General features: G+C 45.1%; 43 protein-coding genes and 1 pseudogene. 19 read left to right on the plus strand and 25 right to left on the minus strand.

The window, feature by feature from the left end; all coding sequences use genetic code 11:
- Window positions 1-88: 88 nt before the first annotated feature.
- The 8 genes from cooS to NT178_18185 form a co-directional block, all read right to left on the minus strand.
- A complete protein-coding gene (cooS, locus tag NT178_18150) occupies window positions 89-2,035 on the minus strand; it encodes an anaerobic carbon-monoxide dehydrogenase catalytic subunit (protein MCX5814441.1) in 1,947 nt (648 codons plus the stop codon).
- Between the two features lie 9 nt (window positions 2,036-2,044).
- A complete protein-coding gene (locus tag NT178_18155) occupies window positions 2,045-2,989 on the minus strand; it encodes an acetyl-CoA decarbonylase/synthase complex subunit delta (protein ID MCX5814442.1) in 945 nt (314 codons plus the stop codon).
- Window positions 2,990-3,004: 15 nt separating this feature from the next.
- Window positions 3,005-3,220 carry a hypothetical protein gene (locus tag NT178_18160; GenBank protein MCX5814443.1) on the minus strand — a complete coding sequence of 72 codons (216 nt, stop codon included), beginning with the start codon at window positions 3,218-3,220 and terminating at the stop codon, window positions 3,005-3,007.
- A gap of 41 nt (window positions 3,221-3,261) precedes the next feature.
- On the minus strand, window positions 3,262-3,483 hold the full coding sequence (locus NT178_18165) for a DUF2283 domain-containing protein (GenBank protein MCX5814444.1): 222 nt from the start codon (window positions 3,481-3,483) through the stop codon (window positions 3,262-3,264).
- Window positions 3,480-3,728, minus strand: coding sequence for a hypothetical protein (locus NT178_18170; protein MCX5814445.1), 249 nt, complete (start codon window positions 3,726-3,728; stop codon window positions 3,480-3,482). The genes NT178_18165 and NT178_18170 overlap by 4 nt, the downstream gene beginning before the upstream one ends.
- Before the next feature lie 78 nt (window positions 3,729-3,806).
- Complete coding sequence (folD, locus tag NT178_18175; protein ID MCX5814446.1) at window positions 3,807-4,691, minus strand: bifunctional methylenetetrahydrofolate dehydrogenase/methenyltetrahydrofolate cyclohydrolase FolD; 885 nt, start codon at window positions 4,689-4,691, stop codon at window positions 3,807-3,809.
- A 48-nt stretch (window positions 4,692-4,739) separates the two neighbouring features.
- Window positions 4,740-5,504, minus strand: a complete 765-nt coding sequence (locus tag NT178_18180; protein MCX5814447.1) for an AAA family ATPase — start codon at window positions 5,502-5,504, stop codon at window positions 4,740-4,742.
- A 121-nt stretch (window positions 5,505-5,625) separates the two neighbouring features.
- Window positions 5,626-7,590 carry an ASKHA domain-containing protein gene (locus NT178_18185; GenBank protein MCX5814448.1) on the minus strand — a complete coding sequence of 655 codons (1,965 nt, stop codon included), beginning with the start codon at window positions 7,588-7,590 and terminating at the stop codon, window positions 5,626-5,628.
- 286 nt (window positions 7,591-7,876) lie between these two features.
- Here NT178_18185 and NT178_18190 point away from each other — a divergent pair, with 286 nt between their 5' ends.
- Window positions 7,877-8,641 carry an IclR family transcriptional regulator gene (locus NT178_18190; protein ID MCX5814449.1) on the plus strand — a complete coding sequence of 255 codons (765 nt, stop codon included), beginning with the start codon at window positions 7,877-7,879 and terminating at the stop codon, window positions 8,639-8,641.
- A gap of 41 nt (window positions 8,642-8,682) precedes the next feature.
- Here the strand turns inward: NT178_18190 and corA are convergent, their stop codons facing one another.
- From corA to NT178_18205, 3 genes are all read right to left on the minus strand, one after another.
- Window positions 8,683-9,744: a magnesium/cobalt transporter CorA gene (gene corA / locus NT178_18195; protein ID MCX5814450.1), complete on the minus strand. Its 1,062-nt coding sequence runs from the start codon at window positions 9,742-9,744 to the stop codon at window positions 8,683-8,685.
- Between the two features lie 270 nt (window positions 9,745-10,014).
- Entirely contained in the window at window positions 10,015-10,749 is a 735-nt protein-coding gene (gene truA / locus NT178_18200; protein MCX5814451.1) for a tRNA pseudouridine(38-40) synthase TruA, read from the minus strand.
- Between the two features lie 9 nt (window positions 10,750-10,758).
- Window positions 10,759-11,055: a hypothetical protein gene (locus NT178_18205; GenBank protein MCX5814452.1), complete on the minus strand. Its 297-nt coding sequence runs from the start codon at window positions 11,053-11,055 to the stop codon at window positions 10,759-10,761.
- 100 nt (window positions 11,056-11,155) lie between these two features.
- On the opposite strand from NT178_18205, the gene gyrA reads away from it, so the two are divergent.
- From gyrA to NT178_18225, 4 genes are all read left to right on the plus strand, one after another.
- Window positions 11,156-13,600, plus strand: a complete 2,445-nt coding sequence (gene gyrA, locus NT178_18210; GenBank protein MCX5814453.1) for a DNA gyrase subunit A — start codon at window positions 11,156-11,158, stop codon at window positions 13,598-13,600.
- 230 nt (window positions 13,601-13,830) lie between these two features.
- Window positions 13,831-14,847, plus strand: a complete 1,017-nt coding sequence (locus NT178_18215) for an NAD(P)-dependent glycerol-3-phosphate dehydrogenase (protein ID MCX5814454.1) — start codon at window positions 13,831-13,833, stop codon at window positions 14,845-14,847.
- 110 nt (window positions 14,848-14,957) lie between these two features.
- Entirely contained in the window at window positions 14,958-15,464 is a 507-nt protein-coding gene (locus NT178_18220; GenBank protein MCX5814455.1) for a DUF6125 family protein, read from the plus strand.
- Window positions 15,465-15,913: 449 nt separating this feature from the next.
- The gene (locus tag NT178_18225; protein ID MCX5814456.1) at window positions 15,914-16,072 is read left to right on the plus strand and encodes a hypothetical protein; all 159 of its coding nucleotides are present in this window, start codon (window positions 15,914-15,916) and stop codon (window positions 16,070-16,072) included.
- A 32-nt stretch (window positions 16,073-16,104) separates the two neighbouring features.
- Here NT178_18225 and NT178_18230 read toward each other — a convergent pair whose 3' ends face one another.
- Window positions 16,105-16,908, minus strand: coding sequence for a hypothetical protein (locus NT178_18230; protein MCX5814457.1), 804 nt, complete (start codon window positions 16,906-16,908; stop codon window positions 16,105-16,107).
- Between the two features lie 522 nt (window positions 16,909-17,430).
- Between NT178_18230 and NT178_18235 the strand changes: the two genes are divergently transcribed.
- A complete protein-coding gene (locus NT178_18235) occupies window positions 17,431-17,748 on the plus strand; it encodes a nucleotidyltransferase domain-containing protein (protein ID MCX5814458.1) in 318 nt (105 codons plus the stop codon).
- Window positions 17,735-17,896, plus strand: a complete 162-nt coding sequence (locus tag NT178_18240; GenBank protein ID MCX5814459.1) for a HEPN domain-containing protein — start codon at window positions 17,735-17,737, stop codon at window positions 17,894-17,896. Before NT178_18235 ends, NT178_18240 begins: the two co-directional genes overlap by 14 nt.
- Window positions 17,897-18,072: 176 nt before the next feature.
- On the opposite strand, the gene NT178_18245 is transcribed toward NT178_18240, so the two are convergent.
- Window positions 18,073-18,822 (minus strand): DsbC family protein, encoded by a 750-nt coding sequence (locus tag NT178_18245; protein ID MCX5814460.1) that lies wholly within the window; start codon window positions 18,820-18,822, stop codon window positions 18,073-18,075.
- Window positions 18,823-18,981: 159 nt separating this feature from the next.
- On the opposite strand from NT178_18245, the gene eno reads away from it, so the two are divergent.
- Window positions 18,982-20,262: a phosphopyruvate hydratase gene (gene eno / locus NT178_18250; GenBank protein MCX5814461.1), complete on the plus strand. Its 1,281-nt coding sequence runs from the start codon at window positions 18,982-18,984 to the stop codon at window positions 20,260-20,262.
- 67 nt (window positions 20,263-20,329) lie between these two features.
- Here eno and NT178_18255 read toward each other — a convergent pair whose 3' ends face one another.
- The 12 genes and pseudogenes from NT178_18255 to NT178_18310 form a co-directional block, all read right to left on the minus strand.
- Complete coding sequence (locus NT178_18255; GenBank protein MCX5814462.1) at window positions 20,330-20,737, minus strand: response regulator; 408 nt, start codon at window positions 20,735-20,737, stop codon at window positions 20,330-20,332.
- A 77-nt stretch (window positions 20,738-20,814) separates the two neighbouring features.
- Window positions 20,815-23,475: a PAS domain S-box protein gene (locus tag NT178_18260; GenBank protein ID MCX5814463.1), complete on the minus strand. Its 2,661-nt coding sequence runs from the start codon at window positions 23,473-23,475 to the stop codon at window positions 20,815-20,817.
- A complete protein-coding gene (locus tag NT178_18265) occupies window positions 23,475-23,978 on the minus strand; it encodes a chemotaxis protein CheW (GenBank protein MCX5814464.1) in 504 nt (167 codons plus the stop codon). The genes NT178_18260 and NT178_18265 overlap by 1 nt, the downstream gene beginning before the upstream one ends.
- Window positions 23,979-24,067: 89 nt before the next feature.
- A pseudogene (locus NT178_18270) lies at window positions 24,068-25,979 on the minus strand (methyl-accepting chemotaxis protein).
- 94 nt (window positions 25,980-26,073) lie between these two features.
- Window positions 26,074-27,891, minus strand: coding sequence for a hypothetical protein (locus NT178_18275; protein MCX5814465.1), 1,818 nt, complete (start codon window positions 27,889-27,891; stop codon window positions 26,074-26,076).
- 161 nt (window positions 27,892-28,052) lie between these two features.
- Window positions 28,053-28,658 (minus strand): MBL fold metallo-hydrolase, encoded by a 606-nt coding sequence (locus tag NT178_18280; protein MCX5814466.1) that lies wholly within the window; start codon window positions 28,656-28,658, stop codon window positions 28,053-28,055.
- 1 nt (window position 28,659) lies between these two features.
- A complete protein-coding gene (locus NT178_18285; GenBank protein ID MCX5814467.1) occupies window positions 28,660-29,040 on the minus strand; it encodes a hypothetical protein in 381 nt (126 codons plus the stop codon).
- 55 nt (window positions 29,041-29,095) lie between these two features.
- Entirely contained in the window at window positions 29,096-29,698 is a 603-nt protein-coding gene (locus tag NT178_18290) for a chemotaxis protein CheR (protein MCX5814468.1), read from the minus strand.
- 31 nt (window positions 29,699-29,729) lie between these two features.
- Entirely contained in the window at window positions 29,730-31,841 is a 2,112-nt protein-coding gene (locus tag NT178_18295; protein ID MCX5814469.1) for a chemotaxis protein CheA, read from the minus strand.
- Window positions 31,838-32,203, minus strand: a complete 366-nt coding sequence (locus NT178_18300) for a response regulator (GenBank protein ID MCX5814470.1) — start codon at window positions 32,201-32,203, stop codon at window positions 31,838-31,840. Before NT178_18300 ends, NT178_18295 begins: the two co-directional genes overlap by 4 nt.
- Window positions 32,196-32,525, minus strand: coding sequence for an STAS domain-containing protein (locus tag NT178_18305; GenBank protein MCX5814471.1), 330 nt, complete (start codon window positions 32,523-32,525; stop codon window positions 32,196-32,198). Before NT178_18305 ends, NT178_18300 begins: the two co-directional genes overlap by 8 nt.
- An 81-nt stretch (window positions 32,526-32,606) precedes the next feature.
- The gene (locus tag NT178_18310; GenBank protein ID MCX5814472.1) at window positions 32,607-32,972 is read right to left on the minus strand and encodes a response regulator; all 366 of its coding nucleotides are present in this window, start codon (window positions 32,970-32,972) and stop codon (window positions 32,607-32,609) included.
- Between the two features lie 996 nt (window positions 32,973-33,968).
- Here NT178_18310 and NT178_18315 point away from each other — a divergent pair.
- The 11 genes from NT178_18315 to NT178_18365 form a co-directional block, all read left to right on the plus strand.
- Entirely contained in the window at window positions 33,969-34,475 is a 507-nt protein-coding gene (locus tag NT178_18315; GenBank protein ID MCX5814473.1) for an ECF transporter S component, read from the plus strand.
- On the plus strand, window positions 34,472-40,672 hold the full coding sequence (locus NT178_18320; GenBank protein ID MCX5814474.1) for a PAS domain S-box protein: 6,201 nt from the start codon (window positions 34,472-34,474) through the stop codon (window positions 40,670-40,672). The genes NT178_18315 and NT178_18320 overlap by 4 nt, the downstream gene beginning before the upstream one ends.
- Before the next feature lie 26 nt (window positions 40,673-40,698).
- Complete coding sequence (locus tag NT178_18325; protein MCX5814475.1) at window positions 40,699-41,094, plus strand: response regulator; 396 nt, start codon at window positions 40,699-40,701, stop codon at window positions 41,092-41,094.
- A 16-nt stretch (window positions 41,095-41,110) separates the two neighbouring features.
- A complete protein-coding gene (locus tag NT178_18330; GenBank protein ID MCX5814476.1) occupies window positions 41,111-42,031 on the plus strand; it encodes a diguanylate cyclase in 921 nt (306 codons plus the stop codon).
- Between the two features lie 5 nt (window positions 42,032-42,036).
- Window positions 42,037-42,681 (plus strand): response regulator transcription factor, encoded by a 645-nt coding sequence (locus NT178_18335; protein ID MCX5814477.1) that lies wholly within the window; start codon window positions 42,037-42,039, stop codon window positions 42,679-42,681.
- A gap of 332 nt (window positions 42,682-43,013) precedes the next feature.
- Window positions 43,014-45,152, plus strand: a complete 2,139-nt coding sequence (locus NT178_18340) for a PAS domain S-box protein (protein ID MCX5814478.1) — start codon at window positions 43,014-43,016, stop codon at window positions 45,150-45,152.
- Window positions 45,149-48,556 (plus strand): PAS domain S-box protein, encoded by a 3,408-nt coding sequence (locus tag NT178_18345; protein MCX5814479.1) that lies wholly within the window; start codon window positions 45,149-45,151, stop codon window positions 48,554-48,556. Before NT178_18340 ends, NT178_18345 begins: the two co-directional genes overlap by 4 nt.
- 75 nt (window positions 48,557-48,631) lie before the next feature.
- A complete protein-coding gene (locus NT178_18350; GenBank protein ID MCX5814480.1) occupies window positions 48,632-48,811 on the plus strand; it encodes a hypothetical protein in 180 nt (59 codons plus the stop codon).
- Window positions 48,808-49,098 carry a GIY-YIG nuclease family protein gene (locus NT178_18355; protein MCX5814481.1) on the plus strand — a complete coding sequence of 97 codons (291 nt, stop codon included), beginning with the start codon at window positions 48,808-48,810 and terminating at the stop codon, window positions 49,096-49,098. Before NT178_18350 ends, NT178_18355 begins: the two co-directional genes overlap by 4 nt.
- A gap of 142 nt (window positions 49,099-49,240) precedes the next feature.
- A complete protein-coding gene (locus NT178_18360) occupies window positions 49,241-49,837 on the plus strand; it encodes a chemotaxis protein CheD (protein ID MCX5814482.1) in 597 nt (198 codons plus the stop codon).
- A 252-nt stretch (window positions 49,838-50,089) separates the two neighbouring features.
- Window positions 50,090-50,439 (plus strand): response regulator (locus NT178_18365; protein ID MCX5814483.1); only part of this gene is annotated, 350 nt, incomplete at its 3' end.

Consider the following 50,439-nt stretch of genomic DNA (forward strand, 5'->3'; position numbering starts at 1 on the left):
CACCGTAAAATCGATTTTCTAATGTTTTTACTTTTCACTATTCACCTTTTTTTACCTTTAGCCTTTATCCTTTCACCTTTAGCCTTTCTTATACCAGCGCCCTTCTCATGGCCATATCGAAAAGCACCCGCTCTCTTGCTTTGTCAATCCCCAGCGCTTTTCTCTTTTTATCAATGTGGTCGATCATAAGATGGGCTGCCTTTACAGGGTCAGCCTCGAATGCCCACATGCCCCCTAACATATCCTCGTACTCTTCAAAAAGATGGCGGGTAACATGGTCGCTCCCTGTTGTGGGCCATGTTGTTCCAAAGACCGTATAAACGCCTGAGGCTACAAAATACTGTCCGATGGCAAGGGCCTTTTCGCTCATCCATTCCGGCGCAGCACCTGCAGCAGGCAGATCGCTGATATCGTCACCGAGTCCCCCTTCCTTCACCATGGCCGTTGCGGCTATGAGAATCCTCGAATTGTCAACACATGCGCCCATGTGTAAAACAGGCGGGATACCCACTGTCTCGCAGACCTCGGCCAGTCCTGCACCGGCATACTCGCGGGCCGCTTCCGGCGTCAGGAGTCCTGCCTTTCCGCATGCCATTGCCGCACACCCTGTTGTCAATACAAGTACATCGTTTTTAATAAGTTCTTTTATCATTGCAAGGTGCGCTGCATCGTGGGGCGTCCTTACATTGTTGCATCCCACAACACCAGCCACTCCTCTAATCCTTCCGTTTATGATATTGTCGTTCAAGGGTCTGTAGCTTGCCCTGAAAAGTCCGCCCAGGAGATAGTTGATCGTTTCATGACTGAAACCTGCCACAATGTCCTGTGAATAGTTGGGTATATACACCTCATGCCGCCTGTTAGGGTAATTTTCTATCGCCATCTTCAGGATGCTTTTTGCTGTATCAAGACCATTTTCAGGATGGAATTCCATATGGGTTGCGCCTTCTATCTTCGCCCTGTCGGATGTACTGACAAGCCGTGTATGAAAGCACTCTGCCACACTCTGGAGACCCTGCATCTGGCACTGCACGTCAACAGTCATCAGTTCCACTGCGCCGGTAACCAATGCAAGCTCCTGCTGAAGAAAATTCCCCGCGCAGGGGATGCCGTGTCTCATGAGCACTTCGTTGGCAGAACAGCACATGCCGGTAAGGTTCAGACCTTTTGCGCCGACTTTCTCGACAAGCTCTTTGATCTGGGGGACCCTGCTCGCAGTAACGAGCAGCTCGGGCAGTAAAGGCTCATGGCCGTGGACTATCACATTTACCTGGTCCTCCTTTAAAACACCGAGATTTATGCTGCCAAGGACAGGCACCGGGGTGCCGAACATAATATCCTGTAAATCGGTGGATATCATGGAACCGCCCCATCCGTCGGCAAGGGCGCATCTCGTTGCCTGAAGGAGTATGTGCCGGTAATCCTGGTCAACGCCCATATGCGTCCTGTGCATGACCTCCACAACTTCCCTGTCAATGCCCCTCGGCATAACACCGTGTTTTCTCCAGATTTCCTGCCTTTTCAGTGGGGCCTTCTTTGTGTAGACAAGTTCACCGTGTTGTTTTCCAAATTCTTCCAAAGCCTTGCCGCCAAGTTCAACGGCTATGTCCTTCATCTCTCTGTTCTCAATTTCAATACCGAAATCGAGGGCAACCTCAAGGAGTTTTACTTCATCTTGAATCGCAAACCCCTGGGCTTCACCGCGCGCTGTTTTGATAAATGTCTCTGCCACCTCTCTCGCATGGTCGGAGTGAGAGGCAGAACCTGCTGCAATCTTCCGGGCAAAGTTCCTTGCGACAACCGTGTCGATTGTAGCGCCGCATACCCCTCTGCGTTCCTTCTGCTCATCTTTTTTAGACCTGGGAAGCCTGCATGGTCCCATAGCACATACCTTACAGCAGCTTTCCTCAATGCCTATAGGACATGGCTTTATTTCATCTGCACGGGAAAAAGCTGTGCTTATCCCATCTTTCTGAGCTTTGTCCAGAAGTTCAATAGTTGCCCCGTCTACACTTCTTATCTTATTATCAGACATATCTACCTCTTAAAGAGTTAGCTCTTTAATCATATCCTTAATGAGTGCCGCACTGTCGGGGTGTCTCATAATCGCAATATCTGCTCCGGCAATCAGAAGGCTCATGGCCGTAACAGCCTCCATCAGCACAGACCTCTTCTTTTCATCCCCGAGCTTCGGTTCTTCTGCTTTAGTCAATCTTGTCTCCCTCGTCTTCCAGACCTCCTGGGCAAGATTACAAACAATGGGATACTGGAGTTTCGCATCCTCCTGGGTAAGGGCTGCCATCCTGTCGCGCTCAATCACAGAATAAGAATATTCAAGACCATAACCCAGCCCGCCGGTTGTGGGGTCCATAGCGATTTTTTCATCAGGCACACCAAGGTTCCCTAAGAGGATATTTAACTGTTTTGCAAGGTTTACGTCTATCGGGGTTGATGCAAGCACAACATGATTATATGCAATAGCTACTGCCCCGATCTGCTTGTAGTTTTTTTCTGTTACCGGGCCGATTGCAACATTCTTCCCTTCGCACACCTCGGCTACCCTTCTTAATAAAACAATGTCCTTTTCGTCATCACCTGTTCCCCAGATGATAAGAGGGACATCAACAGCATCGGCAACCCTCTTGACCACAGCCACAACCTCTTCCACGTCCCTGTTCATACCGTTAGGGTCAGCGCTCTTAAGCTGCAAAGCAATGATCTCGGCATCATATACATCTACGCATTTTTTTGCCCATGCGGCAGGGTCATTGATAACATCCGCAAAAGGCTCTATGGCCCATGCCTGCCATTCCTGCGGCTCGTTGTCCCACACTTCAAAGGCTATTCTCGGCTGATTGACCATTTCCCCTTCAAAAAGATAAAAGGGATAGCAGTTCCCGCCGCCTATAGTAATTGCCTTTGGTCCAACACCGATTTTTATATCCTTTATCTTCCCTGAATATTTTATTTTTGGAATTTCAAAAGCCATTGCCCCTCCTTTTTACTATTCACTACCTTTTCGTTTTTCGCTCCCATACCAATCTTTACTGTACCAGTACCGGAGAGCTGTCTTTATATAGCCGAGCCTTTCTTCGCGGGTTGCAAGCTTTGTCCTCCAATCCTGCTGACCTTCAGGTTTGCCTTCCTCAAAGGTAGCACCGAGTACTTTCACTTTTTTCCCGTCAAAGCCTTCTTTTTCATCATATTGGTAATCGGTCATATTATCCCCTCATTGCTTACTCTTTTTCACCTGCTCTTCTTTCAGGCGACCTTGGTCTCCACCATTACCTTATCAAAAGATTGTATAATAAGTTGTCCTATATCAACAGTTTTTGATACTGAAAGAATTTCAATCCCAACCACACTGCCGTTTACGTCGTAATCCAATATAACGCCATCCGCTATTTCGTCTGTATTTTCTATTTTTGTTTCTTTTAAACGGATATAAAGCGCATCTGCATCTTGTGAGTAATGCATCCTCATTTTTGTTCCCCTTTCGTGTATTTTTTTATTTTGTCAGTCAAACACACAGTTATAAGTTTATTTCCCTCAAAGATTACTCTAGCAAGTTTATTTTCTACTTTCTTTTGATACGCAATGCGTCCGTATTTTTCCGGTGTCACTTCATCGGGTTCATTTATCGTTAATTCCACCAATTTCTTCGGTATCTCTCTTTCCTTAATTTGTTCTTCTATATGATCAAGCCAAAGCCATTCTTTAGACTTCATTCAATATTTACCATTTGTTGTTTTCTGTCAACTCCCCACCAGATTTTCCACCTAAAGAACACAGGCTAAAGTCTGCGCCTACGTGTCTATCCTCATTTTCGCTGCCTGTATCGTATTCAGCATTAACATCGTTATCGTCATCGGTCCAACGCCGCCCGGTACCGGCGTTATCATGGATGCCTTTTCCTTAACGCCATCGAAATCCACATCCCCGCACAGCTTTGCCTTTCCTTCCGGCGTCATCCCTATTCTGTTTACACCTACATCTATAACAACAGCACCTTCTTTTACCATGTCAGCAGTTATCGCCCTGGGTCTACCCGCAGCCACTATGAGAATATCGGCACGTTTTGTGTGAGAAGCAAGGTCTCGTGTTCCTGTATGGCACAAAGTGACCGTTGCGTTTGCGCCTTTTGCCTTCTGGACAAGCATCATTGCAATAGGTTTCCCTACAATATTGCTCCTCCCGACAATCACTACCTCTGCACCGTCTATCTGTACACCGCTTCTCATGAGCAGATGTTGGATTCCATATGGCGTACAAGGATAGAAACGGGCTTCTCCAATCATAAGCCGCCCAACGTTCGTGGGGTGAAAACCATCTACATCCTTGTCGGGATCTATTGCATAAAGAACCCTGTTTTCATTTATCTGCTTCGGTAGCGGCAATTGTACGAGTATTCCATGTATCTTTGGATCTTTGTTGTATTTTTGAATGATTTCAAGAAGCGCCTCTTCGGAAACATCTTCCGGCAGATCCTCCTGAACTGAATAAAACCCGAGGTCTTTTGCCGTCTTCTGCTTTGCCGTCACATAACTCACAGATGCAGGGTTCCTGCCCACAATAATCGTTGCAAGCCCGGGCGCAATTCCATGCTGCTCCATTAACCTTGCAGCATCTTCTTTGATCTCTTCTCTGATCCGGGATGCAATCTCTGTCCCGCTTATGATCTTCGCCGTCATATAAACTCCTGATTTTGTTAAAATGTTAAATATTCTACATTCTACATTCTACATTCTAAATTCTAAATTCAGCGTTTTCTCAAATATTTTATATGCATCAACAAGGACTGCCGATTTTTTATCAAGGGAAAATATGGGTTTCCCTTCAATATCATCTCTTGCAAGCACATCGTCGTCCCTTATAGTGCCTGCCACCTCTCCGCCGTTTTGTGCGGCTATACCTGTCAGCTTATCCCCCTGACCATCTTTTAATCTGTTGATCACAATCTCAACCTTTTTTATATTCAAGCCCAGATCCCCGATCAGGTCAAGGATACGTTTTGCAGTCATCACGCCCCTCGGTGTCGCATCCGAAACAACATATAATTGGTCTATATCCTGGGTAACAAGCCTGCTGATGTGCTCCATGCCGGCTTCATTATCCACAACCACATAGGCATAGTTCTCTTTCAAGGTATCAATAGATTTTTTTGCAAGGCTGTTTGCAGCACAATAGCAACCCGGTCCTTCAGGCCTGCCCATGACAAGGAGGTCAAAACCCTTGCTCTCGATAATTGCCTCGTGTACCTTGTATTCGAACCAGACATCCTTTGTCATACCCTGGGGCACATCCTTCTTCATAAGCTCGCGTGTCTCACCGATCGTTGCTGTGACGTCTACGCCGAGCAGTTCATTCAGGTTTGAATTCGGATCGGCATCTACGGCAAGGACAGTCCCATCTTTCACTTCCTCAATAAGATACCTTATCAGAAGTCCGCAGATTGTTGTCTTCCCGACTCCGCCTTTTCCGGCAATTGCTATAACTTTTGGCATTATTTACACCTTTATTTTTGATTGCCGATTTCCGATATTAAAACCGGTAATGTTTTAACTCATTTTACATTGCGCAAGCTGAACCCTGTCTGCCTACTATCCGCCGTTCACTATTCACTATTCACTGCTTTTTAAGCTTCTCCATCACCCCCGGAAATTCCTCCTGATTAGTATGGGGCAGAAACATTGCCGCTATATACTCGTCCATAAACTTGTTGTTATTTGAAAGCTCAACATTCATCATTGTTTTTGCAATTTTCTCCGTCTCATTTAGAAATCTCTTGCTGAATGAGAGTAACCGGGCACCCAGAAGAGAGCCATTCCCTACAAAAATAAATTTATTCAGAGGCAATCCGGGCAGCAACCCGATAATCTGCGCCTTTTCAAGGTCGATATAATGACCGAATCCGCCTGATATTATAACCATATCTACATCCTTAAAGGCAATACCAACATTGTCGAGGAGAACCTTGCAGCCGGCATATATAGCTGCTTTTGCCCTCATCAGGTTGTTTATATCCACTTCGGTGATTACAATATCTCTGTCAATACAGGTCTCGGATGTATAGCAGACCACATATTCATAACCGCTGTCCCCTTCTCTTATTCTCTTTGTCTGAATATCTCTTTTAAACTTGCCGTTCTGGTCTATCAGGCCAACTTCAATAAGTTCTGCAACAAGATCGATCAAACCCGAGCCGCATATGCCCATAGGCTTTACCCGTCCGATAGTAAGCGTCATAGGCTCAAAAGTAGAAGGTTTAATCCTGATCTGTTCTATTGCGCCCTTTCCTGCCCTCATACCGAACTTAATCCCGCCACCCTCAAAGGCAGGGCCGGCAGAGCATGATGCGCATACAAGCCAGTCTTTATTCCCGAGTACAATTTCACCGTTCGTTCCTATATCCATAAACAGGGTTGTCTTGTCTCTTTGAAAAACCCCTGAACCGAGGACTCCTGCAACAATATCTCCACCTACATATGAAGCTACACAGGGAAAAACATATACATGGACATGGTTCTTCACATTTATACCGAGCGTTTCTGCTCTGACAGGGGGAAAAATTGTTGTTGTCGGCGTATATGGCGAAAGCATAATATATTTAGGGTCCAGACCAAGGACAATATGCGTCATGGTGGTATTTCCGGCAAATACGAGATGCGATATGTGTTCCGCATTAACGCCGCTTATTTCTATAAGTTCTTTTATCAGGTCGTTGATCGTGCGGATCACAACTTCCTGCAGCTTCTTCAGCCCTCCTTTTTTTTGAGAGTACATGATCCTTGATATCACATCTTCCCCGTAACTGATCTGGGCATTGTAATCGGATGATTCTGCCAGTGTGCACAAATCTCTGCCGGCACCCGTCGGCGCCTTGAGCTTAAACACACTGCAGTTTGCAAGGTCGAGAAGCTGTGCGCAAACTGTCGTCGTTCCAATATCTATCACTATTGAATAGTTTTTTTCCTCAGTATTGCCGGGCTCAACGTTAATCAGTTTATACCCTTCTCTTATTTGAACTATTGTAACCGTGGCCTTCCAGGCGGCATCCCTCAGGACCCTGCTCAACCTTGCAAGAACTTTAAAGTCAACAGAGATGCCGTCAATACCATATTTCTCCTTCAGCGCCCTCGCAAGTCTCGCGAGGTCTGATACATTATCCTCCATAGACGGTCGCTCAAACTCAATATATCTCTTAGATACTGCAGGATCCACATCCCATCCCGTTACAAGCTCACCGATGTCTGATGCAGAGAGAATAGAGGTTGCCTTACTTCTCCTTTTTAGCGCAAGTCTATCCACCTGCGACTCAAGAGGCACTTCGATTGTCATATCTGTATGTGGGATCGTCATGCATGCGAGTCTTATGCCCGAATCGTACTCCGATTCCGATATTTCAGGATGAACCCCGGAAGGTGCGTTGCCTTTCAGCACCTTGATCCTGCACTTCCCGCAAGAGGCATTACCACCGCAGGAAGCGTTAATATGGATGCCGGACTTCATTGCTGCTTCAAGTACAGTCTCTCCGTTCTCAGAAAAACATACCCTGTCTATGGGAAGGAATTTAATCTTATATTTTGCCATTCAAATCCTCAGTTTATAATATTAACAAATTATTGGCAATTTTCAACATATTACATCCATATATTGCATAAAAACAGACTATTTATTATTTTACCTCGATAAACCTGACTTCAGGCATTTCCCGAGGTCATGACTGTTTGCCAACCCTTAAAGGGGACATGATGACAAACACAAAAAGATAAAGTTTACCATTAAAAACACGGCTAATGCTTTGTGTATCACATTTACTCCATATTATTATTGACGTTCAAAGAATATCATCGTATAGTGTTTACTATAGTGAATTATGTATAACGCGCCTATTCTGAAAAAATCGCTTGAAGTTCTCAAGTTTATCGTTGACAGTGGGACCCCCCTCGGCGTCACAGAAATATCAAAAAACCTGTCTGTAAGCAAAAGCACAATATACGGGATATTAAACGCCCTGAAAGACGAAAAATTTGTTGATAAAGACAACAAAACCAAGAAATATATCATCGGGACAGAGTTGTATGAGCTTGCAAAAAAGGTATTTAAGGGTGGAGAGATCGTAATGGTCGCCAGACCTTTCCTGGAAAAGCTCGTTTCACTCGTGGATGAAACCACCTTTCTTTGCATAAGAGAAGCTGCTGTTGCCAGGGTACTCGATGCCATAGAAGCAAAAAAAGCGCTCAAAATATCCTCTCCGATAGGCACACGATTCCCGATTACCGCATCTGTTCTCTGCAAGGCATTTCTTTCCCCTATGGACAACGAAAGTATAAAGATGTTTTTGAAAGAGAAGGGGCTGCCGCGATATACTGAAGACAGCATTACCGATATTGATGAATTTCTTAAAGAGATTGATAAAATGAGGGAAGCGGGCTACAGTCTTGATCTTGAGGAATATTTAAAGGGGGTACGGGCCGTGGCAACACTTATTTATTCAGGCGGTGTGCCTGTCGGGGCCATCTGTATAATCGGCTTCTCAACCTCAATGTATGACGATAAGCTGCCTTCCATAATCCAGCATTTGAAGAACACGGCTCAGCAGATAAGCGAAAGACTATCTCAATTAAAAATATTATTGTAGCAACAGACGCCGAAACAATCCTGACCTTATCTCCAACAATATTATAGCCACTTTTTTCTCTTGAAATAAGCCAGCATAAAAGCTGCAATAACTGCCATAAGAATAAGCACGGCGGGATAACCCCATTTAGATTCAAGCTCCGGCATAAACTTAAAATTCATGCCGTATAAACCGACTATAAACGTTAATGGTATAAAAATGGTAGCGATCATGGTCAATACTTTCATAATCTCATTTGTCTTATTGCCGATGCTTGAAAGGTAAATGTCAAGCATCCCGGAAAGCATTTCCCTGAAAGTCTCTACCGAATCAATAACCTGAATCGTATGGTCATAGACATCCCTCAGGTAAAGGCGTGTTGATTTTTGTATAAGTGCAGACTCTCCTCTTTCAAGAGTCCCGATCAACTCCCTTAACGGCCAGACAGATCTGCGTAAAAATATCATCTCACTCTTTAATTTGTGAAGAAAACTCAATGTTTCCGGTTTAGTGTTTCTAATCAATTCTTCCTCTAAGATGTCTATGGTTTCTCCAAGCTTCTCAAGGACAATAAAATAATTATCAATAATTACATCAATCAGGGAATATACAAGGTAGTCAGCCCCCAGTTTTCTAATCCGCCCTTTATTGTTTCTTATTCTGTCCCGAATATACTCAAATACGCCGCCTCCCGTTTCCTGAAATGAAATGACATAATTGTGTCCCAGTACCAGACTGACCTGTTCAGTTTTTATTTCCCTGTGAGCATCATCGTAAGAGATCATCTTTAATACAATATAAATATAACTATCATAATCTTCTATTTTAGGGCGCTGGTCGGTATTTAATATATCTTCCAGTAAAAGAGGGTGTAAATTAAAGCACTGTCCTGTTTTTTCAATGACCTCCACATCATGAATGCCTTCTATGTTTATCCAGGTAATTGTCGGTTTGTCCTTAAAAGAAGAACATTCCTCAATGCTGCTGATTTCCATTTCCTTAAATTGCGTTTCATCATAGTCAATAAGCGTGATTCTGGAATTTTCCGTTTTTTGCTCTCCGATATGAATGAGGGTTCCAGGAAGTAAACCCGTTTTTTTAGACCGATTTTTTACATTTTTCAAATTTATAGCCCTCCTCTCTGGCCCGTTCGTTCAAATCAGCTTAAGATCGCTGAGTAAAATCGCTGATGATAGACCTTCCCCCCTCCTCCCCGGCCTGACAGAATGAACCTCCACGCAGCAGAGCTGCGAGGTATCATAGGAATGGGGAGCATTATTATTCCCCCTCACCCTGCCCTCTCCCTCAAGGGGCGAGGGAATTTGGTTAACCCGAAGCAAAGCTTCGAGGAATCAATTGATTGTAATAAAAGTCTCTGTTTATCCGGCAATAAATCAATATTTTATCCTTCTCAGGAACAGTCCTTTAGCCGGCGCCGTTGGGCCTGCCTTCTCGCGGTCTTTTGATTCAAGGATCGCCCGGAAATCATTCTCGGTGAGCTTCCCTGATCCTACAAGCATAAGTGTCCCGACAATATTTCTAACCATATAACGTAAAAAACCGGTACCCTCTATCACAACGTATATCAAATCTCCTCTCTTTTTTACACCTGCTTGTAATACTTCCCGTATAGGATTTTGATAAAATGTATTCTTTTTTTTAAAAGCAGAAAAATCGTGAGCCCCTGTAATCCGTTTGATTGTCCGGTGCATTGACAACACGTTGAGGGCATACGGTATATGCCACACATACCGTGTATAAAAGGGTGAACTGCATGACGAGTTTAAAATAGAATATGTATAAATTTTACTCCTTGCAGAATACCGTGAGTGGAAATCCTCGTCTGCTTTACGTGCATCGCTTATCCTGATATCCGGGGGCAACAGGCTGTTTAAGCCTCTGATAAGCCCCTTAAGCTCTATGACGCTATTGGTAAAAAAATTTACTGTCTGCCCGTATGCATGGACCCCGCTGTCCGTTCTTGCCCCTGCAAAAAGTTTAATATGATGATTGACGATTTTTTCAATTCTTTCTTGTAAGGTTTGTTGTATGGTTATCAAATCCGGCTGGCATTGCCATCCATGATAATTAGTCCCATCGTATGAAACAATAAGAGATATATTTTGCATTTACTAATTCTATCGTGGCTTCTTTTTAACACCTTGCTCTATTTTTATGCCTTCTTTCGGCTTTTCAGCTTCTTTTGTCTCAGGCTTCAGTTTAATCTTCCCTTTTTCTTCATAATTGATATTTTCATCAAGTTTTGTATAAAGCTTCTCTAATTCTTTTTTTAACCCGATGTTTTCAGCCTTTAAAAAATTATTCTCCTCTTTCAAAAGTCTTGTTTCCTCTTTCAAGCCTTTTACTTCCTTGCCGCAGGAGAAGCATCCTGTCGCGATCAGGGAAAGTACCATAAAAATTGTTATAGCTTTCATATAAACATTATTTTCTATCAATGCGTTCCTATTTGTCAACAGGTTAATGTTTATGCTAAAGTAATATAAAAAAACCACGCTAATAATGGAGGCGTCTTAAATGCACACATCTGTAATAACTATCCCGATTGAAGAGGAAATGAAAAGATCTTACCTTGACTATGCAATGAGCACAATAATAGGCAGGGCATTGCCGGACATCAGAGACGGCTTGAAACCGGTCCATAGAAGAATTTTGTTTGCAATGTACGATTTGAACAACATGCACGACAAACCATATAAAAAATCTGCAAGGGTTGTCGGCGATGTCATCGGTAAGTATCACCCGCACGGAGATCAGTCAGTATACGATGCAATCACGAGGATGGTGCAGGATTTTTCCCTCAGATATCCCTTGATAGATGGTCAGGGCAATTTTGGCTCCATAGACGGAGATGCACCTGCTGCAATGAGGTACACGGAAGTAAGACTTACAAGAATGGCCGAAGAGATACTGAAGGACATGGAGAAGGAAACGGTCTCTTTTAAGACAAACTATGATGACTCTCTCGTTGAACCTGTTGTCATGCCGTCAAAAATACCGAACCTGCTAATTAACGGCTCCTCCGGCATTGCAGTCGGTATGGCAACAAATATACCTCCCCACAACCTCACGGAAATCATCAATGGCATAATATCGTATATTGATAATCCCGCTATTACGCTGGATGAACTTATAACGCTTATACCGGGACCGGATTTTCCCACACATGCCATCATTTACGGCAGACAGGGGATAAGGGAAGCCTACGAAACAGGAAGAGGGCATATCATCCTGCGTGCGAGAGCCCAGATAGAAAAGAAAAAGGAGCACAAAGAGGCGATAGTCATAACGGAAATACCGTATCAGGTCAACAAGGCACGTCTTATTGAAAATATCGTAGAACTGATAAATGCAAAGCGGATTGAGGGTATATCAAACATAAAAGATGAATCAAACAGGGAAGGTATGAGGATCGTTCTGGAGTTGAAAAGGGGTGAGATGGCCGAGCCCATTTTGAATCAACTCTATAAGCACACCCAGCTCCAAACAACCTTCGGCATTATTTTCCTTGCAATTGTGAACAATGAGCCTAAAACCCTCACCCTGTTCCAGTTGATCGAAGAGTTTGTAAAATTCAGAAAAGATATAGTAACTAAAAGATCTATCTTTGAGTTGAATAAAGCCCTGGATCGGCTACATATCCTTGAAGGGTTCAAAATAGCGCTTGACCACATAGATGAAGTAATCAGTCTTATTAAACAGGCAAAAACGGTTGCAGAAGCACGGGCCTCACTGATAGAACGTTTTACCTTTTCCGAAAAGCAGGCTACGAGCATTCTGGAAATGCGTTTGCAACGCCTTACATCCCTTGAAAGAACAAAAATTCTTGACGACTATACCAGCACCTCAGAAGAAATAGCAAAATTGCAGCAGATTCTTGGAGACGAAACGCTCCTCATTGGAGTAATAAAAAAAGAGCTTATTGAAATAAAAGAAAAATATGGCGACGGCAGACTGACGGAAATAGTCGATCAACTGCCTGACATCACCAAGGAAGACATGATTAAAGAGGAAGAGGTCGTTGTAACTATCACATACCGTGGTTATACAAAGCGAACCCCCCTGGATCAGTACAAACACCAGGCAAGGGGCGGCAAAGGGAAAATAGGTTTTATAGTAAAGGAAGAAGATTTTGTAGATCATCTGTATGTTGCTTCCACACATTCCTATATAATATTCTTTACCAACTCCGGGAAGGCACACATTGTAAAAGTTCACACCATCCCCGAAGCCCCCATGTCATCAAAGGGGAAACCGATTATTAACCTTGTAAACATCGATAAAACCGAAAGGATAACGGCTGTAGCACACGTGAAAGATTTTTCAGAGAACAAATATCTTTTCTTAGTCACAAAAAAGGGGCAGGTAAAGAAGATAAGTCTCGACTCCCTGAAGCACTTACGAGCTCCTGGCATACGCGTAATCAGCCTTCCGGAAGATGACAGCCTCATAGGGGTACTCGAAACTGAAGGACAAAACGAAATCGAGATTGCCACAAAAAAAGGCAAGTCAATAAGGTTTGAGGAAAAAGAGATACGGCCTATGGGCAGGGTTGCATACGGGATACGAGGCATAAGACTTACAAAAAATGATGAGGTGGTTTCTGTTGAAATTGTCAACCAGGACTGCAATGTTTTTACAGTAACCGAAAAGGGTTATGGAAAACGTGCGCCCTGCAGCGAATACAGGGTCCAGGCAAGAGGCGGTAAGGGCATCATAAGTGTAAGATGCGGGGCAAAAAACGGTGAAGTAGTATGTTTAAGACAGGTAAGCGAAAATGATGAAGTAATACTTACAACGGATAACGGAAGGACAATACGATTCAAAATCCAGGATATCCCTGTCCAGAAAAGAGGCGGTCTCGGAGTAAAACTTATGGACTTAAGGGGTGCTGAAAAAATAGTCGGCGCCGTGGTCACATCGGCAATGGCTGAGATAGCAGACACAACATTTGAGGAGTAACGGCAATTCCGGATTCTGGATGTTAGATGTTGATGCACTCGTAAAAGTCCAAAACCTGTCACTCCGGTGAAAACCGGAGTCCAGAACACATTGAAATCACTGGATTCCCACGCTTGTGCCCTTCAGGGTATTCGTGGGAATGACAAAACGACAGAAATACGACTTTTCACGAGTTCATTAGATGTTGGATTGTACATGAAAAAACAGATTAGAGTATGTAAACAATTCAAATGTTAGAAAATAAAACAAAGTTGAAAATCGGGGTAATCGGCGCCGGTGCATGGGGGACTGCATTTTCCATGCATCTTGTAAGAAAAGGCTACAAGGTACTTCTGTGGGTTTTTGAAAGGGAACTTTATGAAATACTTAAAAGAGAGCGGATAAACAGGTACTATCTGGAAGGTTTTTCATTACCTGCACAAATTGACTTTACCGATAATCTCTCTGAGCTCGCAGATTATTCAGATGATATCGTTATCGCAACACCTTCCTTTGCTTTGCAGGAAACCCTGGAAAAGGTATCCTGCCCCCTTTTGAATAAAAATATATTGCTCCTCACAAAAGGATTTGAAACAGAAACGCTGCTGCGCATGAGTGAGGTTGTAGAAAAATGCCTGGGCAGAAGAAATACCCGCATCGCAGTACTTTCAGGCCCATCCTTTGCAAAAGAGGTCGCCTTGGGTGCATTCACATCCGTTGTTGTGGCATCAAAACACAGCAAGCTTTCCTCATATTTTCAAAAACATATGCATGATGATAATTTTCGTATATATACAAGCAAAGACATTGTAGGTGTAGAACTGGGCGGCGCAATGAAAAATGTCATGGCTATAGGCGCAGGCATTATAGAAGGTTTGGCGCTCGGCACAAACACCCAGGCAGCCTTCATAACACGAGCCCTTGCTGAAATCAAAAGACTCGGCAAGGCCCTTGGCGCAAAGGAAACCACCTTCATGGGTCTTTCCGGCATAGGCGACCTGATGCTCACATCCTATGGACAGCTCAGCAGGAACAGAATGTTCGGGGTAGAACTCTCAAAAGGAAAAAGACCGGAAGATATTATAAAATCACAGAACACTGTTGTTGAGGGGTACTACACGATTAAGGCCGCATATAGACTCTCTAAAACACTGAACATAGAGATGCCTATCACTGAGGAACTGCATAAAGTCGTCTTTGAAGGGAAAAGCCTCCAGACGTCTCTCAAAGATATTAAGAGCAGGGCTCTTAAAGAAGAAGATATATAAAACCGATTTGTAATTTAGAATTGCGAATTGCGAATTTTAAAATGCAAAATCACAGTCAAATATCAAAGAAAAACGCAGATTTTGAATACATCATGGTATAAGGGGGTTATATGGATTTGAGAGTTATTGAAAATATGGAAGCGCCCGAGTTGAGAAGCTATATTGAGTTCCTCCTCTGGCATTACAGGGTTGTCGATGCGTTCTGGTTTTTATATGTGGCAGAAGATTTCGATCAACCAACTGCGGAACATCTTAACGAAAAGGTCTGGGGGCGTGTACCACAAATGGCAGCAAAAGATCTGATCAGGCGTTTCAATATTAAAGAAAAAGGGTTGGCAGGCTTTGTTAAAACCCTCAGACTTTTTACATGGACAATTATTGTAGGATATGAGATTGAAGAAAAGGAAAATGAGGTGATCATAACCATACCTCACTGTCCCACGCAGGAAGCCCGTTTAAAACGCGGCATCGGAGAATTCGTATGCAAGGAGATGCATAAAGCTGAATTTACAGCCTTTGCTCATGAGATTGATCCTGACATCAAAGTCGAGTGTCTCTTTGCGCCTCCCGACCCTCATCCGGGCGATACTTTCTGCAAGTGGAGATTTACCATTTAATATTTGTGGACCCCCGCAGTTCGTTGATAAAGGTTTTACTTATTAAGCTGAATAATTCATTCAATCTTGCCAGAGCTCAATAAAAAATCTCCTTCGACTTATGTAAAAAGTAAAGATACGCGGGTTTGCCTGCCTGCGGCAGACAGGCCGTAATGAATCTTTCTCTCGTTCCGGCAAAAAAACCTGCTTTAACTCTGCGCTCTCTGTGGACTTGAACGACCGTAAGGGAGTGGGCCTGTCCTCGCTTGGCGGGGGCCTGTCCCCTGCCAAGGGGGCGAGAGAGAAAAGCATTAAAAGCATTTACCTCTTACAGGGGCAACATAGTACACGGAGAAAGGCAAGATATTTTGATATTTTTTATTTAGACGAAGCATCCTGACCCCTGACACCTGTCCGCGGAAGCGGGAGATCATTCGAGGGCAGGCAATGGCTATAATTTGGATGGGGTGATGGGTGTACTGGTTGTATATGAAAAAAGACATAAAGATTTGCCTCAGGAAATCCGTGTAACAGTTACACAGATTTCTGAAATAGTCGGAAAAACAATAAGGACGCTGTTTAACGGGCTATCTCTTTTAAAACTTGTTTTAAAAATATTGGAAGCATGAACTCGATATCCATATAAATTATCTTTTAATTTTTACTGCCCATTATTTCCGTTTTTTATTGCCTCCCAACCGTTTTTTATCTTATCCGGGCAGTGTTTTTTTCCATGTTTCAGACATTCATAATATTTTTTCGGGATTTCCGATTTATCAACTGCTTTTGGGTCATAATAAATATTTGCACCAATATCTTCAGCCACATATTCCTTAAATAATTCTTCCAGTCTATTCTGCAACATCCCTTTGATTTCCACGACACGGACATCATATCCGATGTTGCGGAGGTTTTCCCGAAGCATGTGGTTTATATGGCCGGTGCATATTTCAATTCGATGGGTGACCGGGGCCGCATTGAACTGAGCAAGGACTTGTAGCGCAAGCTCAGTATACTTTACGAGATATCTCCCTGTTTGAATACCAACCTCGGGATCATCTCTGAAATACTCAACAGGCACTACGGCACTTAAAACATTTTTTTCGTCTGAAACACCCACCATTACGCCGCACAAGGGGAACCCCCATCCGGCATCGTCTATTCGTAATACAGGGAGGTTCGGCAAAACAAAACTTTCATAATCTTCTTCCAGGAGTTTCTCCAGAATGTGCATGTCAATGCACACCAGACTATGCCCTTCTTTTTTTTTATTATAACGATATATTTTTATATTCCATTTCGGGGTAATTACCCCTTCTTCCGCTCCACAATACGATACTTTTAAAGATCTATTATTTTCTGTCTTTGGAACTATTAACCCCTTCTCGGAAGCACATGTGAGTTTGGCCTGGATAAAGTCCGCTTCTTCCCGGGAGAAAACTCTCTTTGAAAGGTTGATTTGCATTAATTACGCCTACTTTAATTGTTTCCGATAAAACCCCCACTAAGAGGATTGCTTGTTTTAAAAAAAGAATTTTTACGGGGGCTATGCAGGCAAGGCTTCCTGGGAGAACGGTAGGGACGTTGGAACGGTAGGGACGTTGTTTCATACGTTGCATTGCAGTTCTTAGAGCACAGCTTTCAGGTGGTAATCCTTACTCTTGCGAAACCGCGCAGGGCATTGATAAGTAGGTGTAAGAAAAATCATACCTGTGATGATGTGACAGACATATTTCTATTGATAATCCTTGCCCTTGGGAAACTGCGAAGCTCACCAGGCGGGAAATCTCCCCGGATGGACAGCAGGATATTATAAATAAGTAAATAACTCCCCGATATTACGGCAAGAAGCTCAAAATATAGGACAAGTGATGGGAAACTACAAGAGATTGCTATTGCGGAAGCTAAAAGGTATAATGTTTGAAATACTTTTGGCTTATCAATCGAAACCATATTTGCACATTGAAGGCAAAAGGAGGGAATATGTATGGTGCCTGAACCGTTTCTTGAAAAGATAATTCAGCGAATAGTAAGCAAATTTAACCCTTATAAAATCATTCTCTTCGGCTCACACGCTTATGGTACCCCGTCTGAACATAGCGATATATACTTGCTCGTTATAATGGATACCAATGAGAAACCTCACAAAAGGGCGATACCGATAAGAAAGTTGCTTAAAGACATCGGTATCCCAAAAGATGTTATTGTGAAGACACCGGAAGAATTCGAAAAGTTCAAAGATATTATAGGCACAATAGTTTTCCCTGCTGCTCACAAAGGAAAGGTAATCTATGAACAGCGATAAATTGAATGTGGTGAAATCCTGGTTTATGAAGGCTAACAATGACCTCAGAGTTGCTGAGCATATAATTACCATTGACGATCCACCCTGTGATACAGTCTGTTTTCATGCCCAGCAATGTGCCGAAAAATACCTTAAAGGGAAAATATAACGGGGATCATATAACCATCTGAAGATGGGAAAACGGACGTGGTATACAAAAAAGTCTTCCTCAATCAACAACCTCATCAATCAGGGTAAGGTATACCGAATAAGGGTGATGATATATAAAGGTTAATCCGGGTTGACCAACCAAGAGAAAAATACAGACAAAATTGCTTAAAAACGCTACTGCTTTTTCTCCGGCTCTTTAGTGCCCCCGCCGAGGAGTTTCTCAATCAACGGGATATCCGCGCCTTGCACATGCATTCCCTTTATCCAGAGCTGAGGAGTGCTGTTGATGCCCATTGCCTTTGAAATCCGCCTGTGTTCATTGATAAGGGCTTCCACTTTTTCGTCATCACATATTGCAAACTTCATCCCGTCGAGATCACCGTTCATCGCCTCTTTATAAGCCGCTTCACTGTCTTTTGCGCAAAAGATATATTTTATTTTCTGCTCCGCATCTTTATGCATTGCCAGCGAGACAAAAAACACGTATCTAATAATGTTTTCCTGTTTCGAAAGATATTTTGAAGCATCCCTGCAATATGTACAATCCGGATCGGTAAATTCAATGATAATACGTTCACCCTTCCCGATTTTTAAAGCCTTTTCAAGAGATAGGGTCTTGACTTTTTCCGTTATTATTGCGCTCTCGCGCTCATCCGTCAGGTTCTTGCCTGTCGAATTCCATATGGAACCGGCAAACAGATAGTTTTTCTCAGGAAAATAGTATAGTATCCTTCCCGGCATGTTTATCTCATACATGCCTTCAATATCTGCTCTTCTGATACTTTCGGCCTTAACCCTCGGAAAGGCTTCTTTAAATTTTTCCATTACTTTTGCATCCAAATCACTCTGCGCAAATCCTGGTATTGAAAAACCCGGCAAAATAATAAATATTAACAGCCCACCGGCTAACAGTCTTCCAAGCATATCGCTCCTCCTTGCAGCATAATATAAATTATTTGACGACCTTTTTGTACTGTGTTATTCTCAAAATTGCAGAAAACAAAGCCATTGGTTTCAAGTGTTCGACTTTTCAGGCTTCGTCTATGCACTTATCACTCATCTCATATTCTAAAGGAGGTACATATGTCAACAATATACGATGTCTTTGCTCGGGAAGTACTGGACAGCAGGGGTAACCCCACAGTAGAAGTTGAAGTTGCACTGGAAAGCGGGTCTATAGGCCGGGCAATCGTTCCTTCCGGCGCATCAACCGGCGAGAGGGAGGCCCTTGAACTGAGAGATGGTGATGCAAAAAGGTATAAAGGAAAGGGCGTCCTGAAAGCAGTGGAGAATGTAAACCAGACAATAGCGTCAAAGATCGAAGGATTCGATGCGCTTGAACAGGCATATCTTGATAATTTTCTCATCAAGCTTGATGGAACAGAGAATAAAAGCAATCTCGGGGCAAATGCAATTCTCGGTGTCTCAATGGCGGTTGCCAGAGCAGCCTCGGATTATCTGGGATTACCCCTGTACCGGTACATAGGAGGCATCAGGCCAAGAGAGATTCCGGTGCCCCTCATGAATGTAACAAATGGCGGCGCCCATGCCCAGAATCCACTTGATGTACAGGAGTTTATGATAGTGCCTGTCGGTGCAGAGAGCTTTAAGGAAGCGATCAGGATGGGTGTTGAGGTCTTTCATACCCTGAAGGGTGTGTTGAAAGACAAGGGATATGCCACAGGTGTAGGCGACGAAGGAGGTTTTGCACCACAGATCGCCTCCACAAAAGAGGCCCTCGATACCCTCATTACAGCTATTAAAAAAGCAGGGTACAAACCGGGAGAGGACATACTGCTGGCATTGGATGTAGCAGCAAGCGAACTTTACAAAAAGGGGAAATACCACATAGACGGTAATGTATGGACCAGCGATAAGCTGATTGATTTCTATGAATCACTCATAAATGACTACCCTATCATTTCAATCGAGGATGGGTTGGCTCAGAACGACTGGAAAGGATGGAAAAAATTTACCGATAGATGCGCATCCAGGATACAGATTGTGGGAGACGACATATTTGTAACAAACCCTAAAATTTTCAGGGAAGGTATAATGGAGGGCATAGCCAACAGTATATTGATAAAATTAAACCAGATCGGAACGGTAACTGAAACGCTTACAACAATTGAAATGGCAAAAAGAGCAGGTTATACCTGTGTTATTTCCCATCGGTCAGGAGAAACTGAAGATACTTTTATTGCCGACCTTGCCGTTGCAACAAATACAGGACAGATAAAAACAGGCTCTGCATCAAGAAGTGAAAGGATCGCTAAATACAATCAACTTCTGAGAATAGAAGAAGAGATGGATGATACTGCGGTCTTTGGAGGAAAAGAAGTATTTTACAGTATACGGTCTTAGCAAAAACTGTGGAGCCTGATACCCACAAGCACGGGCAAGAGGTTATCAGGCTCCACAGGCTTAATTCCTATCCGTTCATTTCTATAAGTCCGAATTTGGACAATTCTCCAAGCAGGCTTTGTTTTCCGATGGGTTTAATCAGATAAGATGTAGCCCCTTCCTTGTATAGGGCTTTCATAACATTTTTTGGATCTCCAAGGGCAGTAGTCATAATAACCTTTACCTCTGTTGAATTTACAATGCCCATCTCTGCCTCTATTCCCCTTATTTTCGCCAGGGCTTCGTGTCCGTCCATGTTCGGCATCATAATATCCATACAGATAAGATCATAAGGGTTGCCTTCCGTCCAGGCTACCTTAAAAGCTTCGACAGCCTCTTCTCCATTAATGGCGATATCACATTCACCGTATTTGGAGAGAATTCCCTGCATCAATTTGCGGCACGTAAAATCATCTTCTGCGATCAAAACTTTCATAGACAACACCTCCTGACTGATTTATTGTAACAAGGTTGCCCTTGTTTGCCCGTCTTCGTTGCACTGTGATTACTAATTTATGCATTGCCTGCCAAATGTTCAGTTATATTATCCGGCGCCTTGCCAAGTTCTTTCTCTAACCCCTCATAATGTGTATAAATCTCATCTATTTTTCCCTTGTTAATTGCATGAACAGGGCTTTTGTGTCCGTATTTCTCAACAACTTCAATAAGCTCCTGCATGTTGAATGGCTTGGATACAAAATCATCCATCCCGGCCTCAAGAAACCGTTCTTTATCGCCACACATAGCATGGGCTGTCAATGCGATAATGGGGATTCTCCCGTTTTTATGCAGAAAGTCGGGATGCCTGATAATACGGGTAGCCTCCAGTCCATCCATTTCGGGCATCTGTATATCCATAAGTATCACATCAAATTGCTTATTGCGCAAAACATCAATGACTTCCCTGCCATTCTTTGCGCATACCACAGCATGTCCCCGTTTTTTTAAAATGCTTTCGGCAAAGTACTTATTTATAGTATCGTCTTCGGCGAGGAGTATCTGTAATCTCTCTATGTCGCCGTCGCTTGTGCTGCTTTCTTCTATTGTCCCCTGACTGCAGACGGAGGAAGGCGGGCTTGTAAAGGACGGAGTAGTAGCAGATTCGGCAAATCCATACACAGGGGAGACATCCTGCCTTTCGCAGGAAGATTTCAATATTACACTGAAATAAAAGGTGCTTCCCTCGCCCGGTTTGCTTTCAACCCATATATTCCCGCCCATAAGTTCTACAATCCTCTTTGATATGGTAAGACCGAGGCCTGTTCCGCCATATTTCCTTGTTGAAGAACCATCTGCCTGGGTGAAAGCATTAAAGATGGTTCCAAGCTTGTCTTCCTGAATTCCTATGCCGGAATCATGGACCGAGAAGAGAAGGATAACCGTTTCTAATTTAGAATCTAATAAACCTTGAACACTGGATTCCGAACCCCGAATCTCACTTGCTGAATCTTGTTTGCTCACTTCAACAACAATCTCTCCCTTTTCGGTAAATTTGACGGCATTCCCGATAAGGTTGATAAGCACCTGGGTCAGGCATCGCGCATCACCTTTCAGGCTTAAGGGGATATTCTTGTCCATGTTATATGAAAACTTTAACCCCTTTCTTTCCGCCTGAATGGAAAAGGGTTTTATTACACCTTCCAATCCATCATGAAAATCAAACTCAGTTTCTTCAAGTTCCATCCTTCCTGATTCAAACTTTGAAAAATCAAGGATACTGTTAAGAAAATCTAAAAGCAATTTGGAAGACTGTAAAACCAATTCAAGATTTTCCCTTTGGTCTCCTGATAAATCCGAATCTAAAACAAGTTCGGTAAATCCGATAACAGCGTTCATCGGGGTCCGTACCTCATGGCTCATATTAGCAATAAATTGGCTCTTTATCAGGTTTGATGCTTCAGCCGCTTCTTTTGCATTCCGTATTTCCTGCTCTACCAGCTTGCGCTCGGTAACATCCCTGAGAAAGGCTAAAGTCACTGTTTCTTCATAATAAATTGTCGTTGTCACAGAGATTTCAATATCGAAATACGTGCCGTCCTTCCTGACCCCCCTGAACTCATATCTTGTCGGCGCCTGTCCCCCGCTCTCTCTTAATCTTGCGTATACCATCACCCTTTCAAGATCATCGGGATGGACAGTTAACAAAAACTTTTTTCCAACAATTTCTTCAGGCTTTGTATAACCGAACATTTCCACGAAACGCTGATTAACAAAGATGTGTATGCCGCCCTTCATAATTCCTATCCCTTCACTTGAACCCTCGATCAACGTCCTGTAGCGTGTTTCTGATGCCACAAGTTTTGTTTCCGACTTTTTGTTGGCAGTAATGTCACGTATGATTTCGATGGCGCCGATAATATTCCCATGTGTATCCCTTAACGGTTTCGACTTAAGCCACAGGTATGCCCCGAAGGGTTTTATTTTGTCTGAATAGGTTTCTGCGGTAATGGTATCGCCTTTTTTATCGATGGAGAAGTATAATTTTCGGGCAGTGTCGTCGAATTCCCTGTTCACAAAATCAATCAGCATAGGCATCCTTTCCCCGCGAAACGGTATAGCATACTCATAATCGCCTTTACCCATCATTTTTTCTGCCTGGATGCCCGTCAAATCCTCCATTGCCTTATTCCAGATTATCACCTTGCCTTCAAGATTAATAGCAAAGGTCGGGTCAGGGAGAAATTCAATAACGCTGTGGAGTTGGTGATAGGCGGCCTGAATTTTATCCTGCGATGTTTTTAGTTCCGTTATATCCTCACAGGTTACAAAAAGTTCTTCACTATCCAGCAATACGGTATTAAAATTGATGATTTTTTCAGTACCATCCCTGCATTTCACCGTAAATGTCCTCGGTATCAACTCACCGACACTTGCTGATGAATGATTATTCAGCCAGATTGCAATAACTTCATGCCTGTACTCAGGATCAGGATAAGCCTTCCTGAACCATGTTCTTCCATCGGGTATGTCCGACAGGTCATACCCGAATAGCTCAACAAACTTATCGTTTATATAGCTGAACGTGCCGTTATTGTTTATTATCGCAATACCAAATGGCGCGCATTTAGTGAGACCTTTAAACCTTTGGATCTCATCCTGGACTATATCAATTTTTTTATCTTTTTCTTCCAAAAGCACTCCGATCACCATAGCGCTTTGATTTGAAACTGGCATTACTCATTGCCTGCCATCTGCATCTCCATCCCCTGGGCAGCAGTCAGCTCCTCAGAGGAGAATACCTTATCAATATTAAGGATTATAATAAAGTTATCATCCCTTTTACCCATACCTTTGATAAACTCTGTTTTGAGCTGCATCCCTATCTGCGGGGCAGGTTCTATCTGGTCGGGTTCCAATTCGAATACCTCCTGGACTGAATCTACAAGTGCGCCGATGATGGTTGTCTCTCCTTCAAAAGATACTTCTACAACTATGATACAGGTATTGACGGTCTTTTCTGTCCGGGTCATGCAGAATTTTAATCTCATGTCAAGGACAGGTACTACACTGCCCCTCAGGTTGATAACTCCCCTCATATACTCCGGGGTCTTCGGCACTTTTGTAACTGTGGAAAACTCAAGTATCTCCCTGACATGCGAGACATCTATTCCAAAAACCTCCTCTGCAAGCTGGAAGGTAAGATACTGTCTTGTGTCTGTTATTGATAAAACGCTCATGGGTTACCTCCTCTTTGAGGCAGGAATCAGTTATCGGAATTCCGAGGCCTGATCGGCGACTTACTCCAGAACCCTGATTCCTGCTTTTGTTAAAATGTTTCAAATTCTTCATCCAGCTTGTCCTTGCCGTTGCCGAGATCAATCGGGACGCCGCCCGGTTTCATTCCGTTGCCGCTCTTGGTAACCCTGGCAGGAGTATGGGCAATTGTGCGCTGCGGCGCTTTATATTGTTCTTTGTGCGCCTTTGTCCCTGCAATTCTGTGATCCACAACTCCGGATTTTATCGCTGTTTTCTTTTTCCCGACCTCTTCAACTACGAAGAAGGCTATTGTATCCTGCAACTGCTCAGCCTGGGAAGATAGCTCTTCTGTCGTTGATGCCATCTGCTCTGTGGCCGAGGCATTCTGCTGGATAACTGAATCGAGCTGCTGGATGGCTTTATTGATCTGTTCCGCTCCGGTATTCTGTTCGTTGCTTGCAGCATTAATTTCACTGACAAGTTCCGCTGTTTTCTGGATATCAGGAACAATCCTTGTAAGCATTTCCCCTGCCTTTTCTGCAACTTCCACACTTGAACCGGATAGCTTGTTGATTTCTGCCGCTGCTGTCTGGCTTCTCTCTGCAAGCTTTCTTACCTCTGTTGCAACTACGGCAAAGCCTTTGCCGTGTTCACCGGCCCTGGCTGCTTCAATTGCGGCGTTTAAGGCAAGGAGGTTTGTCTGACGGGCTATCTCTTCAATAATATTGATCTTTGTGGCAATCTCTTTCATGGCGGAAACAGTTTCCATCACTGCCTTGCCGCCTTCCCGTGCATCCTGGGCAGCTTTGAGCGCTATCTTTTCTGTCTGCTGCGCGTTATCGGCATTCTGTTTTATATTTGAGACCATCTGCTCCATGGAGGAGGATATCTCTTCTGCTGACGCTGCCTGTTCTGTTGCGCCCTGGGACATCTGCTGGGAGGAGGAACTCATCTGCTGGCCTCCTGTGGCAACATTATCGGAGGCGGTTTTAACATCATTTACTACCTCGGTCAATTTCGCAACCATTTCAGCCAAAGCCCTCATCAGTTCATCCTGGGGTGAGCGCTCCCTTGCTGTTACCATAAGATTGCCGCCGGCTATCTCCTGCGCCATCTTTGTGACCTCATTCATTGCATCGATGAGCACATTCAGGTTATTCTTAATGATGTTGTACTGACCCTTATACTCTGCCGTGATATTAGAGGGGATGTCGCCTTTTGAAATCCGATCCACATACTCGGCCGTAACCATCAGAGGATTGACAATGTTGGTAATCGTGTCGTTCACCCCAGCCACCAGCTTGTTCCAACCACCGACAAAAATATCGGCATTGGCGCGCTTGTCAAGCTCACCATTAGCAGCCGCCTTAATGATCTTGTCCGTTTCTGCCAAAAGCTCGCTCATCATTTTAACCACAGCGTTCAGATTGTTTTTGATGACGTTGTACTGGCCCTTGTACTCTACCGTGATCTCAGGCGGGATAATCCCCTTGCTGACTTTTTCCACGTAATCGGCCGTAACCATCAGAGGATTGACAATGTTGGTGACGATCTCGTTTATACCAACTACCAGTTGCTTCCACCCGCCAACAAACAGATCGGCATTGGCACGCTTGTCAAGCACACCATCAGCAGCAGCTTTGATTACATGATTCGCCTCATTAAGAAGACCGCTCATTGTATCGATGCAGGCATTGAGGTTATTCTTGATCTCATTAAAGTCACCGTTATAAATGTCGGTGATCTTCGGGGGAATATCTCCCTTACTTATTCTGTCTACATATTCAGCTGTGACATTGATGGGTACTTATTCTGTCTACATATTCAGCTGTGACATTGATGGGTCCGACAAAGGCATCGCACAAATTGTTGACGCCTCCGATCAGCTTACCCCATCCGCCGGCAAACCTGGCTGCTTCGCCGCGTGTTGCCAACTGACCTGCTACTGTCGCATTGACCAGTTTGTCTGTTTCTGCCAGAAGACCGCTCATTGTATCGATGCAGGCATTGAGGTTATTCTTGATCTCATTAAAGTCACCGTTATAAATGTCGGTGATCTTCGGGGGAATATCTCCCTTACTTATTCTGTCCCAGAAGACCGCTCATTGTATCGATGCAGGCATTGAGGTTATTCTTGATCTCATTAAAGTCACCGTTATAAATGTCGGTGATCTTCGGGGGAATATCTCCCTTACTTATTCTGTCCACATATTCAGCCGTGACATTGAGAGGACCGATGACTGCATCAAGGGTTTCATTGAAACCTTTCAGAATTTTACGATATACACCTTGAAGTTTTTCCGCATCTGCCCTGGTTGCAAGCTTACCTTCTTTGGCTGCACCGATAATGACTCCTGTTTCATCAACAAGCGTATTCAATGTATCTATACACTGATTAAGGTTATTTTTAATCTCATTAAAGTCACCTTTGTACTCATCTGTAATCCTCTGTGGTGTATCCCCCTTGCTGATCCTGTCCACATACTCTGCCGCCACGTTTAGAGGCCCGATGACTGCGTCGAGGGTCTGATTAACGCCTTCCACGATCTTTTTATATTCTCCCTGATGTTTTGATGCATCTGCTCTTGTTGCCAGTTTACCTTCTAAAGCAGCCTTAGCCAGCATACCGGTATCGTTTATCAGCAATTCAACAGTCTCCATGCATCCCATGACTGCAGGCAGCAGGTGATCTTCTTCGCTTCTTTTGCCCACCTTTTTCAGTTCTGCAAGCTCAGAAGTATTTCCTACAGCTATCTCGTTGATCTGTCTTGTTACGCCACGTAAACGGTCTCTCACCTCATTTGTTGCCTTGGCTATGGATGCAAATATTCCCTGATAGTTGCCTTCCACTGTCTTTGAATGGTCGTTGACCGTCATCCGGTGTAATACCGCATCAGACTCAACCAAGCCCTGGAGTCCATCTATACAGTTGTTCAGGTTGTTCTTGATCTCGTTGAAGTCTCCATTGTATGTGTCGGTGATTTTCTGGGGGATTTCGCCCTTGCTGATCCTGTCTACATATTCGGCTGCTACGTTCAATGGCCCTATAACTGCGTCGAGGGTCTGATTAACACCTTCCACGATCTTTTTGTATTCTCCCTGATGTTTGCTTGCATCTGCCCTTGTTGCCAGTTTACCTTCTAAAGCAGCTTTAGCAAGCATGCCGGTATCGTTTATCAGCAATTCAACGGTCTCCATGCATCCCATGACTGCAGGCAGCAGGTGATCTTCTTCGCTTCTCTTACCCACCTTTTTCAGTTCTGCAAGCTCAGAAGTATTGCCGACAGCTATCTCGTTAATTTGTCTTGTCACACCACGCAAGCGGTCTCTTACCTCATTTGTTGCCTTGGCTATAGATGCATATATTCCCTGATAGTTGCCTTCCACTGTCTTTGAATGGTCGTTGACCGTCATCCGGTGTAATACCGCATCAGACTCAACCAAGCCCTGGAGTCCGTCTATACAGTTGTTCAGGTTGTTCTTGATCTCATTGAAGTCTCCATTGTATGTGTCGGTGATCTTCTGGGGGATTTCACCCTTGCTGATACGATCTACATATTCAGCCGCCACATTCAATGGCCCGATGACGGCATTAAGGGTCTGGTTAACACCTTCAACGATCTTTTTGTAGTCTCCCTGATGTTTGCTTGCATCGGCACGGGTTGCCAGTTTACCCTGTACTGCCGCATCTACAAGCATACCTGCATCGGCCACGAGGGCATTCAGAGGATTTGTGAAAGCTTCAATAATACCATTTACAGACTGCACAATTGTTTTGAGTCCATCATCGACCTTGGCTGTGTCACAGCGTTCACTCAACTTCCCGCCTGCAATAGCGCTACATACCCGATCTAATTCACTTTGAAGCAACTGAACTTTTCCGCTACTTAACATACCCGATCCCTCCTTTTTGTTTGCTCCTTATTATCTAAAGCCATCTTTTTCTTCTGATATCCATTATTTTGGTTTATTCTATTTGTCTGTCCCATTGTTTATATCTCCTCCATTCTTTGTTTCAAAACACCTTTGATGCACTCGTAAATAGTCGTGCTCCGTTAAAAGCATTGCAATGCCATGCTGCTTTTCATGTTTTTCAGCGTTGTTGTCATCATCTCACGCGCCCTTTCCATGATTGGTGTTTCGTGACCCGGATAGATAGTATGAATGTTTCTTCTCGTAATCTTCTCAAAGGCGCTGATAAACTCTACAGAATATGAACCGCCTACGGTCATGATCCGGACCGGCGTATCGCCCGAAAAGAGCGCCTTTTCTTTCTCGCAGTAGAGGCATACGGAGTCGCTGGAATGACCCGGCGTATGTATTACCTCGAACTCCCGGTCACCCATGCTGATAATCTGACCGTCTTTCAGAACTTCATCTACACCTTCAGAATCCTTATAGGCGTATATCTTCGTGTTATATCTCGATTTTATCTCCCTTATACCTCCTGCATGGTCGAAATGGTTATGGGTAATTACGACCTGTTCGACCGGCTTTTTTCCTACGCCGGTGTTTATTGTCTCGATCTCTTCAATAATAGATCCGTCGGTTCCAACATCCACCAGGGTATTGATATCCTGCATGGTATTCCAGCTTCCAAGCACCAGATAGGAATTGCAGGAATAAATACGGTTATCGCCTCTCAGGGGTATGACTTTCATTTCATCCTTTCGATGAAGACAGTGAATAGTCGTTAGTGAATAGTGAATAATTTAAAGAAAGCAAATAGTGATTCATATCGCCTATTGCCTGCCTTCCTGCCAAAGCAGGTTTGTCAAAAGCAAAACCTCTATTTTCTTTTATTTTGCCGCCCGCTATCGCTCGACAAATGCGGACAAGGGCGGATGAATATTGATGAATAGTGTTTTGATAGCCGGTGACATTGCCGCCTATCAAATATTCAGCCCTAACGGGCGAATATATTAAATTTTTACTCTGCCCTAAGGGCATGGAGTATATCGGGTGCCAGGTCGGCAGCCGATATGAAATACTGTCCAGCTTTTGTCTGCGTCCGTCTGCGGCTGAATAAAAAAGGTTTTTCATGCAGCCTTTGAGAATACCCTTGCCTTTATTTCGATATTAGGGTTTGCATTTGCATTTATTTCTTCTTATATATCTGTCCATCAGAGGCTACCTGGTCGAACAGATGGTTCAGTTCCTGGGGCATCTTCTGGGTTTGTTCGGAAGCAAAATACCCTCCGGGCGCAAGGGATTCATGGAACATCCGCATTACCTTGACACGCTCATCCTGCTGGAAGTGAAGGAGGACATTCTTGCACATGATAAGGCTGAAATCGTTGCCGATGGGTTGAAAAGACAGGAGGTTGTGTTTCTGAAATACAATTCTCTCCTTTATGGCGCTTGCAATCTGGAAATAGCCGGGCTTGCCGTTCGGTGCAAAATAATTTTTGAATATCTCTTCGGGAATCCTCTTGAGTTCATCTTCCGGATAAATGCCGTTCTTTATGATAGTCCCGAATGTATCCTGTTCATCAATATCCGTTGCGTAGAGAGTGAGGTTTTTGAATGAAAAATGGCCCATGTTTTCAGCAAGTATAATTGCAAGGGAGTATGGCTCGGGTCCCATGGCGCATCCCGCATCCCAGACCTTGATGCGGCTTCTGCCCATGGCATAGGGGATAACGTGCCTTACGGCAAGGTCAAGTATCTGTATGTCGCGAAAAAAGAATGTAAATGCCATAATCAATACCTCAAATCTGTTTTCTGTGTTTTCAATTAAACACCGCCTCTGAAAGCCCGACATTTTGTATCATCTTCAGAACATCCACAATAAGCGCCACACTCCCGTTGCCCAGTATGGTTGCGCCGGATATGCCTTCTATATCACTGTAAAGCTTCCCGAGGTTCTTGATTACCGTCTGGTGCTCCCCAATAACATTATCAACAACAAAGCCGATCCGCTCTCCGTTGGCGCCGGTAATAACAATTTGTTCCACGGCAGGGGGTTCGCCTTTGATATTGAATTCTTTTCTAAGGTTGATGTATGGAACGATCTCTCCACGGACATGGGCAATATTCCTTCCGTGTGATTTCCGTATATCCTCACGGGTAAGCTCCACACACTCCTCAACAATGGAGAGCGGAAGTACAAAATGGTCTTCTCCGATATTGACAAGGAGTCCTTCCACTATAGCCAGCGTAAGAGGCAACTTCACAGTAACGGTTGTACCTTTGCCCTTCTCGCTATGTATATCAATGGAACCACGTAATGTTTCTATTGCCCTCTTCACCACATCCATGCCTACTCCCCTTCCGGACACACTTGTCACGGTCTGTGCCGTGGAGAATCCCGGTGCAAAAATGAGACGTTGCAGCTCCTTTTCAGAGAGCTCGCTCCCCTGAGAAACGAGGCCCTTTTCAATCGCTTTGGCCCGTATGGTGTCTCCATCCAATCCTTTGCCGTCATCTTTTATCTGAAGCACCACGTTTCCGCCTGAATGGGCGGCAGTCAGGTGAATAGTGCCCGCTCTCGGCTTTCCCTGTGAAATCCGTATATCAGGGGTTTCTATGCCGTGGTCTATGCAGTTTCTGATGAGATGGACCATGGGGTCATTTAATTTTTCAATGACCGTCTTATCCAATTCCGTCTCTGCGCCCTCCGTAGTAAGCTCAATCTCCTTACCAAGTTCCTGTGATAAATCCCTCACTAACCTTTTGAATCTTCCGAAGGTGGTTCCTATGGGAAGCATACGGATATTCAGGGTATTGTCTCTCAGTTCCGACGTCAACCTCTCTACTTCTTCTGCAATAGAGATAAGCTCAGCGCCAGCAAAAGCCAAGGCTGTCTGGGTAAGCCTTGCCTGAACGGTTACCATTTCACCTACAAGGTTTACCAGGATGTCGAGTTTGTCTGCAGGCACCCGTATACTGGAAGTCTCTTCCTTTGCCTGGGTCTTTTCTTTCAACTTTCGTATCTGCTGCTGTTCCATAAGGGCTGATTCTATCCTGTCAGGCGTGACAAGTCCCTTTTCAACAAGTATTTCACCGATATACTTTTTTTCCTGGAGCACCTCCTCCAATTGTTCTTCCTGTATATCGCCCCGTTCAATGAGGATTTCGCCAAGCTTCTTATATGTTTCATCAAAGGGCGAGGCGGATTTACTGTCAATAACATCTATCTTGAGTTCACAATCATCCTCCATGAAGATGAAAATATCCCTTATGGCATCGATCCCCCGATCAGTGGAAAGGATGATGTCCCAGGAGGTATAACAGTGCTCGGGATTGATATCTTCCAGAACGGGAATCCTGTCTGCATGTGATATTACCTGGCATTCCCCCAGGGAACGGAGTTCATCGAGTAAACGCAGGGGGCTTGTCCCTGTGAAGAAAATTCCCGGGGCAGGGGTAAAGCAGATGCGATAGATAACAGATTCTCCATCATTATTTGAATAGGCAGGAGGTGAAACCCCGATAGAAGGAGAGGGCTTTGTCGGGGAGGTGGTTGATTCTCCTCCTGACGCTAAACGGTGGAATGCAGAAACAGTTACCGCAAGCTCAGCAGGGGCTTCACCCGGAGAGGTTGTTAAAAGTTCTCGTATCTGGTCTTTTGCAGTAAGAGTGAGATTGATAAGCTCCAGGGTGACAGGTATTTTCCCGTCGCGCACCTTGTCGTAAACTGTCTCTATCTCGTGGGTAAATGAGGCAATATCCTCAAAACCGAACATGGCGCCTGAGCCCTTGATGGTATGCATGGCACGGAAGACCCTGCCGATAATGTCATTGTCATCGGGGCTTTCTTCCAGTTCAAGGAGCGACGTCTCAAGCTCCGCAAGAAGTTCATAAGCCTCTTCTTTAAATGCTTCTCTGTGAGCATCTATCATCCAAGCACCTTCTTTATGACAGCAACAAGCTGTTCAGGTTTAAATGGTTTTACTATCCATCCTGTGGCGCCTGCCTGTTTGCCTTCCATCTTTTTAGATTCCTGGGATTCAGTTGTGAGCAGAATAATGGGAATAAACTTATATGCCGGATTTGCCCTTAACCCTTTTACCAGACCTATGCCGTCGAGATTGGGCATATTGAGGTCTGTAATCACCATATGAACAGGGTCGCCGTTTAGCTTGGATAAGGCATCTTTGCCGTCTACTGCTTCAACAACCTCATATCCTGCCCCTTTCAGGGTGAATGTCACCATCTGCCTGATACTTGCAGAATCATCTACTGCGAGAATCCTTTTACTCATGGGATGCCTCCGACCAGAAACATTTCTCGTTGCCGGCACACCCCGTATGACGGACACATCCTGCCTGCAGGAGAATCTCTGTGATAACAGAGGCACGGCTATAGTTCAGGGTGACTATTTTCCCTGCCTGCATGGCACTTTTGTGTAATGCACAGAGAAGCTGGAGACATGAGAGGTCAGCCTCTGAAACCTCCTCTATATTAAGGGAAAGGTAGTCTCTATTTGCAAGCAACTCCAGCAGAAGCGACTTTGCCTCCAGGGCACATTCGATTGTCATTGCACCAACGAGCCTTACGTGCTTTCCATTATCGTGTACTTCCATAATACAATCCCCCTTTGTAAAAAAGTCCTGCATTGCCTCTATGTTTTTTACCGGATTTTTTACCGGCTGCATTAATAAACACTAATTTAAACCTTTCATCACATCCCGGAGTACCTTCGTGGAGACACATTTTTCATAGTAATATGCTGCCCCTATAGAAAGGGCTTCCTCTGTCACCTTGGAGTCTCCATATCCTGTCAGGAGCACTATGCCCGTCATTGCGTTGTTTTCCTTGATACGCTTCAGGATTTGGAGTTCTTTTTCGCCCAGAGAATTCGTAAACTTAAGCCCTACTATCACAAATTCGTACTCCCGCATGTTCAGCAATGTTAGAGCCTCTTCCATCGTCTCTGCAACATCGATTGCAGTTCCATGGTCCTGTATCAGTTTTCTTGACTCAGGCAGGATGGTTGCTTCATCATCAACAATGAGTACACGTTTTTTCATATACCTTCCTTTTTATATATGACCGGCATTTTCAGAAAAAAGGTTGTCCGGTCATAACTGATTGATCGCACTATCTCAGCAGCAATACCCACAGGATGCTTTTGCACGTTCAAAGCCACCGGCACATGTCGTTACAAAAGAAATATAGAAAGGAAAACCTGATAGGCTGTTTAAGAAAGAGCCCCTTTCCGTTTAAGTGGGGGGGTTGGTGGGTTTGGAAAGGGGCTCGAAGGGGCTGCTTTGTGTTGTTTTCCATCATTAGTATACATAAAGCAAGAAGCAGGCCATTCCGCTCGTCTTGATAACAAACTAATTTAACTTATCTTTTTAAAAGGAAGGGGATAGTGAACTATCCCATTTTTAATAACTGCTATAGCAAAAATGGGATAGTTTAAGGACCGTGAATAGTAAAGAGGCAGTGGATAGTCGTTAGTGAATAGTGATGAACGCGTAAAAAGTCTTACGTCGTTTTGTCATTCCCATCTGTCGTTTCGTCATTCCCGCGAAAGTGGGAATCCGGTGATTTTAATTTGTTCTGGACTCCCGTGCTTGTGCCCTTCAGGGTATTCACGGGAGTGACGGTTTTTTTACTTTTTACGAGTGCATCAAAATGGATATTAAGCAGAAATTCTCCTTAACTCATAAGAATAATTGTGCGATAATGACAATGAAGCGTATACGGCGCTACTGACCTTGCATCTTATTGGCGGACACAACGATGTACACGCGGATACCAGTTTGAGATTTTCGTATTCAAAAGATAGTATTCCTGACCAGGCTGCAAGAGAGCAGAGCAGGCACTGCAGAAGAGCGTGGAACGGTTTAATTTTCCTATCGAAGGCATCAACACCACCGTTTTCATACATGATTTGGATACTTTTTTGCGATAGGAGATAATTTGCGATAGGAGATAAGATGGATAGGAGATAAGATGGATAGGAGAAAATTCGGACATCATATTTTCTGTATAAGCCGTATTTTTTTCATGGAGGGTGTATGTCTTTTCTAAAAACCTTATTAGTCGTTGGCGTATTAACCGCATTAGGTTACTTCGGCAATGTATTAAGCCTGCCGGTTGCCTTCAGCATCAATTTCCTGTTCGGCAGCATTTTCGTGATCATTGCAGTCTCTTTATTCGGCCCCTTGCTTGGGGGACTCTCGGCGTTGATCGAGTCAAGTTATACCTACATACTCTGGAATCATCCCTACGCTATTATCATTTTTGTCTGTGAAGCGCTTTGGATGGGTTTCTTTTTGAAAAGAAAGTACATGAACATCGGTCTTATCGACACAGTCTACTGGATGGTCATCGGTCTTCCCCTGGTTTTCATTTTTTATTTCGTCGTCATGTCAGTTGGCTTTCAAAGAACCGTGATCATTTTTCTGAAACAGTCCGTCAATGGGATTATAAATGCCTTGATTGTCGGCATCCTGCATCTGCTGCAAAGTCTGGCAGCACAACAAGAAAATCAGAGCTATGCCTTTTCCGGGAGACCATCATGAGTGCCTCACCATCTGCCAACGCCACTGGAACCAGCACTACACCCACTTTATTACATACCACGCAGTCAGCTCTCCAGAACTGGCGCACGGCTTGGATCGTGCTGGTGATCGGTCTGATGATTACCACCGCTGCAGCCCTGTACATGAAATCGAGCATTGAAAGGATTGCGGAGCGGAATTTCGCCTTTCAGTGCAACGAGATTCAAAATAAAATTACAGACAGGCTTGATGACCATGCTCGCATCCTGCAGAGCGGTGCGGCGTTATTTAAGGTATCAGAAATAGTCACGCGCGAAAAATGGCGTATTTTTACTCAAACCCAGGAGTTTGAGAAACAACTTCCCGGTATTCAGGGTATTGGTTTCTCGCTTCTGATCCCGCGTGAAGAGCTACCCCGACACGTCCAGAAAATACGCCGTGAAGGTTTCCCGGAGTACAAGCTGAAACCTGATGGTAATCGTGAAGTCTATTCCTCCATCATATATCTGGAGCCGTTTTCCGGTCGCAACCTGCGGGCTTTTGGCTATGACATGTTCTCGGAACCGGTGCGCCGGTCAGCCATGGAACGGGCGAGGGATATGAATGCTGCTGCGCTCTCCGGCAAAGTTGTTTTGGTTCAGGAAACCAGTATCGAGGCTGTCCAGGCCGGCACACTGATGTATTTTCCGGTCTACCGCAAAGGCATGCCCATTGAAACGGTAGAAGAGCGGCGTGCGGCAATCTATGGATGGGTCTACAGTCCCTACCGGATGAATGACCTGATGCAGGGAATACTTGGTGGCCACAAACCGGAGAAAGACAAACAGCTTTATCTTCAGGTCTTCGATGGTGTGCAGCCTTCACCTCAGAGTCTGCTTTATGAAAGTCTTACTACCGGGGATAAGAAACTCCGCGCTGAAGAGCGTTTCACTCGACAGATTCCGGTTGATTTCAATGGTCAGAGCTGGACGCTGCGCTTTACACAAACCGGCGGCGGGTTCTCCACGGCGGCTTACATAAACGTATGGCTCATCATGATCGGCGGTATGCTCATCACGTTACTGCTGTTCGTCCTGATCCGTACCCTGCTGAACACCGGCGCCAAAGCGCAACGTATAGCAGAGAATCTGACAAAGGAACTGCGGGAGAGTGAAGATAAGTTCCGTCTGCTTATCGAGAACAGCCACGACATTATCTATACGATGACTACGGATGGAGTATTCACCTTCGTTTCTTCTTCTTGGACTATACTGCTGGGGCATCCGGTAAATCAGGTGGCTGGACATCCATTCCAGCCATTCGTCCATCCGGATGATCTTACGGAGTGCATGGTATGGCTGCAAAAAGTGATCGAAACGGGACAACGACAAGAGGGCGTTGAGTATCGCGTGAAACACATTGACGGATCCTGGCGTTGGCATACCTCAAGTGCTGTTCCTTTAAGAGACGGAACCGGCAGAATCATTGGTTTCGAGGGCACTGCACGAGATATCACCGGGCGCAAGCATGCCGAGGATGCGCTGAAACAAACCCGTAAAAATTATGAAACCTTTTTTAACACAATTGATGAATTTCTTTTTGTCCTTGATGAACAAGGGAACATAATCAGTACTAATGCTACAGTTATTGACCGTCTCGGCTACGCAAGAGAAGAACTTTCAGGTCAATCTGTTTTAATGGTTCATCCGCCGGAACGGCGCGATGAGGCTGGCAGAATTGTTGGTGAAATGTTAAGCGGAGAAACAGAGTTTTGTCCTGTTCCGATTATTACAAAATCTGGTGTTCAAATTCCTGTTGAAACAAGGGTTTCCCATGGATTTTGGGACGGCAAACCTGTAATTTTTGGAGTTACCAAGGATATTTCAAAAATCAAATTATCAGAAGAAAAATTTTCGAAATTATTTTATATCAATCCTTCTGCTTGTGGTTTAAGCGATTCGGACAACCACGAATACGTTGAAGTAAATGAAGTATTTTACACTTTACTGGGATTTGGTAAAGATGAAGTAATAGGCAAAACACCTATGGATTTAGGTATTATAAAACTTGAAGCATTGAATGCCATATTTCTTAAAGCAGATAGTAATGGAAATGTAACCAATGCAGAAGCCGATTTAAAAGCGAAGAACGGCGATATCAAGCACGTGTTGTTATCATCAGAAAATATTAATATCCAGGATAAAAAATACCGCTATGTTGTTGTTCATGATATCACCGAACGTAAGCAGGCAGAGGAGCAAATAAAGGAGAATGAAACAAGGCAACACACTTTGCTGGCCAATCTCCCGGCCGGTGTGGTTATTATTGATCCCGTAACCAGAATGATCGAGAATGTGAATGATGCTGCCGCAACCATGTTTGGAGTTCAGGCAGAGCACATTGTCGGACACCGGTGTCACGCATTTCTCTGTCCGGCAAATGAAGGCGCGTGCCCTGTTTGCGACTTGGGACAGGAAGTGGACAATATGGAACGAGTGATGCTTTGTATCGATGGCAGCAAACGCCAGGTTCTGAAGTCTGTCAAACGTATACGAATAAAAGGTCAGGAAAAGCTGCTGGAGTGCTTTATTGATATCACTGAACGTAAGCAGGCTGAGGAGCAGCTAAGGGAAAGCGAGGAACGGTACCGCCTGCTGTTCGATGGCTCGCGGGAAGCTATGATGACCCTTGCTCCGCCTTCGTGGATGTACGCTTCCGGCAATCCGGCAGCATTAGAGATGTTCGGTGCCAGGGATGCGGCAGAATTCAAAACACTGATGCTAAAGGATATATCCCCTGAATTTCAGCCCGATGGCAGTCTCTCAGTCAAAAAAGGACTGGAACAAATTGGGGTGACAATGCGCGAGGGTTCCCACTTTTTCGAGTGGACGCACCGGCGGCTTGACGGCACGGTTTTCCCGGCTACCGTGTTGCTGACCAAAATCGAGATGGGCGGCCATAAAATTGTTCAGGCTACTGTGCGCGACATCACCGCCCAGAAGCAGGTGGAGGAATCTTTACAACAGATTACCAACCGCCTGAAGCTGGCCACAAGCGCCGGCGGTGTGGGTATATGGGATTATGACATTGTTAACAACCGACTGGTCTGGGACGACCAGATGTTTTGTCTCTATGGAATCACGCAGGATCATTTCAGCGGTGCTTATGAGGCATGGCAGGCAGGGCTCCACCCGGAAGACAGGCAAAGAGGCGATGAAGAAATACAGCTTGCGCTGCATGGTGAAAGAGATTTTAACACCGAGTTCCGTGTAATCTGGCCGGACGGAAGTATTCGAAATATACGTGCTCTTGCCGTTGTGGAGCGAGACGACTCCGGTCAACCACTGCGCATGATCGGTACAAATTGGGACATTACAGCGCAAAAGCAGGCAGAGGCGGCGCTCCTCCAGGAGAAGAAACGATTTAGTACTCTTTCTGAGAATGCACCTTTTGGAATGGTTATGATTGATACAAAAGGAAATTTTATCTACATCAATCCAAAATTCAAAGAGTTGTTCGGATATGATATAGAGGATATTCCTGATGGGCGAACATGGTTTAAAAAGGCATACCCTGACCCTGAGTGCAGAAAAACAGCTACATCAACCTGGGTAGTAGATTCAAAGCAGGCAAAAGTAGGTCAAAAAAGACCGAGGATATTCAAGGCAAACTGTAAGGACGGTACAGAAAAAGTCATTAGCTTCATCACTGTCCAGCTCGAAACAGGGGAACATATGATAAGCTGTGATGATATCACCGACCGCAAGCGGGCCGATGATGCGCTGCGGGAAAGCGAGGAAACAATCCATCTTCTGCTGGATTCCATGGCCGAAGCAATATATGGCATTGACATGAATGGCAACTGCACCTTCTGTAATAACACCTGTCTACGCCTGCTTGGATACAAGCACTCTGATGACTTGCTCGGCAAAAACATGCACTGGCAGATTCATTCAAAACGCCCGGACGGAACCTCTTTCCCGGTGGAAGAATGCCGGATTTTTCAGGCGTTCCATGAAGGGAAAGGTACACATGTGGACGACGAAGTGCTTTGGCGCTCTGACGACACATCTTTTCCCGCCGAGTATTGGTCATATCCGCTACTCCGCGACGGTGCGGTTGTAGGCGCTGTAATAACATTTTTTAATATCACCGACCGCAAGCGGGCCGATGATGCGCTGCGGGAAACCAACCGCCTCCTTAAAGAGACCACGAAACATGCAAACGACATGGCCGAACAGGCTGAGGCTGCCAACATGGCCAAGAGCGAGTTCCTGGCCAACATGAGCCACGAGATCCGCACACCTATGAATGGGGTGATCGGTATGACAGGGCTGTTGCTGGATACGGAACTGAACGATGACCAGCGACGATATGCCGAAGTGGTACGCACAAGTGGCGAGTCGCTCCTGGGGTTGATTAATGATATCCTCGATTTTTCGAAGATTGAGGCGGGAAAGCTGGAACTGGAGACGCTGGATTTTGACCTGCGCGGCCTCCTCGACGATTTTGCCGCCATGGTAGCTATGCGCGCCCATGACAAGGAGCTTGAATTCATCTGCGCCATTGCTCCTGATGTACCAACCTTCCTTAGCGGCGACCCCGGTCGTCTGCGGCAGATTCTCACAAACCTGGTTGGCAACTCTGTCAAATTTACAAATAAAGGCGAGATCGTCATACGGACGAGTCTGGTATCAGAGACTGACGGAGAAGCCATAATACATTTCTCAGTGAGAGATACCGGCATCGGTATCCCTGCCGACAAGCAGGAACAACTTTTTCAGAAGTTCACACAGGCAGATGCCTCAACAACGCGCAAATATGGCGGCACTGGCCTGGGGCTGGCTATTTCGAAACAATTAGCCGAGATAATGGGCGGTAAGATCGGCGTAATCAGCAAAGAAGGGCATGGCTCAGAGTTCTGGTTTACCGTGCGGTTTGCCAAACAGCCCGCACAGGAACGTATTGAGATGCCGCTAACCGATATTCGCGAGGTGCATGTTCTGGTGGTAGACGACAACGCCACTAACCGCGAGGTACTCATGATTCAGCTCCTATCCTGGGGCGTACGGGCAAAAGAGGCCCATGATGGTCATGCTGCACTTAAGGAACTCTCACTGGCAAGGGATGCAGGTGATCCCTTCCGGATAGCCATTATAGACATGCAAATGCCCGGTATGAATGGCGCAGTTCTGGCCCGGACCATCAAAGCAGATGAAACGCTGAAGGATACCCGTCTGGTGCTTTTTTCCTCTCTGGGCCAACGTGGCGACGCTAAGCAAATGGAGGGGATTGGCTTCTCTGCCTACCTGACCAAGCCGGCGCGGCAGTCGGAGCTCTCCGGGTGTCTATCCGCCGTGCTGGCAGGGACTGACGTGACCTGGCAGGCGCAGCCTATCATCACACGTCACACAATACATGAGATGCGACGGGGTTCAATTCGCATTCTATTAGCCGAAGACAACATCACTAACCAGCAGGTGGCCATGGGCATCTTGGAGAGACTGGGCCTGCGCGTTGATGTTGTGGCTAACGGCGAGGAAGCCATCAAGGCCATGGAAAACCTCCCTTATGACCTGATGCTGATGGATGTGCAGATGCCTGTGATGGATGGACTGGAGGCAACGCGCCAAATCAGAAATCCACAATCTATAGTCCACAATCACCAGATTCCCATTATCGCAATGACTGCTCATGCCATGCAGGGCGACCGGGAGAAATGTTTGGAAGCGGGGATGAACGACTATGTGTCCAAGCCCGTTTCTCCTCAGATCCTGGCCGAAGCGCTGGAGAAATGGCTGCCCAAAGAAGAAACTGGAAACCGGCAAGCCTCAATCCTGCCAAAAGCAGGACAACCGGAAACCGTGGAACAACCCCTCCAGGATTCAAGTCACAAGTCACAAATTCCTATTTTTGACAAGGCAGGCATGATGGCACGCCTTATGGACGACGAAAATCTGGCACGCAAGGTGGTAAAAGGTTTTCTTGATGATCTCCCCCGGCAGATAGCAGCGCTGAAAGAATATCTGAAAGCCGGTGATGTGGTTCAAGCCGAGCGTCAAGCCCATACCATCAAGGGTGCCTCAGCCAATGTCGGCGGCGAGGCCTTGCGCGCGATAGCTTTCGAGATGGAAAAAGTCGCAAAGGTTGGCGGCCTGGAATCCGTTACTGCCCGCTTGCCTGAGTTGGATTCACGATTCGCCCTGCTGAAGGAAGCGATGAACAAGTTTATTAACTAAAATAATATTTTGAGGAGATATTAATCGTGAAAATACTGATAGTTGAGGATGATTTTACGAGCCGCATGCTCCTGCAGGAAATACTTAAATACTACGGAACCTCGCACGTTGCCGTCAACGGCAAGGAGGCAGTCGAGGCCGTACGCATCGCTCTGGAGATTGGCGAACCATATGATCTTATTTGCCTGGATATCATGATGCCCGAAATGGATGGTCTGGAGGCATTGAGTATAATACGACAAATGGAAGCATCTGCCGGCACTACCGGTATAAACCGCACAAAAATTGTAATGATGACTACAGTTGCCGATAAGGCAACTGTCATAAACGCAGCCCAACGTCAATGTGACTACTTTTTTTCCAAGCCCATCCATAAAGCAAAGGTGCTTGAAGAATTACGCAAGATGAAGTTAATTATATGATAAGGAAGGTATTCCAATGCGCATCCTGATTGCTGAAGATGACTTCACATCCCGAAGCATCCTTGTGGGAGTGTTGACAAAGTGCGGCCACGAAACAGTAGCGACGGAGAACGGCGCGGAGGCTTGGGCGGCAATGCAACAGCCCGATGCGCCCCGTCTGGCCATTCTCGATTGGGTAATGCCGGAAATGGATGGAATTGAGGTGTGCCGCCATATCCGTACCCTGGAAACAGACCAACCACCCTATATTATTATACTGACGTCCAAAGACGAAAAGGCGGACATCGTCGCAGGACTGGAAGCTGGAGCAGACGATTACCTGATCAAACCTTATGACCCGGGGGAACTCCATGCACGGGTCAACGTCGGTCAACGTATGATAGAAATACAGGCCAAACTGGCAGAAGTGCGGAATGCGCTGGCACACGAGGCTACACACGACCCGTTGACAGGTATTAATAACCGCCGTGCCATTCTTGATGGCTTGGCAAATGAGCTGTCCCGTGCCAGGAGAAATGGCAGAACGGTGGGTATCGGCATGTGCGACCTTGACCACTTCAAACAGATCAACGACAGTTATGGGCATCAGGCTGGAGACGAAGTGCTTTGCGGTTTTACGCGCATCATTCAAGACAGCTTACGGGAATATGACCTTATCGGCCGGTACGGCGGGGAGGAGTTTCTGGTGGTTACTCCTGAGTTCGGGGGGCTTATGCTCGAAAGAGTTTACGAGCGGTTGTGCGAAAGGGTAGCCAAAAGCCCGATACATACAAGGGCAGGCGACATTTCCATCACTGTGAGTATCGGTGTTTCCAGCGGAACCGGTGACGATACGGTAGATGCCCTACTGAATGAAGTAGATACCGCCCTGTATCAAGCAAAGAAAGACGGTCGCAATCGAGTATCCTATGCTGACCCTCAGATTATGGAGGATTAATTACAATGAAAATTCTGATCGCTGAAGACGACTTTACGTCGCGCACTGTCCTGATGGAGGTGCTCAAGAAGCACGACCACGAGGTAGTGGCGACTGTGAATGGCGCGGAGGCCTGGGCGGCAATGCAACAGCCCGATGCGCCCCGTCTGGCCATTCTCGACTGGATGATGCCCGAAATGGACGGAATTGAGGTGTGCCGCCACATCCGTACCCTGGAAACCGATGAGCCTCCCTACATCATCATGCTGACCACCAAAGGCGAGAAGTCGGATATCATCGTCGGACTCGAAACCGGGGGCAACGATTACCTGGCCAAGCCCTTCGACCCCGAGGAACTCCGTGCCAGGGTCAACGTCGGTCGGCGTATGATCGAGATGCAGGCCAAACTGGCAGGGCGCATGCTGGAACTGCAAAAAGCACTGTGGGAACAGGAGAAACTTACCCTTGAACTCAGAGATGCGCTTTCTCAAGTCAAGATTTTAAGTGGATTGCTCCCCATTTGTGCTTCCTGTAAGAAAATACGAAACGACGAAGGATATTGGGAGCAAATGGAAATGTACATAAGAGACCATTCGGAAGCGGAATTCAGTCATAGTATCTGCCCGGAGTGTGCAGAAAAACTGTATCCTGAGTTCTATAAAAAGAAATGAATGGTTATTTATGTTACTTGCTGATTTTGTCCTGCAATTTCATTCAATAGATTCCGGCTTCCGCCGGTAGAGCGAAGCGGGCATTAATCCCGTGCAGACGGGACATGACAGAAAATAGTAATCCGGGTGCTTTTGCAAAAGTCTCAATGCAAAGCGCTTTTTGTTCTTTATTTAAGAAAAACTATTATCTTTCGTACTGCTTTCAGCTTGATATTAATTCAAAACTGGAGGACAATAAATCTATGAGCTTAAGGTGCAAAAATAATTAAAACGTAGAATCGGGAAGTTTGTCACGATAGTCCATTTTGTCTCCAACAGGAAGGTTTATTTACATGGAAAAAGATAAAATCATCGGGTCCATCCTTTTACAGTGGATTACAATTTTTTTTCTGGTAGCCATCGTATTCATTTCTCTCGGCAGTTTATATTACCGCTATGAGGCTCAACGCATAAAAGACGATAAATACGAGGATTTATCCACGATTGCCAAATTGAAGGCAGATTCTATACAGGACTGGCGTAAACACAGGCTTGCCGATGTTCGCAGGGTGCCGGGTCCCCTTGTAAGGAAGGAGATGGCGCGCCTGCTTCACGATCCAACCGGCCCCGGCGCCAGAACAGCGCTTCAGACACAGTTGAATATCAACAAAAAAGGCACTGTCTATGCAGATGCACTTTTTCTGGATACAAAGGGCAACATCCTGTTATCGGACAATCCCTACTCCGCACCTGTTGACCAGACCACGATGAGGGCGATAGAGCTTGCCCTTAAAGACCGTAGAGAGGTTTTGAGTGATTTTTTCCGTGATCCTAAGGGTCTTGTTTGCATAGACGCCGTGGCGCCGGTTCCTGATGACAGCGGCAAGCCTATAGCGATTGTGGTCCTCCGTAGCAAGGCAGCGGACTTCCTCTTTCCTCTCATCCAGACATGGCCTACTCCAAGCAAGACCGCCGAGACACTCCTTGTCTGCCGGGATGGCGATTCCATCCTGTTTCTGAATGATCTCAGACACAGGTCTGATACGGCGCTTAACCTGAGATTCCCCTTGAGCAACACTACTCTTCCGGCTGTTCAGGCCGTCCTCGGCGAATATGGCAGTTTTTTTGGCAGAGACTACCGGGGGATTGAAGTACTGGCTATATTGTTGCCGGTTCCACAATCGCCCTGGTTCGTCGTGGCAAAGGTAGATGCAGAGGAGATACTGGCAGAGATTAAATACAGGGCATGGGTAATCACCATCATCGTAATCCTTCTCATGCTGATCGCAGCGGGGCTCATCAGTGGCGTGTATCAAAAGCGACAGGAAGTTGAGCGTAAACTCGCGGAAGATGTTCTGAAGGAATCTGAGAGCAGGTTCCGGATTATCTTTGAGAGCAGCAAAGACGGCATCATCTTATTCGACGGAAAAACCAAAAATATCATCCATGGAAACAACGCCATGGCTGAGCTGTTAGGATGCTTCAGTGAGGACCTGGTTGGCAGGTCCATTTCATCCCTGCACCCCGCAGAAGAGTGGTCAAACATTAAACATGAATTACAGAAACATTTGAGCGGTGAGCTTTCGGTTTCTTATGGGATTCCTGTTATCCGCATTGACAGCTCCGTCTTCTACGCGGACATCAGCTCAAGTCTCATAACGCTTGATGAAAAAGCCTACTTCTCCGCCTTCTTTCGCGACATTACCGAGCGTAAGCTTGCAGAGGAAACTATTAAATCCTCCCTCCGTGAAAAAGAGATCCTTCTGAAGGAAATCCAGCACAGGGTAAAGAATAACCTCCTTGCCATATCAGGCATCCTTGCCCTCCAGTTAGAGCGCATAAAGGACAGCGAGTCAAAGGATGCCTTCATTACAAGCATGAACCGGATAAAGGCAATGACAAAAATACATAACAGACTATATCAATCCGAGGACTTCTCCCTTGTTGGCTTCAAGAAATATATGGAGGAACTCCTCTGGGAGCTTTCCCGTACTTACGGTTTCCCACAGAAAGACATCATAACGGATATCCAGGATATCTCCATTGACATCAATACGGCCATCCCGGCAGGTCTCATTATAAACGAGCTTGTGAGCAATGCCATGAAGCACGCCTTCCCCCCGGAGGGACGTGGGACCCCGGATCACCCGCAAGCGGGTACCCGCACTCCGGTGCAGGCGTGGGACGAGAGAAACCAAAGAGCGGAGGGTGAAGAGCAAAGAAACGTGATAACCGTCACCCTGAAAAAGGATGGAGAAAATGATGCTCGATCCCCCGCTAAACGAGGACAAGCCTCGCAACTCGTAACCCTTACTGTCTCCGATAACGGGATCGGATTCCCTGCCCATATAGATATCAAAAACACGGAATCAGTGGGGTTTTCACTGCTTGTCCAACTGGTGGAGCAAATTAACGGCACAATAGAATTAATAAAAGAAAATGGTACACGATTCACGATCACCTTTTCCATTGATCAGGAGAAAACACCATGAATAAGCAACAGGAATACAAAAAGACCATCCTTCTCGTTGAAGATGAAGCATTGATCGCTGTCATTGAGAGGGAGACATTAAAACGGCATGGCTTCAATGTCATTCTTGCCTACAGTGGAGAAAAGGCAATTGAAGCTGCGCAAACCGCCGCGGATATTAACCTCATCCTTATGGATATCAACCTGGGGAAAGGAAAGATGGACGGCACAGAGGCGGCAGAGGCCATTCTCAAAGAGAGAGACATCCCCATACTCTTTCTCTCAAACTATACCCTGCCGGAGGTAGTAGAGAAGACCGAGAAGATTACCTCCTACGGGTATGTGGTAAAAGATTCAGGAGAGACGGTGCTTCTGGCTTCCATCAAGATGGCATTCAAGCTGCATGAGGTCCTCAATAAGTTACAGGAACAGAAACATAAAATTGAGACAGCAAATGAAGAACTCCATGCCGCGTTGACTCAGATCGAAATGTCAAACCTGATGCTCACTGCCTCTTACGCGGAGATACTGGAAGGGAAAGAACTGTTCCGAACAACCTTATACAGTATTGGCGATGCTGTGATTACCGCCAACACGCATGGCATTGTCCGGCATATGAATCCTGTGGCTGAAGCTTTGACCGGATGGACTGAAGGAGAGGCAAGAGAAAAAAACATTGATGAGATTTTCCATATTATAAACGAAGAGAAACGCGATATTGTTGAAAACCCTGTTAAACGTGTACTGAGGGAAGGAACGGTGGTGGGGCTTGCCAATCATACTCTTCTTATATCAAAAGATGGCAATGAAATCCCCATCGCTGACAGCGGTTCACCAATAAAGGACGCGGCGGGAAAAATCTTCGGCGTCGTGCTTGTCTTCAGTGATCAGACAAAGGAACGGGCAGCCGATAAAAAGATTCAGGCAAGCGAAAAGCTCTTCAAAAACCTGTATCAGGAAAGTTCCATCCCGACCTTCACCTGGCAGAAAAAGGATGAAGACTTTATTCTTGTAGATTTTAACCGCGCAGCAGATCATATTTCTAACGGCAAAGCACGCGGCTTTCTTGGAAACAGCGCTGCGTGTATGTATGAAAACAGACCGGAAATTCTCAGCAAAATGAGCCTTTGCTTCAAAGAACACCGCACCTTGATGCATGAAGCAGTTTCCATGAACTTCGCGCCGGGAAGATTCCTGTCAATAAATTATAGTTTCATTCCTCCGGATATGATCATCGTCCATTTTCAGGACCAAACAGACCGCAAGCAAGCTGAAGAAAAATTGAAAGAATCTGAGGAGAAATACCGTGCCTACATGGACAACGCAAGTGACGCAATCCTGATTTCAGATTCTGAGGGGGGTTTTCTTGAGGCAAACAAGAAAGCAGAGGCCCTTCTGGGCTACACGAAGGAAGAACTGACGGGCATGGACATTAACCGGATTCACCCGAAAGAGGAACTTGCGAGGGTTATGGACGTTTTCAAGGGTATAATGGAAGCAAGGTTGATTTGCTGTAACGATACGAGGGTGTTGAGAAAAGACGGATCGTTCGTTCCTGTTGATATATCGGGTTCTGCTATTGATTATCTCGGGAAAAAGGTGGCCCTGGGAATTTTTATAGACATCACCGAGCGCAAGCAAGCTGAAGAAAAGCTCCGTGCGTCAGAGAGACGTTTTGCAGACATTATCAATTTTCTTCCCGATGCAACACTTGCAATAGATAATAAAGGCAGGGTTATCGCATGGAATAAGGCGATTGAAGAAATGACCGGTGTTCCTGCAGAGGAGATGCTCGGCAAGGGTGATTATGAATATGCTATTCCTTTTTATGGGAATCGGCGGCCCATCCTGATTAATTTTGTTTTTACCTGGAATCAGGATCTTGAAAAACAGTATGACTTTATCAAAAAGGAAGGCGACACCATCACCACGGAAACAAGTGTGCCATTTGTGCGCGGACAGAACAGAGTCCTCTGGGCAAAGGCCGGCCCTCTTTACGACACCCTGGGGAATGTTATCGGTGCGATTGAATCCATCCGTGATATAACCGAACGCAAACAGGTTGAGGAAAAGCTTAAACGACAAACCGATGCCATGGAAGCTTCGATGGATGGTATGGCCATAACTGACAAAGATCAAAAATTCGTTTATATGAATGAATATCATGCCAGAATTTATGGTTATGATACGGCTCAGGAATTAATAGGAAAATCATGGCATGTTTTCTATGATGAAGATGAGATGCACAGATTCAGACAAAATATTATTCCGGATTTCATCCGGGAAGGACATTGGCAAGGCGAGATAACAGGAAAGAAAAAAGATGGAAGCGTCTTTCATCAAGAGTTATCATTAACGGCAATCGAAAATGGCGGGCTGATTTGTGTTGTCCATGACATCACAAAACGCAAACATGCAGAGGAGGCGATACGAGAGGCCGAGGAGAAATATCGTAACATCTTCGAGAACATCATTGTAGGCTTATACCAGGTAAGCCCTGAAGGACGCTTCATAACCGCTAACCCTGCCGCTGCCCGTATACTCGGATATGAGTCGCCTGAAGAATTAATCAGCACAATTACGGATATCGGGTCCCAAATCTATGTATGTCCTGAGGACCGTGCCGGGGCGCTCGAGCTTTTAAGAAAAGATGGGTTTTTCAAGAACTTCGAGGTGCAAAACCGCCAAAAAGATGGAAATATTATCTGGGTCATGGCCAATATCCATGTTGTTCGAGATGATCAGGGTAAAGTATTATACTATGAAGGAACAATCCGGGACATCACCGACCGCAAACTCGCCGAAGATAAGATCAAAACCCTCCTCTCCCAAAAGGAACTCATTCTCCGCGAGGTTCACCACAGGATCAAGAACAACATGAACGTTATCATGAGCCTCTTCTCCCTGCAATCGAGTACGCTCAAGGACCCGGCAGTCATCTCTTCACTTGAAGATGCGAGGAGCCGTGTCCAGAGTATGATGATTTTGTACGATAAGCTCTACCGGTCTACAGATTTTAGAGCAATATCAGCGAAGGAGTACCTCACCTCTCTGGTTGATGAAATTGTCATGAATTTCCCCAACCGGATATCAATAACAGTTGAGAAACAGATTGATGACCATATCCTTAGCGCAAAGATATTATCTCCTATCGGCATCATCCTTAATGAATTACTTACGAACGCAATGAAACACGCCTTTATAGAGAGAGAAAACGGAATCCTGGGGATATCCCTTTTGATAAAGGACAACCATGCAACCATCATTGTACAGGATAACGGCACAGGTATTCCTGAATCGATTGATATTGCAACCTCTACCGGATTCGGGCTACAGCTTGTCGACATACTCACGGAACAGCTTGAAGGAACCGTCAGGATTGAACGGGAGAAGGGGACAAGGTTCGTTTTGGAATTTGAAATATAGGGAATAGTTTAGAGGCAGTGAATAGTGGATAGGGGAAAGAAAAAAGGCAGGGTGAAGGTGATTTGATTTCGGATTTTGGATATCGGATTTGCGATTGCGGATCTTTTCCGTCACTCCCGTGGAAACGGGAGTGACGGAAAGAACACCGGATACCCTCTGGGTTCCCGCTCCCCGATAGAACCATTCGAGGACAAGCTTCGCGGGCATGACGGGCAAGCGGATGCGTGGACGGGCAAGCGATTGGGAATGAAATGAAACAATTCTATGTCTATATGCTATGCAGTAAACGAAACGGAACCCTCTATACAGGCGTAACCTCCGACCTCATAAAACGTATCTATGAACATAAAAACAACCTGGTTGAGGGCTTTACCAATTCATACAGTGTCCACCGACTTGTCTGGTATGAACAACATGAATCAGCCGAATCAGCTATTACCCGTGAAAAACAGCTAAAAAAATGGAACAGGGCATGGAAGTTGGATTTGATTGAAAAAAATAATTCTGAGTGGAATGATTTATATGAGAATATATGTAAGTAAGGATTTGATAAAACCTCTGGAATCCAGTGCTTCAATGTGTTCTGGAATCCAGTGCTTGTGCTCTTCAGGGTATTCACGGGAGTGACGGTTTTTTTACTTTTTACGAGTGCATCAATTACGAGTGGTGAATAGGTAATGTTAAATGAAAATTAAAATTTTGAAAAACTATAAGCATATTACTATTAGTCCTGGTGAATATTACGTTTCTAATGAAGAGGTTTTGATTACCACACTATTGGGTTCTTGCGTTTCGGCTTGCCTTTATGACCATTACAATAAAATCGTCGGGATGAACCACTTTCTGCTTAGCAGCAAGCGTTACTCCAGAGACATGCCTATTCATACTACAGACGCAGGCCGTTATGGCATCCATTCAATGGAGTTGCTGATCAATGAGATGCTGAAACGGGGCGCAGTGCGAGGTAATTTAAAAGCCAAAGCCTTTGGAGGGGGTTCTGTTCTGAGAACCATCAATTCACCCACAAGTAATTATTTTGCGGTTGGAGAAGTAAATGTACGATTTATTCGGGAATTTCTTAAAAACGAAAATATACCCTTGGTTTCTTCCGATTTAGGAGGCTTTGCCGGAAGAGTGATTTATTTTTATTCAGAGGATTTTTCCGTTAATGTAAAAAAAATGGCCAAAACAGGCGGCAGCCTGATAAAAAAAGAAGAGCAATACTGGAAAAAATCCATGCAGAAGCAAGAGGAAACAGAAACACAGATCGATCTGTGGTAAAATAGATAATGTTTTAAGCGGTAAACGGTTTTGTATTATTTTGTTGACATATTTTTAGCCGCAGACAAGATCGGACAAGTGGTAAATCCATTTTTTTTGTCTGCCGTTGTCCGCAGTTGTCGAGCGCAAGCGGGCGGCAGAAAAAGATTTTTAAACAATAACTGAGGAAATATTTTACATTCATTTTTTATCATTTTCTATCTCGACAATGGGTAGCACCCGAATGTATGGTAAAGGAGGAACATAAATTATATGATAAAAAAAATCTTAATTGTTGACGATGCTCCTGTAGCACGGAGAATTCTTAAGAGTTGCATTCCAAGGGCTGAAGAGTACGATTTTTATGAAGCCGAAGACGGAGCTGCAGGGTTGGCAACATTCAAAAGCATTCAGCCGGATGTGACATTTCTGGATATCAATATGCCGAATATGAACGGTACGTTATGTCTAAAAGAGATTAAAAAAGTTGATCCCAATGCCATTGTCATTATATGTTCGTCAGAGACTAATCCGGAGTTACTTACAGAAGTGACGTCTCTTGGGGCATTTGTTGTTGTTAAAAAACCGCCAACCAGAGAATCCATTCAAGATGCTCTATCCAA

It is taken from the genome of Pseudomonadota bacterium (assembly GCA_026388255.1).
Classification (GTDB): Bacteria; Desulfobacterota; Syntrophorhabdia; order Syntrophorhabdales; family Syntrophorhabdaceae; genus JAPLKB01.

What these genes read in the sequence shown, in the direction of transcription:
- cooS (MCX5814441.1), bottom strand. Translation starts at nt 2,035, where the DNA reads ATGTCTGATAATAAGATAAGAAGTGTAGACGGGGCAACTATTGAACTT.
- NT178_18155 (MCX5814442.1), bottom strand. Translation starts at nt 2,989, where the DNA reads ATGGCTTTTGAAATTCCAAAAATAAAATATTCAGGGAAGATAAAGGAT.
- NT178_18160 (MCX5814443.1), bottom strand. Translation starts at nt 3,220, where the DNA reads ATGACCGATTACCAATATGATGAAAAAGAAGGCTTTGACGGGAAAAAA.
- NT178_18165 (MCX5814444.1), bottom strand. Translation starts at nt 3,483, where the DNA reads ATGAGGATGCATTACTCACAAGATGCAGATGCGCTTTATATCCGTTTA.
- NT178_18170 (MCX5814445.1), bottom strand. Translation starts at nt 3,728, where the DNA reads ATGAAGTCTAAAGAATGGCTTTGGCTTGATCATATAGAAGAACAAATT.
- folD (MCX5814446.1), bottom strand. Translation starts at nt 4,691, where the DNA reads ATGACGGCGAAGATCATAAGCGGGACAGAGATTGCATCCCGGATCAGA.
- NT178_18180 (MCX5814447.1), bottom strand. Translation starts at nt 5,504, where the DNA reads ATGCCAAAAGTTATAGCAATTGCCGGAAAAGGCGGAGTCGGGAAGACA.
- NT178_18185 (MCX5814448.1), bottom strand. Translation starts at nt 7,590, where the DNA reads ATGGCAAAATATAAGATTAAATTCCTTCCCATAGACAGGGTATGTTTT.
- NT178_18190 (MCX5814449.1), top strand. Translation starts at nt 7,877, where the DNA reads ATGTATAACGCGCCTATTCTGAAAAAATCGCTTGAAGTTCTCAAGTTT.
- truA (MCX5814451.1), bottom strand. Translation starts at nt 10,749, where the DNA reads ATGCAAAATATATCTCTTATTGTTTCATACGATGGGACTAATTATCAT.
- NT178_18205 (MCX5814452.1), bottom strand. Translation starts at nt 11,055, where the DNA reads ATGAAAGCTATAACAATTTTTATGGTACTTTCCCTGATCGCGACAGGA.
- gyrA (MCX5814453.1), top strand. Translation starts at nt 11,156, where the DNA reads ATGCACACATCTGTAATAACTATCCCGATTGAAGAGGAAATGAAAAGA.
- NT178_18215 (MCX5814454.1), top strand. Translation starts at nt 13,831, where the DNA reads ATGTTAGAAAATAAAACAAAGTTGAAAATCGGGGTAATCGGCGCCGGT.
- NT178_18220 (MCX5814455.1), top strand. Translation starts at nt 14,958, where the DNA reads ATGGATTTGAGAGTTATTGAAAATATGGAAGCGCCCGAGTTGAGAAGC.
- NT178_18225 (MCX5814456.1), top strand. Translation starts at nt 15,914, where the DNA reads ATGGGTGTACTGGTTGTATATGAAAAAAGACATAAAGATTTGCCTCAG.
- NT178_18230 (MCX5814457.1), bottom strand. Translation starts at nt 16,908, where the DNA reads ATGCAAATCAACCTTTCAAAGAGAGTTTTCTCCCGGGAAGAAGCGGAC.
- NT178_18235 (MCX5814458.1), top strand. Translation starts at nt 17,431, where the DNA reads ATGGTGCCTGAACCGTTTCTTGAAAAGATAATTCAGCGAATAGTAAGC.
- NT178_18240 (MCX5814459.1), top strand. Translation starts at nt 17,735, where the DNA reads ATGAACAGCGATAAATTGAATGTGGTGAAATCCTGGTTTATGAAGGCT.
- NT178_18245 (MCX5814460.1), bottom strand. Translation starts at nt 18,822, where the DNA reads ATGCTTGGAAGACTGTTAGCCGGTGGGCTGTTAATATTTATTATTTTG.
- eno (MCX5814461.1), top strand. Translation starts at nt 18,982, where the DNA reads ATGTCAACAATATACGATGTCTTTGCTCGGGAAGTACTGGACAGCAGG.
- NT178_18255 (MCX5814462.1), bottom strand. Translation starts at nt 20,737, where the DNA reads ATGAAAGTTTTGATCGCAGAAGATGATTTTACGTGCCGCAAATTGATG.
- NT178_18260 (MCX5814463.1), bottom strand. Translation starts at nt 23,475, where the DNA reads ATGCCAGTTTCAAATCAAAGCGCTATGGTGATCGGAGTGCTTTTGGAA.
- NT178_18265 (MCX5814464.1), bottom strand. Translation starts at nt 23,978, where the DNA reads ATGAGCGTTTTATCAATAACAGACACAAGACAGTATCTTACCTTCCAG.
- NT178_18275 (MCX5814465.1), bottom strand. Translation starts at nt 27,891, where the DNA reads ATGTTAAGTAGCGGAAAAGTTCAGTTGCTTCAAAGTGAATTAGATCGG.
- NT178_18280 (MCX5814466.1), bottom strand. Translation starts at nt 28,658, where the DNA reads ATGAAAGTCATACCCCTGAGAGGCGATAACCGTATTTATTCCTGCAAT.
- NT178_18285 (MCX5814467.1), bottom strand. Translation starts at nt 29,040, where the DNA reads ATGAAAAACCTTTTTTATTCAGCCGCAGACGGACGCAGACAAAAGCTG.
- NT178_18290 (MCX5814468.1), bottom strand. Translation starts at nt 29,698, where the DNA reads ATGGCATTTACATTCTTTTTTCGCGACATACAGATACTTGACCTTGCC.
- NT178_18295 (MCX5814469.1), bottom strand. Translation starts at nt 31,841, where the DNA reads ATGATAGATGCTCACAGAGAAGCATTTAAAGAAGAGGCTTATGAACTT.
- NT178_18300 (MCX5814470.1), bottom strand. Translation starts at nt 32,203, where the DNA reads ATGAGTAAAAGGATTCTCGCAGTAGATGATTCTGCAAGTATCAGGCAG.
- NT178_18305 (MCX5814471.1), bottom strand. Translation starts at nt 32,525, where the DNA reads ATGGAAGTACACGATAATGGAAAGCACGTAAGGCTCGTTGGTGCAATG.
- NT178_18310 (MCX5814472.1), bottom strand. Translation starts at nt 32,972, where the DNA reads ATGAAAAAACGTGTACTCATTGTTGATGATGAAGCAACCATCCTGCCT.
- NT178_18315 (MCX5814473.1), top strand. Translation starts at nt 33,969, where the DNA reads ATGTCTTTTCTAAAAACCTTATTAGTCGTTGGCGTATTAACCGCATTA.
- NT178_18320 (MCX5814474.1), top strand. Translation starts at nt 34,472, where the DNA reads ATGAGTGCCTCACCATCTGCCAACGCCACTGGAACCAGCACTACACCC.
- NT178_18330 (MCX5814476.1), top strand. Translation starts at nt 41,111, where the DNA reads ATGCGCATCCTGATTGCTGAAGATGACTTCACATCCCGAAGCATCCTT.
- NT178_18335 (MCX5814477.1), top strand. Translation starts at nt 42,037, where the DNA reads ATGAAAATTCTGATCGCTGAAGACGACTTTACGTCGCGCACTGTCCTG.
- NT178_18340 (MCX5814478.1), top strand. Translation starts at nt 43,014, where the DNA reads ATGGAAAAAGATAAAATCATCGGGTCCATCCTTTTACAGTGGATTACA.
- NT178_18345 (MCX5814479.1), top strand. Translation starts at nt 45,149, where the DNA reads ATGAATAAGCAACAGGAATACAAAAAGACCATCCTTCTCGTTGAAGAT.
- NT178_18355 (MCX5814481.1), top strand. Translation starts at nt 48,808, where the DNA reads ATGAAACAATTCTATGTCTATATGCTATGCAGTAAACGAAACGGAACC.
- NT178_18360 (MCX5814482.1), top strand. Translation starts at nt 49,241, where the DNA reads ATGAAAATTAAAATTTTGAAAAACTATAAGCATATTACTATTAGTCCT.